Below are 57,671 nucleotides of genomic sequence, written 5' to 3'. Positions count from 1 at the left end.
ATTCTTAAATGACTTTACTGCTACAGCAAATATTTCGTTAGAGCATAATGCAGTAAAAGGAGGAACATACAAACCATCTTATGCAGTTATGGAAGGGCAGACTGAAGGCGGTTTTGCGCAAAGAACATATGCTGAATATACCAATGCACAAGGGGAGCTTTATGTAAACTACAGCAAAATTATCGACAAACATAACATTAGCGCTTTAGCGGGATACTCTTACCTTGAAAATATCTATGAAGGTTTTGGAGCGCAAAGAGGCGGATTTGTAACAGATGCTTTCAGCTATAATAATTTAGGAGCTGGTTACAATTATCGTTTAAATGATGTGTATTCATACAAAGGGAAATCAAATTTAGTTTCTTTTTATGCTCGTGCCAACTATGGCTACGATGGTAAATATTTATTGACTGCAACTGTAAGACGTGATGGATCTAGCCGTTTTGGAGAAAACAATAAATGGGGAACTTTCCCTTCTGCTTCCGCAGCTTGGAGAGTTTCTAACGAAGAATTTATGGAATCTTCAAAAGGATGGTTGGATAACTTAAAACTAAGAGTAGGTTGGGGGATCACAGGAAACCAAGACGGAATTGGTGAGTACAAATCGCTTTCTATTTTAGGAGTTGGAAGTGACAGTTACTATGATCCAGTTACCAAAACTTGGAGTTTGGCTTATTCTCCAAAACAAAATCCAAATCCTGATTTGAAATGGGAATCTACAGAACAAGTTAACATTGGTTTTGATTTTGGTCTTTTTAATAGAATTACAGGATCATTCGAATGGTATTCTAAAACAACAAGAGATTTATTATACACTTACGAAGTGCCTCAACCTCCATATTTAGTGGGAACAATGTTGGCTAACGTTGGTGAAATGTCAAACAAAGGGGTAGAGCTAACTTTGAACGCAGATATCATCAGAGGAGATAAATTCAACTGGAATGCTAATTTAACTCTTGGACACAACGTTCAGAAAATCGAAAAACTTTCTAACCCAACTTATAAAACAGATGTTATCTACAGCGGATCTCTTCATGGTTTAGCGGGTATGTCTGGACAATATTCTCAAATTATTGCTGAAGGATATCCTGTTGGAACTTTCTGGGGATTCAAAAATGCAGGTTTAGATCCTAACGGAAAAATTCAGTATTACAATGCAGCTGGACAAGTTGTTGATGAAAGTGCATTGGTTGATGCTGATAAAACAGATTTAGGGAATATTCAGCCAGATTTGACTTTAGGTATCGGAATGAATTTTACGTACGGAAATTTTGATCTTGGACTTTCAGGATACGGAATGTTTGGACAAAAAGCTTTAAATGCTACAAACATGATGTTAAACGACCCAAACAGATTGCCAGCTTTTAATGTGCCAGATTCTTTCTTAAGCAGCGGTATCACTTCTGCTCCTAAGTATTCTGATTACTGGATTGAAGATGCTTCTTTCTTCAGACTTCAGACTTTGACTTTTGGTTATACTTTACCACTTAAATACAAAAAATCGAAAGTTAGAATGTATGTAATGGGAGAAAACTTATTTGTCATTACAGGTTACAAAGGTGTAGATCCAGAGATTGGTTTAAATGCTCAGGACGGAATAGGACAGACGGGAGTGATGGATCAAACTGGTTTGGCAGCTCCTGGAATTGATAGATACAACAATTATCCTCGTCCAACGACTATTTCTGTTGGATTAAATTTTACGCTGAATAACTAAGCGAATTGATAACCATAAAATATTAAAAATGAAAATCAAAATAACAGCAGCCATACTTTTAAGCATGCTTTTTACGGTATCATGTACTGATTTGGACGAACAGTTGTATGATAAAGTAGAAGACGGAAATTTCGGAAATACAACCAAAGAAATTGATGCGCTGGTAGGTGGAGCATATTCTTCATTACGAGGATTCTCCGATGCAATCTCTAATAATTTTCCAACTTGCGAATATGTTTTCTTTTTGAATGAAGTAGTTTCTGATGAAGCTACAATTCCGACAAGAGGTACAAACTGGTACGATGGAGGACAATACCAAGATGCTCAAAAACATACTTGGAAATCAGATAATAGAATGATTCTTTCGGCTTGGCGTTACAATTATACAGGAATTGCTAAGATTAATGCTATTATTTATCAGATCAACAAATCGTCTTTATCAGATAAAGCAAAAGAACCGATTTATGCAGAATTGAAAGCACTTAGAGCCTATTACTACTATAATCTTTTAGATTTGTTTGGAAATGTGCCAATTGTAACCAATTTTGAAGACACATCTCTTCCTGCCAATTCAACAAGAAAACAAGTTTATGATTTTGTTGAAAAGGAACTGACAGACGCTCTTCCGTATTTAAATCCAAATGTGGTATATTCTAAAATGACTAGAAATGTAGCGTATTCTGTTTTGGCTAGATTGTATCTAAACTCAGAAGCATTTATTGGACAACCACGTTGGCAGGATTGTTTAGACATGTGCCAGAAAATAACAGGATATAGTTTGACACCAGATTTCTTTTCGAATTTTGTGACAGAAAACCAGACTTCTCCAGAAATTATTTTTGCTATTCCTTACGATTCAAAAGCGGGAACAGTTGGAAATTACATGAACTCAATGTCTTGTCATTACAATCAAAAATTAGCAATTTCTGCAATTCCAAACAATTATCCTTGGAGTGCAAACGGAATGTGCGCGCAACCTGGAGTTTATTCTTCTTTTGCAGACACAGACAAAAGAAAAAAATGTATGCTAGAAGGCGATCAGATCAATCTTGCAACAGGTTCTGTAATCATGATGGATAACGGAGAACCGTTGACTTACACAGAAAACCTAACAAGTTTAGAAGATGCAAAAGAGAATGAAGGTGTTCGTTTGCATAAATACGAAATGAAAGCAGGAGAGCAATGGGAGCGTGATCACGATTTTGTATTAATTCGTTATGCAGAAATCTTGATGATGCAGGCAGAATGCTACGTTCGTCTGGGCTCACCAGATTTAGCTAGACCATTTGTACAGCAAGTAGCGTCTCGTGCAGGTGAAGAATTACCAACAACAATTGACCTTAAATTTATTGATCAAGAGTTATTGAAAGAATTCACATTCGAAGGAAGAAGAAGAACAGACAACATTCGTTTTGGAACATTCTTCGAACCATGGTGGTCAAAAGGTACAACGGAAAAATACAGAGCAATTTTCCCAATTCCGAGTACTGTTTTAACTACTAATAAAAATCTTAAACAAAATCCTGGGTATCCAAATTAGGTTACTAGAATGTCAGTCTTCCATGTTGGTTAGTCGTGGAAGGCTGGCATGTTTTTAAAAGTTGCATTAAATAGATCTACAGTGCTTAAAATATATTTAACACATAGAAACATAGATTTTTATGTGTAAAAAGGAGAAGGAAAGAAACTAGTTTCTCACACATAGCTATGTGTATTTATATAAGTGAAACGCCTTTTTCTAAGTTTCAAAAGCTATGTTTCTATGTGTTTAAATTATTAAGTATAAACAAAATAGTATCTCAATATGAAAAGATATATCACATCGTTGGTTTTTGGTTTGATGAGTATTGCGATGGTTGCCGGTTGCAGCAGCGATGACAAAGGCTCAGACAAACCAGTAGAACCAGAGAAAATAAACCCTGTTGCGATTGAGAAAACCAACAGCACCAAAATTTATATGCATTATATGCCGTGGTTTGAAACCAACGAAAGTAGTGCCGATAAAAAATGGGGATATCATTGGACAATGGCAAACAAAAATCCGAATAACGTAGGAACAAACGGGCAAAGAGAAATCGCATCGTATTATTATCCGCTGATTGGACCTTATCACTCAGGCGATAAAAATGTGATTGAAAATCATTTACTGTTGATGAAATATTCAGGAATTGACGGAATTCTGATTGATTGGTACGGCACTTACGACGTAAACGATTATAGAATGGTCAAAGAAAATACAGATCAGCTTATTGAAATGCTTGACAAAGTAGGCTTAGAATATGCCATTGTGTACGAAGACCGATTTCTAACGAATGTTGTCAATGCTGGAAAAGCAATTTCGGTAACCAGTGCAGCAAAAACAGATTTGGCTTATGTAGAAAAGAATTATTTTTCTGATGCCAATTATATCAAGATCAATGGTAAACCGCTGTTAATGAATTTTGGTCCAATTGTTCTACAGACCCCAGCAGAATGGACAAATGTCTTTAATACTTTAACAGCAAAGCCAACTTTCTTGACACTTTGGGATCATTCTTCAATGGCAGGAGAAAATGCTTCTGGCGAATATGCTTGGGTTTACAAAGACAATAGTTATTTAACAAACTTCTATACCAATACCAAACCCAAATTGGGTGTTGCAATGGGAAGTGCTTATCCTGGTTTTAAAGATTTTTATGCCGCAGGCGGAGGTGGTGCTGCTATTGGATGGACGATCGAACATAACAATGGAGCGACACTTGACGAAACTTTGACTTTGGCAAAAAATGCAAATGTAAATTACTTGCAGCTGATTACGTGGAACGATTTCGGAGAAGGTACTATGATTGAACCGACAGTAGAATTTGGGTATTCTTTTATCGAAAAAATCAAAACTTTTTCAGGAGTAAAAAGTACAGAAAGCGTATTTCCAGATATCAGTAAATTGTATGATTTACGCGTACAGAAAAAAGGAAATGTCGAAATCCAGAAAAAACTCGACCAAGCGTTTAATTATTTTGTTTCGATGCAGCCAGCAAAAGCAAAACAAGTAATAAGCGAAATAAAATAGAGCTGTAATTAATACAATTTAAATAATGAAAAACAGAAAATATAGATACTGTCTTGTCGCATTTGCATCAATGCTGGTTATGGCCTGCAGTACTAAAAAAACGTATAAAATCAGTTCTCCTGATAAAGTATCTGAATTAACTTTCGAATTAACTCCTTCAGGACAGCCGCAATACAGTTTTTCTTCTAACGGAAAATCGGTTATTGAGCCTTCGTTGATGGGATTTGAGTTTCAAGGTTTAGCTAAAATGACAGATGGTTTTGAAGTCATTTCGACAGAAGAAAAATCGGCAGATGAAACTTGGGAACAGCCTTGGGGCGAATTCAAAAAAGTAAGAGATCATCATAACGAACTGATTGTTCATTTAAAAGAAGCAAAAGGCGAGGAGCGTTTGGTAGATATCATTTTTAGGGTTTTTGATGATGGTGTTGGATTTCGTTACGAATTTCCAAAACAGCCTCATTTAGGAAAAGTGAAAATCTCCAATGAAGTGACGCAATTTACATTTAAAGACAATAACGAAGTTTGGTGGATTCCAGTTCATCGCGAAAACAGCTATTACGAAAGTGAATACCGTAAAACGTTAATGAGTAAAACCGATACGATTAATACGCCAGCGACTTTTGAAACCAAAGACAAATTGTATGTAGCCATTCACGAAGCCAACTTAACAGATTTTGCTTCAATGACGCTTTTAAAAACTACAGACAAACAATACAAAAGTGATTTGGTGCCATGGGCAGATGGTGTAAAAGTATATGCAGAAACGCCTTTTAAAACACCTTGGAGAACTATTGTTGTGGGGAAAAATCCTGGAGATGTAGCAACTTCTACTATTATGCTAAATTTAAACGAACCTTCAAAAATTGAAGATTTATCTTGGATTACTCCATCAAAATATATTGGAATCTGGTGGGGAATGCATTTAGAAAAATACACTTGGGGACAAGGACCAAAACATGGCGCAACAACCAAAAACACAAAAGAATATATTGATTTTGCTGCCAAAAATGGTTTTGACGGAGTTTTGGTAGAAGGCTGGAATGAAGGCTGGGACGGCGACTGGACAGCAGATGGTTCTGCATTTAGTTTTGTAAAAGCTTATCCGGATTTTAATTTGGAAGAAATCACAAAATATGCTGCTGTAAAAAATGTTCGTTTAATAGGACATCATGAAACGGCTGGAGCGACCAAAAACTATGAAAACCAATTGGAAGATGCTTTCAAGCTGTATCAGAAAATGGGAGTAAACTCAGTAAAAACGGGTTATGTAAACAAGTATTTGGATAAAAAAGAATGGCATGACAGCCAGTACGGAGCTCGTCATTATAGAAAAGTAATCGAAACAGCGGCAAAATATCATATTATGATTGATAATCACGAACCAATGAAAGGGACAGGGTTACAACGTACCTATCCAAATTTTATGTCTCAAGAAGGCGGACGTGGACAAGAATATAATGCATGGTCTGTAGATGGAGGAAATACGCCAGAGCATTTAACGACTTTGCCTTTCACAAGAATGCTTTCCGGACCGTTTGATTACACGCCAGGGAACTTCAATTTTGATTACAAAACACCGTCTGGAGCAAAAGTGCAAACTACTTTAGCAAATCAATTGGCATTGTATGTTATTATTTTTAGTCCGCTGCAAATGGCATCTGATTTACCTGAAAATTATGAAGGCAAAGCAGAATTCCAATTCGTAAAAGATGTGCCTTGTACTTGGTCTGATACTAAAGTTTTAGATTCTAAAATAGGAGAATACACTACAATTGCTCGTAAAGATTGGGATGAGAAAAATTGGTATTTAGGTTCAATCACAAACAGAAATGCAAGAGACTTAAAAGTAGCTTTGTCATTTTTAGATAAAGACAAAGAATACGAAGCAGAAATCTATGCTGATGGGCCTGGAGCAAATTATAAAACTAATCCGTATCCAGTTACAATCTCTAAACAAAAAGTAAACAGCAAAACTGTTCTAGATATCAAATTAGCAGCTGGAGGAGGAACAGCAGTAAAATTCTCTCCAATCGAAAAATAGTTTTTTAAGATTCTACCCCGATAGCTATCGGGGCTAAGTTTCTAAGATTCTAAAATTATAAAGTTTTATTTTGAGTTAAGTAAGTTTAAGTTTGGCAATAAACCCGATAGCTGGAGAGTTATCGGGTTTATTTTTTTGTTTCAAGTTTCAAGTTTCAGGTTTCAGGTTGGAGAAACTTTGAGCATAATTTTACCGCAAAGAGCGCAAAGTTTTTTCGCAAAGTTCGCGGAGTTTTTTTAAGTGGATTTTGTGAGAATGCAAAGTTCGCAAAGCTTTAGTGCAAAATTTTAATCTCGCAAAGACGCAAAGTCGCAAAGAATATAAAAATCTTTGCGACTTTGCGTCTTTGCGAGAATATTTCGTTCAGTTAAAAAATCTTAGTGCTCTTTGCGGCAAAATTATGCTCATAGCTTTTTTTCACAAAGCTTTGAAATAAAAACTTTGCGACTTCGCGTCTTTGCGAGAACATTCCATTCAGCTCAAAAACCTTTGCGAACTTTGCGTAATTCTTAGCGTTCTTAGCGGTTAAAAAAAACCTTAGAACCTTAGTATCTTAGCACATCAGAACCTTTACTTCGTAACTTTAACATGTTTTCCAAAAGTGTAGACTGCTGTAAGAGTTGGTCCATTATATCCCCATTTTAAGAAACCATTTAAACGTTCTTGAACCGTATCAACTCTAAAATTCAAACCTGTATAGCCTGCTGTAAGGCTAAAGTTGTTTACAACATTATATAAAACCGATAAATTATAGCTTATGATTCGGCCATCCGTTTCGTCAATTTTTACGGCAAGATAATTTACATTGGCATATAATCCCCATCGTTTTCCGAGAACAAATTCTCCCCAAATTCCGATATCTGGTAACGGAGCAGTAAAGTCAAAACTATCATGATACTCTACACTTTGTGTATTAGCATTTAATTTTAGGCCTAAATCTGCAAAAAGAACATGCGCACCAATTAATAAACCAGCTTGATATTTAGGTTTCGATAAAATAGCGTAACCATAAGCAATTCTAGCAATTTGTACATTAAAAGTACCACGGACACTTCCATTTAAAGGATAAGTGTGGTCTCCAAAATTTATATCTCTTTGCAGTGTTTTTGTTGCAGTTCTGTCTAGCACAAAATATTCAAAACCTAATCGTGATCTTTTGGAGATACGCCAATCAAATGTTCCTAAAAATGATGCGGTCGATTTAGAAAAACCCAAATCATTTTCAAGATCTATTTCGGTTCCTATATTTCCGTTGTTGCCTTCAACTTTAACTTGAGTATTATTTACAGGAAAAAATCCACCGGCAGTAACTTTAAATTTTCTATTGTGCCAGGGCAGATCTTCAACAGTATTATCTTGAAAATCGTCAGTTTCAGTTTTTAGAGTTGGTAAGCTCTCTTCTTTACTAGTTTCAGCAACAGTTTGAGCGTTTAGGGGAATCCAAAGGAGCATCATTACCAAAAAAATAAATAATTGTTTCATCAGAGTAATTTTTAAGTTTTTATTAGGCAATATTTAACATTTAAAGTTAGTAAAAATAATCGTTCATTTTCTTTTTATCGCCTAATTATTTTTTAGAAGTAACTTGTGAATCAGTAAAATATGAATTTTATAAAATAATAGTTGACATGTCACTCTTTTTTGTAAATTTGCCAAATGGAAATTAAACATACCGATAAAGAGAATTTTTCAAATTTTTGGAAAGAAGAAATATCAGATAGTTTCTTCTTCCAGATTCATCGTATCAAACGAGCAATTTTCAGACGTACAAATGCGTTAATGAATGAAGCCGGAATCACATTACAGCTAGAACAGCTGCCACTATTGATGATTCTGCACCATAAAAGTCTTTCGCAAAGAGAATTGTCAGACAAAACAATGCGAGACAAATCGTCTATTTTGAGAAGCATTACAGCTCTTGAAAAAAAGAATCTAGTTGAGGTGGTAAAAGACAAAATGGACAAGCGAAAAAACATTGTAAGTCTTACAAGTGAAGGAATCACATTAGCTAAAAGCATTCGCTCCCTGATGAAAAGAGCAGAAGAAGAGGTCATGTCTGTGTTTACTCCAAAAGAAAGAATCGAAGCGTTGAATGCCGTGAGATCGTATGCAGATAAACTTGAAATGCTTTAATTTTTTTTAAACTTTAAAAGTTGATATGTCAACTGATTTTCTAAATAATTAGTATTAAATAAATGAAAAAAAACGAATTGTTAGAAGGGCCAATCCTTTCTTCATTATTAAAATTAGCGGTCCCGATTATGATTGCTAATCTTTTACAAGCCGCATATCAGTTGGTAGATGCTTTTTGGGTAGGGCGTTTGGGCGGAGATGCCGTTGCGGCGGTTTCTATCAGTACGCCTGTAATATTTTTAACCATTGCTTTAGGAACCGGATTGGCGATTGCTGGTTCTATTTTAATTGCACAATATTTTGGAGCAGGAAACCAAAAAATGGTCAATCATGTGGCGGCGCAGACTTTGTCGATGGTGATTATTGTCTCTGTTTTCTTGTCGATTATTGGGTATATTTTAAGTCCATATTTTTTATACTTATTAAAGGTAGAGCCCGCAGTTTATGTTGATGCTTTAGGATTTATGCGTGTTGCATTTGTAGGTCTTGTTTTTAGTTTCGGATTTATGATTTTTCAGTCCATTATGCGTGGTGTTGGGCGTGTAACGTTGCCTGTTTATATAGTTTTAGGAACCGTTATTTTGAATTTTGCCCTAGATCCGTTGTTTATTTATGGATGGAATTTTATTCCGGCCTTGGGCGTAAAAGGAGCAGCGTTAGCGACTTTATTTACACAGCTTTTGGCGATTATTATCGGATTTGCCATTTTGTTTAGAGGAAAACACGGAATTCATCTTCGCATTTCCGATTTTAAACCAGATTACAAACATATAAAAAGAGCATTCGAAATTGGATTTCCGTCTTCCATCGAACAATCTATGCGTGCTTTGGGTATGATGGCGATTACATTTTTGATTGTTCGTTTTGGTACTTTAACAGTCGCTTCTTACGGTGCTGGTTCCAATTTGATTCAGCTGATTTTAATTCCAGCTTTGGGATTATCAATGGCAATTGCCACTCTTGTTGGACAAAATATTGGCGCTGGAAATGTTACTCGTGCCGCTGAAATTTCAAAACTTGGGGCCTATTTAGGTTTCGGATTATTGACAGGTCTCGGAATTATAGCATTTATTTTCGCACCCTATTTAATTGCTTTTTTCGTTCCAAATGATCAAGCGGTTATCGAAGGAGGAACAGAATTGCTAAGAATCACTTGTCTTTCTTGGGGATTTCTTGGTTTGCAGCTTTGTTTGACAGGTGTTTTTCGCGCGGTTGGAAATACCAAATTGCCCATGATTTTAACTTTAGTTTCGCAATGGGTAATACAATTTCCATTGGCTTATATTTTGTCTCATAATACTTCTTTGGGAAAAATTGGAATCTGGTGGGCTTTTCCGATTGCTTCTGTTGTAACAGCTTTAATAACAGTCGCCATATATGCAAAAGGCGATTGGAAGAAAGAGAGATTGACCGGGAAAACGAATAAATTAATTGATAAAGTTGAAAGTGAAATAGTGAAGGAGGGATTTGATATTTCTAAATAGAGGTTCTGAGTTGCTAAGATACTAAGGTACTAAGGTTTTTTAAAGACGCACAGATGTGCGTCTTTTTTATTTTTCTTACATTTTATTGCTAACGTTGAAATAAAATTTCAGTATCTTTCAAACTTTACAACTAAAAACTTAGCACCTTAGTGCCTCAGAACCTTAGAACCTTTTTAAAATGACTAAAAATCTAAAACGTTATTTCATAAAATCTATTATTGTACTAGCTTTAATTCATTTAGCTTACTTTTTATATGGTTATTTTACTTTTGAAGGGCTTAAAAACATTGATATCTACACTGAATTTTACCGTTTTAAATTTTATGATGACGTTTCGATTTCGCACTTTTTCGTAAGCGGATTGTTTTTACTCCTCTTTTTGATTTTTCTGATTCGCAACCATTCGAGAGAAAATTATAAAGGTGGCAATCTTTTTAAAATTGCTGTTTATCTGCTGTTGATTTCGTTTTTGACTTTTTCGTTTTTCATTAGTTATAGTTTCGGAATGAATGCCAAACTGAAAACAGAGTTGTCTGAAAATGATTTTAATAATGACAAAAAACTGCTGAATGTTTTAAATCCGTTTTTGTATGGATATACTTCGTATAGTTCTGAGAAATTATTCAATTATGAGAATATTTTATATCCAAAGCCTTATCCTGTAATTCAACAAGAAGATACAATTGTGCCAGGCGAATATGCGATCACTGAAACTAGCTATTACAGCATTGATACCATAAAAGCGCTGACAAGTACTTTTGATAAAACTGCAAATAAAGCAGATAGTATTTTTGATATTCTTGGTTTTGATAAGGAAGAATTACATAAAAGAATTATCTCAAAAACAGTTTTAGGAGACAGCACAGAAATTATTTTTAAAGGTGCACAAGTGCGTCCAGAACATGAAAGTGATATCTGTATTTTCTTGGAAAACAAATCTTTATTCAGTCCGGTTCAAGGAGATTCTGTTGATAAACAGAGGTATCAGGCAGCTGTAGATCGTTATAAATTACTTTACAATTCTAAAAAAGATTCATTAACGTATACTTTTCAGAAATTGGACACGATCTTAAAGAAATACAATATAGAAACAAACGTGATTCCGAAGCTGTTAACTCAAGATGTATACCATTATAGAGATAATAAAGATGAACCGCTTAACGGAATTAGAAATACTTTTGATAGAAAAGCTTTAACAGAAAAATTTAAAACTTTAAATAAGCTGTTTTACGAACCTAATTACTTGCACCCAAATATTATTGCAATTTATTTTGCTGTGATTGTTGCGGTTTGGATTGTACTGTTTTTGTTTTATATCCTTTTCAATAAGAAAAAAGTTCAATAACAATGTCAAATTTCAATGTCAAATTCAAAAATCAAAAAATAATTGAAAATTGTTATTGGAATTTGGAATTTGATTTTTACTATACCCTATGGTAATCTGCTTTCCAGTGTACAATTGCTTTTTTGATAGCATCTCCGGTTAGATTGTTTTTTAAAACATCTTCTATAAGCGGAATCAATTCGTTATCTGGCGCAAAGCGAAGTGCAAATATTTGATCGTCTGTAAGTTTGTATTCAAATTCTTCGAATCTTTTGCCTGTTAAAGTAAAATAACGATAACGCATTTCTAAGCGCACGATTCTGTTTTGTAGCGTTAGCGCATAGTGCTGGCGCAACATATAAGCCAGTGCAAAAAGAAATACAAAAGCTACGCTGATAAATGCCCATATTAAATGATCTTCTGTTGTAATACTCAAATAAATGCTTGCAATTAAGAATAAAATTAAAACAGGATAATAGATAAAATGGTGTGGGGTGTAAAACCGTATATGATTATAATATGTCTGGATTTTCATGTTTTTATCTTTAAATGGCAGCCTATAAAAACAAAACTACTCTATATTTCTATAGAGTAGCTTTTTCCCAAAAATAAACTAACATAACCAATGTTCTCTTTATAGACTAAACTTTTTACAGTTTGCTTTGTAAATTTTAATAAGAAGAAAGCCTTTTCATTTCGCTAATCAAATCTTCAGTATGGCTTATTTTTCTTTGAAGTAAAATTAGATCGAGAGCAGTTGTTTTTTGTTATACTTTAAACGGAAAAAGTTACATGATTCCAATATTTGCATTTTAATTATATAAAATATTGGATTTTATAATAAGGTTTTAATGACGTTCCATTCGTTTAATTTATCTTGAAAAGCCTTACTAGCATTGGCAGGACTTGTCGATGGAAGTGTGAATGTTTTATATTCTTTTTTTAAATGAACATACTTTTTAAAAAACGCAGCAGCTTTCTGTCCGTTAAAAAGAATGTTTTCTATTTGAGGATGAGTTTCTAAGAAATTTTCAAAATCATTTGCGATTTCATTCTTTATAGCGCTATCCAAGCTTCCAACACGATCGCAAAATTGTAAGACATCCCAGAGTGCGATGCCGTTTTTAATTAATAAGCTTTTTCGTATTTCGTAATCATTTGAGAATTCCTCTCCCAAGATCTGAAACAGAAATTTCCAAAAATTATTCTGGTTATGGCCGTAATATTGGTTGAGTTCTAAAGATTTTGTTCCAGGCATTGTGCCTAAAATTAGAATTTTAGAGTTGGGAGAACTAATAGGAGCAAAATAAAAACTTTTCATACTTACTTTCTTAAAAGAGTTGTGATATAGGTTAAAATAACCATTTATAAGGAATTATAAAACAAAACCAAAAAATTATATAACACTTTTGGTCTGTCTTTAAACGAACTTTGATTTTCAGATTTCTAGAAATAATCTGTTTAGCAAATTATAATTTTAAATCCGGAGAACCATGAAAGTAGTTACTATAAATACAGAAAAAACTCAAAATATATTTGATGAACTTCAAGCAAGTTTTGGCGGAAAGGTGATTTTTGATTTAGAGGAATATACACTTGCAGTAGAAAATAGTTTTGCTGAAGGTTCTATTATTGGGGCTTCATTTGCAGACAATATCTCCTACGTTCAGTTTGATATGACATTTTCTACAGATGTTAGGTTGGACATTCTAAATGTAAAATCCTCGCCAATTTATTTTGCTTATTGTTCTAAAGGAAATCTTTCGCATAGTTTTGGATTGAATGGAGAAGAACGAAAACTGAAAACTTTTCAGACGGCCATTGTAACATCAAAAAACAATGAGGATAATGTTTTATTTTTTGAAAAAGGAAAAAAAACAAAACTGACTTTAATTATTGTAGGAACTCAGATTGATGCTACGAGTCAGACACATTCTTTAAACCAGCAAGTAAAAGATACTTTTTTTGAGAATAATCAGGTTGCAGATTTCTTTTATATCGGATCTTATAATTTGCAGATTGCAGAGAAAATCGAACAGCTTAATTCGATTACTCAAAGCGGAATTGTTAGAAATTTACTGAAAGAAGGAATTATGAGAATTATTTTGGCCATGGAAATTCAACAGCATTCAGACGATTTACATGCTTTTGCAAACGAAGCAAACGGATTGACGGTAAGGGAGTTGGAAGAAGTAAAAGATCTTTCTGAATTTATAAAATCAAATCCAGAAGAAGCTTTTTCAATTAAATCTTTGAGTAAAAAGTCGGGTCTTTCTCCAAACAAACTTCAGGAAGGCTTCAAAATGATTCACAATCGCACAGTCAATGATTACATTACGCACATGAGAGTTCTAAAAGCTGAAATCCTGATTAGAACCTCAGATCTAAATATTTCTGAAATCGTGTATTGCATTGGTTTTACAAGCAGAAGTTATTTCTCTAAAATTTTCAAACAAAAATTTAACTGCAGTCCAAAAGAGTATAAGTTTAATTTGAATTCTCTAGCAATTACTGCATAATTGAGGTGCAAAGGTACAGAGTTACAAAGGTGTAAAAGTTTTTTTAGTAGAGTAATGTAGTTAGCTATTAAGCAATATATATTTAAAGACTAAGATTCATAAATCTTAGTCTTTTTTTGAAGAAAAACTTTGAACCTCTGCAACTTTGAAACTTTGTACCCAAAAAAAACTTTTGCAAAAAGATTTTTTTATACATTTGCATAACTAGTTATATAATTAATTATTTGTTATGGAATTTTTTGATAAAGTTGGAAAATCGGCACTAGGAAGCCGTTTACGTTTAATGACTGCTGTTGTTACGGATGATGCTGCGAAAATATATGAATTGTATGGAGTTGATTTTGTGCCGAAATGGTTCCCTGTATTTTATACATTGGCTGAAGAACGTGAAATAACCATTACGGAAATTGCTAATGAGATTGGGCATTCGCAGCCTTCTGTCAGTAAAATTATTCAGGAAATGATTGCTGCTGGACTAATTGAAGAAAGCGCAAAAACAGAGGATAAAAGAAAGAATAATGTTGTTCTTACCGAAAAAGGAATTTTGATTTCGAAGAAAATCAAACAGCAGTTGGAAGATATTGATGTTGCAATTGAAGGAATAATTGCTGAAAGCAAACATAATCTGTGGGCAGCATTGGAAGAATGGGAATTTTTATTGGAGCAAAAATCTTTAATTAAAAGAGTTAGCGAACAAAAGAAAAAGAGAGAAAGTAAAGACGTAAAAATAGTTGACTATAAGCCAGAGTATCAGGAAGCTTTTAGAGCGCTGAACGTAGAATGGATTTCGACTTATTTTGAAATGGAAGAAGCTGATTATAAAGCATTGGACAATCCTGAAGAATATATTTTGAAAAAGGGTGGAAAAATTCTGGTGGCTTTGTATGAAAATGAACCTGTTGGAGTTTGTGCTTTAATTAAAATGAATAATTCTGAATATGATTTTGAGATGGCAAAAATGGCCGTTTCTCCAAAAGCACAAGGAAAAAGTATTGGCTGGCTTTTAGGAAAAGCAATTGCTGAGAAAGCAAAAGAACTTGGTGCCAAGAAAATATATTTAGAAAGTAACACGATCTTAAAACCCGCCATAAATCTATATTATAAATTAGGTTTCGAAAAAGTTTTTGGCTTAGAAACGCCTTATAAAAGATGTAATATTCAGATGGAGCTGGTTCTTTAGGAAAGGTTCAAAGGTTCAGAGGCTCAAAGGTGCAAAGCCTTAAAGTTTATTAGTTTGTAAAGGTTCAAAGAAAATAGGACAAAGATTGAAAACTTTGTAACTATGTCACTTTGAACCTTTGCACCTAAAAAAAATCACCTTCCAAATCGATAATACTCCAAATCTGTATTTTTTTTGTTGTGAAGTGAATCTAGGACAGAATTCATTGCGAGAACGCTGAAGGTAATTCCGTTTCCACCGAAGCCTAGAATGTAATGTTCGTTTTTCCTCGGATTTGGTTTTCCGAAGTAGGGAAGACCATCTTTAGTTTCACCGAAAGTTCCTGCCCAGGAATAGTCAATTTTAAAATCTAAATCGGGAAATCGTTTGTAAAATTGTTTTAAAAGATATTGTTCTTTTTTAGGCAGTAACTTATCGCGTTTATTGGTGTCTTTAAAATCTTCATCTCCGCCGCCCATTATAATGCGATTATCTTCTGTAGTTCTTATATAGTGGTAAGGAGAAGCTGTATCCCAAAATATAGAATGCCTGAAGTTTTCTGGAAGATCGGGCTGACTTTCAGAAGTAATTACGTAAGTGCTTTTTAAATCGACAACCTTCTCTTTTAGCGTTTCTGTGCTTTCGTAGCCTGTGCAATGAATAATATGGTCGGCCGTAATAACATGTTTTGAGCCTGTAGTGGCAATAATTTTACCTTTTTGATGCTGTATGGAAGCAATATTCGTACGATCAAAAATAGGCATGCCTTTTTCATGGCAATGAAATAGAAGATCGCTTGCTAGTTTGAAAGGGTCCATAACTGCCGCCGTTTTAGATTCTATTCCTGCAATGGCATTCAATCCCATTTTTTGCAATTCTGATCTGCCCAGCCAGCTGATTTCAAAACCATGCTGTTTTCTAGCTTTAAATTCATTTTTTAAATAAGGCACATCCTTTTTTAAAGTAGTAAAATGAATGCTTTTTTTGAATTCAAAACCACAATCGCAACCGACTTCATCGATGATACTTCTCAAATCAAAAATGGCTTTTTTTCCATTTTGATAACTGTCTACGGCACATCTTGTGCCACGAAGTTTGATGAGCTGATGCAATGGAACATCAATTTCGTACTGCAGTAAAGCGGTACTTCCAGAAGTGCTTCCGCCACAGACATCGCGACGGTCTACAAGAACAATTTTTTTTCCTTCGTTTAGTAATTTATAAGCGGTTAAAGCGCCTGTAATGCCACCGCCAATTATTAAAATGTCGGCGGTAAGATCGGAATCTATGGAAGGGTAACTTTGTTTTATGGCATTTTTTAATGGCCAATAGGTTTCGGTAGAGCTCAATTTCATTTTTTGGTTATTTTTTTAGAGGTGTTTTTGGTAGTTTTTTTGATGTTATCTGGTTTTATATTTTTTTCTTTTTTTCGATTATGAAGTTCATTTGCCTCAGCAATTGAATGTGAGGTTCTTATGCTTAGGTCTTTTTTTGCCAATTGGCTTAAATGATGATAGTATTTCTGGATAATGATCATTTCTTCTTCAGTCATGCTTTCAATATCGACAAGACTGTTACTCGACTGTTCATTTGATGCCACGAGTTCATTTAGTTTTAACTGAATGGCAAGCGAATCTTTATTTTGTGCTTTTTGAATTAAAAAAACCATTAAAAAAGTAATAATTGTAGTTCCTGTATTGATGACCAACTGCCAGGTTTCTGAATAATCGAAAATAGGTCCAGAAGCAGCCCAGACCACAACAAGAAGAAAGGCACCAATAAAAGCTGGAGTACTTCCTGCAGCTTTTGAAACTTTTGTAGCAAACTTTTCGAATGCACTGCTTTTATGTTGAGATTGAGAATTCATTATTTCTTTGTTTTGGGTTTGCTTACTTTTTCTTCTCGAATAACTTTATTGTTTTTTTCGTCATAGACAGCGGGATTGATTTCTTGTCCTGTTTTGCTGAATATTTTAATTTTTGGAGCTTCGTGCGTTCCAGTAATTACAATCGGAAAACCAATGATTCCGAAAAGCGGAAGTCCTAAACGCATTCTTAAATCCAAAAGTCCGTCAAAGCTTGTAGTTCCTTTAATCGTTGGCCTAAAACTGGCCACACTAAAGGTAAATGGCTCAATATTTATAAGATTCTTGTCTATTGTCGATTTAATTTCAATTCCTTTCATATCAGGATTATTCAAACCGCTTTGTCCCGTTTTAGAACTGATTCCGTCAAAAAGTTTCAGTCCTTTAATTTTCACATCGCGTAAATTAATGGTTCCGCCACCTTGCATAGATTCATAAATGGGTCCCATATTGCCGTTCAAATCTCCCTTTACGTTGTAGTCAACAGAGATTATTCCGTGTGCTTTTTCGGCTGCAGAAACCATGTCATGAAACATCGGAATTTCTTTGTAAGCTCTCTGAACATCAAAGTCTTTAGCCGTAAAATGAGCATCATAATGTGCCGAGGTCGGAGACTCGTCTTTATACAATGCATTAATACCTAAAACACAGTCAATAATACTAAAGGTAACATTTTCTAAGTAAAATCCTTCTTTTTTTATTCCTATTTTTCCGTTTAATTTGTTAAATATCAATTTATTGTACTCTATTTTGTCTGCATTTGCATTTAAACTGACATTTAAGTTTTTCGGAATAATAACAACACCGCTCATTTTAGGATGATCTTCTTTGGCATATTCTACTTCGAGGTTACGATCTTTATTTTCGCCTTCTTCAAGCGCCATAAATTCGTCCACATTAATCAATTTTGATTTTAAGTTAAAATTACCGCTCAAAGTTCCTTTTGATTCTAAGAAATAATTGATGGTATTGAGCAGATAACCATTAATATCAAAATCCGATTTTCCGTAGGAAGCATTAAACTTTTCAAACCACATTTTTTCGTTCTGAAAACGGAAATGTCCTTCTTTGATAAAGAAAGCTTTCGGGAACAATTCTGAAGTTGCTTTTATGTTTTTTAGCAGTAATGTTCCTTTATTATCCAATTTATTGTACTGACCAGTTGTGGCGTAACTTTGTTTTCCTTTTAAAGAAAGATCAGCTTTAGCATAACCTGTTAAATCCAAACCTTTTTGTGAGAATACCTGATAAATTCTACCCACATTCAGTTCGCCTTTAATTTTGGCATTATAAGCTAAATCGCTAAAATCTGATAATGTGGCATTGACATAAACAGGATTTCCTTCAAAAACAAAAGATGCAGGTGCCACAGCAACAATCAAATCTTGATACGTTCCCGCTTTATTAAGCATATTGGCTATAAAAGTGATATTAGTAATAGGATTTGGATAATATTTTGTTTTAAGCCAACCATTTCGCAGTGAAATTCCGCCAATAGTTTTTGGGAACAGTTTTTTTGAAGTGCTAAAAAGCCCTTTTGCCTGAATATTGGTTTTTAGAATTCCTTTTAAATCTATATTTTCCAATCCTAGCGCGGCATCAACAACAGCAAGATCCAAAGCACCTTTCACGCTTGCATTAATCGACATTTCGCTTAAACCTTTGCTATGCAGATAAGCATTAAAGTAATCTTTTTCGCCCACTTTAAATTTCAAGGTTCTTAGATTAACCAGCAATTGCTCAGTATCAAGAGACGGAAGCATCGCATTCAAATCCATTTTAAAATCGGTTAAAGGAACTGGCGCATTTTTATAATTTACCGAACCTTCATTAATTTTTAAATTGAAAGCTAAATTTGGTTTTTGTTTTTTCTGAACGTTATAATCTCCTTTGAAAGTAAGCAGTAAATCACTTCTTCCCGAAATTTCTGTTCTTTCTAGCCAGGTTAAATATTCTGGTGGCATTACAGACAATAAATCTTTAACCGTTGTATTTTCTGAAGCTGCTTTAATATTGATTTTATATCCGTCTCTTAAAATGGAAAATAAACCAGTAAATTTTAAAGGCAGTTTATTGATATGAAGTTCATTTTTTTGAAGAATAAAGGTAAGGGCATGCGTATTGATTCGGGTAATTAAATCGGCACTGACTTTTTTTCTTCTCAAATAGCCTGTTCGATCATAAAAGAAATCCAGATTATCAATTTTGGCATCGGTTGCAAGGTCAAAAATATCGTCGCTTAGATTTCCTTTTCCGATATAATTAAAGCCTTTTGCATCAATCAGAATCTTTGCCGAACGATCATTATATTTTACATGGCAGTTTTGTAGATCAATACGCTCTAGTCGAATTGCAGTTCCTTCTTCGGGAGCATTCGAATCTTCTTTTTTGTCTTTGTCTTCTGGGGCGACATAAATGTTATAATTTGCCTGACCTTTTTCGTTGACCATTATATTTATTGAGGCATCAGAAACATAAAGTTTATTGATCTTTACTTCATTGTCAAAAAGCAATCTCTTAATATCTATTCCAAAAGCAACCTGATCTGCTTTTAACAAAGTATCATTATTGAAAGGTTTAGAACCTGTTAAAGACAAATCATCTAAAGCTACCGTTAATGAAGGGAAATGTGTGAAGAACGAAAGTTTAGATTTGGTAAATTCCAATTTTGTATCCAGTCGCTCGTTGGCAATTTTCTTCACTTCCGAAGCGATTTTTCCAGGAAATAGCAACGGAATAATAAACAGCAAAAACAAAATCACCACAATCGTAATTCCAGTAATTTTTAAAACTTTTAAGGCGGTATGTTTGATTGAACTTGGCATATAATTTTAATTGTAAATTGTGAATTATGAATTGTGAATTGTGATATGCTGGATTTGGATTTTTCTTCGTGCCTGTCCTTCGACTTCGCTAAGGAAGACATAAAATGAGAATTGGAATTTGGCATTTTAAAAATTTGGCATTTAATTTTTAGTTTCTACTTTTTTAGTTTCTTCCTGTTTTTGCTCTTCTTGCTTTTGTTCCTCTTGCTTCTCTTGTCTTTCCTCTTGCTTCTCTTTTTTAGCTTCCTGCTTCTCCTTTTTTTCTTTCTCTTTTTTCTTGAAGTATCCTCTGAATAAGAAATTGCTTTTTGCTGCTTCCATGTTTTCACTAAACCCTTTTGTTCCCGTTTCTAGATTAGAAAGCGTATTCGAAACGCTGTTGGCCATTTTATCATCTTTAACCAATCTTGCCAAGGCTCCGTTTCCGTTGTTCATGCTGTGGCTGAAAATGGCTATTTCGTCTGAAATCACGCCAATGTTGTCTACACTTTTCTTCACGCTTTTCATGATATCGTACATTTCAATTCCATCAACAGAAGCGATTCGTCCGTTGTCTTCAATTATTTTTTTAGATTTTAAACCTGGAGAAATAGTCAGAACTTTATCGCCCATTAAACCATCTGAGCCAATACTGGCGGTGGCATCGGTTTTAATAAATTTTCTGACATCTTCTTTCATAACCAAAACCACGACAACAGAAGAATCGTTTATCAATTGAATTTGCTCGACTGTTCCAACATTAATTCCGGAGAAACGAACATTATTGCCAACTTCTAAACCGCTAACTGTTTTAAATTGAGAAGTAATATGAAACGTTGAACCAAATAGGTTTTGCTGTTTTCCGATAAAGTATACGGCCATTATAAAAAGGAGTAAACCTATCGTTACAAACATCCCCAGTTTCCAAGTATATCCCGATTGCTTTTCCATGATTTCTATTGTTTATTTTGCTTTATTCAAAAAATGAGCGAACCCATTCATCTTCGTCTTTTTCTAATTCTTCGTATGTTCCTTCGGCGTGAATCACGCCATCTTTTAAAACAACAATTCGATCGGCCGTCATTTTTGCGCAAGCCATATCGTGGGTAATAATAATCGAAGAGGTTTTTTGTTTGTGTTTTATGTCCAAAATCAATTCGCTGATTTCTCTAGATGTTATGGTGTCCAAACCCGTTGTGGGTTCGTCGTATAGGATAATTTCTGGTTTTAAGATTAGCGTGCGCGCCAGACCAATTCTTTTTTTCATTCCTCCCGAAAGTTCAGAAGGCATTTTGTCAATGGCATCGGCTAGACCAACATTTTCCAGCGCTTCCATTACTTCATTTTCGACTTCATGACTACTCAAATCACGTTTGTGTTTGGTCAAGGTAAAAGCCAGATTTTCTCTAACGGACATCGAATCGTAAAGTGCTCCACTTTGGAACAAAAATCCGATTCGGACTCTAATTTCATTCAGCTCACTTTTGGATATATTCAAAACATTTTCATTAAAAACTTTAATTTCTCCTTTGTCTGGTTCAATCAGCCCAACGATACATTTTATGGTGACCGATTTTCCTGAGCCTGAACGCCCTAAAACCACTAAATCTTCGCCTTTATTCAAAGTGAGATTTACGCCTTTTAAAACGGCATTATCTTTTCCAAAAGTTTTGTGCAGATCTTTAATCTCGATAATCGGAGTCTGATCTTTCTCTTTTGTTTTAGGTTCTTTATGTAATTTTTCCTTCATCATTTTAAAAGAATAAATCGGTTATTTGAACAGCGACCATATCAATTATAAAAATGCTTAGCGATGCAGTAACTACTGCAGAATTTGCGGCTCGCCCAACGCTTTCTGTTCCGTTAGAAGCATTAAAACCTTTATAACAGCCAATAATCCCGATAAAAAATCCGAAGAAGAAAGTTTTGAGAGTGGCCGGAAGCAGATCTAAGTATTCTAAGGATTGAACGATCTGGGTTAAAAACCTGTAAAAATTGACATCTCCATGAATATTTATGCCCACATAACCGCCAATGATTCCGATAGCATCTGCAAAAAACACCAAAATCGGAACCATCAAAGTGCAGGCTAAAACTCTGGTTACAACTAGATAGTTGTACGGATTTATAGCTGAAACTTCCATAGCATCAATCTGTTCAGTCACTTTCATTGATCCTAACTCGGCGCCAATTCCAGAGGAAATTTTTCCGGCACAAATCAAAGCTGTAATTACAGGAGCAATTTCTCTAATCAGCGAAAGCGCCACCATTCCTGGCAACCAAGATTCTGCTCCAAATTTTACCAACGTAGGACGTGATTGGAGCGTAAGCACCAGTCCCATAATAAAGCCGGTTATAGCAACCAAGGGCAGAGATTTATATCCGATAACATAACATTGTTTCAAGAATTCTCTGGTCTCATAAGGCGGAATAAAAACCTCCTTAAAAAACCTTTTGGCGAATATGGTGGTTTCTCCAATTTCGGCGAATGTATTTTTAATATCGAGAATCAAAATTTTTGTTTTTAATGTGAATGATGTAAAATGAAAATCAATTCTTTAACGGTTTTTTCAACTCATTAAATTGTATAGGAAAGTTAGCTCAATACTTGTTAAAATACATTATAGAACTTTTTTTGAGCCTTATATAATTTTCATAAATTCACAATAATTAAAACAGTTTGACGTTCGCGACCGCAAACAAAAAATCCCTTTCCAATAGAAAGGGATTTTTAAAATAGGCAAGTATTACACTATGACATTTATTCTGTAAACTTCTTAAATATTGAACTTGCTACATGTCCGCCAAAACCAAATGTATTGCTCATGGCGTAGTTAACTATTCTTGATTGTGCTTTTCCAAGAGTGAGATTAAATTTATTTGCAAAATCCTGTTCTACATTTTCGGTGTTTATGGTTGGTGGCACAATATTCTCTTGAACAGATTTTATGCAGGCAATCGCTTCAATTGCTCCTGCACCGCCAAGTAGATGTCCAGTCATTGATTTCGTGGCGCTGATATTTGCATTCGGATTTATTCCAAATACCTTTTCAACGGCTTTTAGTTCACTTAAATCACCAGTTGGTGTAGAAGTTGCGTGTGCATTTATATAATCAATTTTGTCTGGTGTAATTCCAGCTTCCTCTAGCGCAAGTTCCATTCCTAAAACGGCACCTTCACCTTCTGGATGAGTTCCTGTTAAATGATAGGCGTCAGCAGCTAATCCGCCTCCAACAATTTCGGCTAGAATTACTGCATTTCGCTTCACAGCATGTTCATAGCTTTCTAAGATTACAACCCCAGCTCCTTCACCCAAAACAAATCCGTCTCTTGTAATGTCAAAAGGGCGTGAAGCTTTAGTGCAATCATCATTTAATGTTGACAATGCTTTTGAAGCGTTAAAACCTCCAATCGAAGATTCTGAAACTGAAGCCTCAGAACCACCGGTGATAATCATATCAGCTTTGCCCCAGCGAATGTAATTGAATGCATCTATAATCGAAGTATTGCTCGCAGAACAAGCAGCAGCTGTAGTATAGTTGATTCCTCGAAGTCCATATTTAATAGAAATAACTCCAGAAGCTATGTTGACAATTCTTTTTGGTATGAAAAACGGACTAAATCTTGGTGTGCCATTTCCCTTGATATATTCTCCGATTTGTTCTTCAAAAGTAGAAATACCGCCATCGCCGCATCCCCAAATTACACCAATTCGATTTTTGTTTAAGGTGTCAAAATCAATATTAGCATTTTTTACAGCTTCGTCTGCTGCATGTAAAGCGTATTGAGTAAAAAGATCGTATTTTCTAATTTCATTTTTTTCAAATAAATGTTGCGAATCAAAATTTTTAACTTCGCAGGCAAATTTGGTTTTAAATTGTGTGGTGTCAAATCTAGTAATTGGAGCGGCACCGCTGACTCCGTTAATTAATGAATTCCAATATTCCTCAACGCTATTTCCAATAGGAGTTACTGCTCCTAATCCTGTTACTACAACTCTTTTCATTGTTATTTAGGTCTTAATTCTGTTAATATTGTTTCTTTTACCAACTCAAAATCATCATCGCTTGTAAGCCTTGAAAGTTGGACTATTGCTACCATATTAGTAATGATCATTATGGCTTTTGTTCTTGGTAACATTTCATAAGCAAATTGTTTAAGTTCCTTTCCTTCGACTAAAATTTCGGTTAGCCAATTGATTACAATTTGGGCAAATGTTTGCAGTTCTACTTTTATGGAGTTATCTAGTGTATTTAAGTCTGTCGCTAATGATCCTACTATGCAGACTTTATTTTCTTTTTTAATTTGTGTCTGCACCTCTAAGAAAGCTTGAAGTTTTACCAATGGCGATTCATGGGCAACTTTTCTTTTTAAACCTTCACATCTTGCAATATGTTCTTTAATGGTGGCTACGCCAAGATCTGATTTTGTTGGAAAATGATAATGTATAGAAGCCGTTTTTATTCCTATATCATTAGAAATGTCTTTAAAACTAAAGGCATTATACCCTTTATCACGAATAAATTGATCTGCTTTATCTATAATATTCTCTCTCGTTGTCATGGCAGCATTTTTTTTTGACAAATATACTACCTATTAGTAGATAGGCAAATTTATTTTGTTACTTTTTGCAAACAAAAAATCCCTTTCTTAATGAAAGGGATTTTCAGGGTTTAAAAAATGAAGTATTTGGTTAGCTTCTATTTTTCTTCTTATAAGTTTATAGCAATGCCACTTCTCGATTTCATTAACGGAATAACATGCGATTGCGACAGAGCCAATTTTTCCATTAGTAATCTAGCAGTTAAGTAACAAACAGATGATTCTGCACCTTGATTTAAGTTGATATTATTTTTCTCAAGTCCGTCGTAACCACCGCCACTTACAGGATTGTACATAATTTGGTTCAAGTGATTTTTTCCTAAAAACCAGTTAAACGCAGCTCTCATTTTCTTTTTGTATTCTGGGGTCTTAAAAGCATTGTAAAAAGCATTTAAAGTCTGAATAGTGTATGTAACATCAATTGGCTGTTCACCATATTCATGTGGCTCAGAACCTTTATGATGCCAGCTCTGGTTTGAAATGGCTTTGAAGGTTCCGTTTATAAATGTTTTAGAAATCAAGAAATCTAATGAGTCCAGCGCTACTTTTTTGTAAACGGGTTTATTGGTAACTAGGTAAGCGTAGAGCATTGATTCTGGCAAAATACCGTTTCCGTAAGTTAAATAATTTTCAAACCATTGCCAATCTTCTGTTGCAGTGTCTTCGTAGTTTGCTAGTAATTTTGCATTTAGTTTATTAATAATTGCCGCAACATACAAATTCGGAATGGTTGAATGGTATAAATACAATCCTTTTGTAGCAAAACCAATTGAACGAGGCGACTGAATATTTTCTGCCCATTTTAAGGAATTCAATAAACATCTTGTCGCTTTTTGGGTAATCGCTTCCGGAAGAATATCAGACATAGAAACAACAGTTCCTAAAGCCCAAATGGCTCTTGCATTTGAATCTTCTAAATTTACTTCGGCATTTTGTTCAATATGTTCGCGGTTTTCCTGATCGACGTAATTGATGAAATCTCCTTTTGGTTTTTGGCAACGCTGAATAAAATCTAAATAGATTAAAATATATGCCAAATCATCTTTGTCTTGAGTCAGTTTGTAATGCATGCAAAACGCTATTAAAGCTCTTGCATTATCATCTAAAGTATATCCTGAATCTAAATCTGGAATAGAAATTTTACTAAACTGAATAATTCCTAATTCTGTAGTCAGTTTTTTAATATGTTTTAACCGAATAGGTGGAAAGCTGTATTTGATTTCTGACGGATTTTTAATAAGGTTTTTATACGTATTCATTTGAGTAATTCCAACATTTTCCCAAGATGAAGCTCTCATTTTAGTAAATGAATTGATTCCCATTTCATGTCTTAAATTTTCATTCTCAATCAATTTGATTGCTGCTGCTGCAAATTGATCAGAATTTCCAATGTCACACAAAATTCCAGAATCTGGAGTTAATACTTCTCTCGTATGCGGAATTTTAGATGCGACTATTGGACACGCGCAACTCATGGCATAAGCAAAAGTGCCGCTCACTGCCTGATTTGGGTCTTTTGAGGTAAACATGTAAATGTCTGTAGCTTTTAGATATTCTAAAAGCTCATCGGTATCTAGATATTTATTGACAAAACGAACATTATTCTGAAGATTTAATTCCTTTACCAAACCTTCCAATTTATCTCGATACGCATCAACACCGTCTCTTATTAAATTTGGATGCGTTTTGCCAATGATTAGATATAAAGCATTTGGCGCTTTTTCAATAATTTTTGGTAAAGCCTCCAAGCCTGTTTCTATATTTTTACCTTCGCCCAAAAGCCCGAAAGTAGAAAGCACTAATCTATCTTCGATGTTTAATTTTTCTTTTGCCTGTTGCGGAGTTTCGTATATTACAATGTGGGTTCCGTGAGGCACGCAAGTAATTATTTCTTCACTGATTTCGTAGTCGTTAATTAGAATTTCTTTAGATTTATTGGTCATTACAAAAACCGAATTGCTGTAGCTTAACAGCAGTCTCACAAACGTTCTCAATTCCTCATTCGGATTTGGAATTACGCTGTGAAAAGTAAAGGTGACGGGAGCTTTAATAACATTTAGAAAATCCAAAAGATGATCTCCATAATTTCCTGAAAACAAACCAAATTCATGCTGGATATGAACTAATTTTACAGTTTCATCCTGATTAATTTCCTCAGCAACTTTAGCATATTCGTCTCTGATTCTTGTGTTTAAAGTAAAAGCTTGCGTTGGCTCTTCAATAGGTTCTGTAACCAGCTCGCATATTTCACATTTTATAGATTTACCATAAACATTTGTGATTCCTTTGATGGTATCTTGAGTATAGGTTGCTATGCCGCATTGCGTAGGCGGAAAAGTAGATAAAAAAACTATTTTTGATTTATTTGATATTGTTTTCATGAGGATTCTTTTTTAGCTCGGTTAATAACTCGTTCAGGTTCAAAGATGCTACCGCAATATTATCTTCGGCAGCGCCATAATAAATATATAGTTGGCCGTCAAAAAAGGCAGTTCCTATTAGGAAAACCATATAATTGACATAGCCATGTCTTTCCTATCATTATGCTAATAAATTTTATTTAAAATTACTTTGAGATAAAAGCGACGATTAATTCAATCCACTAAAAAATTAACTCAAAAGCATAAACATGGTAATCCTGTAAGGCTGTTAAGTAATAATGAAAGGGGCGTGTAGTCTAGTTTTTTTTGAGGTTGAAAGGTTCAAAGAAGCAAAGGTTCAAAGTATTCTAAATAAAACCTTTGTCACTTTGTTACTTTGTCACTTTGAACCTTTATTCTCAGTACCATTTTGCGTAATATTTCCGTGTTATAAAAGCTATCGGAATTCCGACACAGCAGATTACAATCAATATGGAAAGCAAAAGCGGAAAATCTAGTTTTTTTTCGGGCAGGACAGGAAATACAATCGGCAGAACTACAAGATTCATTATAATCCAGATAAAGAAACCATAGGATACTCCCGAGAGCAAAGTGTTTATTTTAAAAAATGGGATGTAGGGAAAAATTTTAAAATAAAACCAAGCAAAAATAAAAGCAATTAAGAAATGAAGTCCCAAACCCGCAAAAGTCATTTCTGCTCCGCCCGTATATGCTTCTTTTTTAAAAATTCCGCTAGCAATAGACTGCAGAATTTTTTCGGCTGTTGTTTTATGTAGTATTCCTGCATAAATCAAAATAGCGGCAGTAATGTCTAATGTTCCTGCAACTAAACCAGATGAAACAATGGTTCTAACTTTTGATCTCATAAAAATAGTTTTGAGTTGAATACTGATTTATTGTTTTTTGATGTGTTCGTAAATCGTTTTTAACTGGTGCGTATGTCTCTGAGTATGTATAATGGCAAAATGAAGCCATTCGTAAATCGTGAAATTTTCAAATCCAGGTATTTTAGCATCCAGACAAGTAAGCGTTAAATCGTAAGTTTCTGCCGCTTCATATAAATCATTTTGTATTTTTTTTACAGAAGCCAGCAAAGTGCCTTTTTCATACTCAATAGCAGGAGGTTTTATGTTTTCGGGTGATTGGTATTTGGTAGTATAATCTAAAAAGATGGAGTCGAGTCCTTTTATATTTTTGTCGGGCTCTCTGGTTGTTTTTTCGGTTTTTCCAGCAAATAATGTGGTAAGACCTGAGTAAGCTAAAATAATATGCTGTGCAGTTTGTCCGGCAGTCCAGCTTCCTTCAAACGGGACAATATTGATTTCTTCTTTTGAAAAAGAGGAAATTAAGTCGTCTAATTTACTGTAGGTTTCCAGTATGATATTTTGAATAGCGCTCTTCATTTTTTTAATTTTAAAAATTGAAAACTCGACAGTAAATCTTTACCGATTGGTTAAAGAAAACCTCAGTACATTATCTGGCGAAATTAATTTTATAGAATTAGGGGAAATGATACTCCTTCAAATATACAATAAAAATTATTAAAAAGCTATAAGTCAGGTATTTGAGGAGTGTTAATTTTTAAGGAAGCGCTTCGCAGAAGTAACCGTGCGAATTTAAAATGGCAATAATTTTTGTATTCGAAATGGCAGGTGCATGAATACGGAGGATTTTGTCGCAATCTTCTAAATCGAAGTTGATCGAGCTGTTTGGAAAATGCTCAAGAAGCTTCTCAATGATAACTTGACATTGAGATTCTTCCTGAACATTTGTTTTAAAAACTTCAATAATCATAAAGTTTTGATTTTTAGAGTGCTATGTTTTTATAACGCTGTATTTTATGATATGTTACATACGATACAATTAAAACTGCAAAAACGATTAAAGGAAAGAAGCCTTGAAAACCGATTCCGTCAACTGCGAAGTGGCTTATGGATGCAAAAATGAAATCGAATGCAAATCCTGCATAAGCCCATTCTTTGATTTTTCCAGGAACTTGCGGAATAATTAAAGCTAAAACTCCAAGAATTTTAAACACGACTAGTGCATTTCCGAAATATTCTGGATAACCAAGGTGTCTGATTCCTTCTTTGGCTAATTCGGTCTGTGAAGTTAAAGCTGGCATAACGCCTTCAAATAAAAAAATAAGAATAGTAGTAGTCCAAAAAATAATTTTTGTTGTCTTCATTGGGTATTTGTTTTAAATAGTTATTAGTTAATGTATTACAAATGTACTATTCTTATTTTTTCATAAAATACCTATTTATGACTATTTTGGGGGCATTTGGGACAAGATTGTTTTTTAAGAGGTGCAAAGATGCAAAGTGACAAAGGCTCAGAGTTTTATTTCTGTGTTTAGATTTACTCGTGTTTGTAATGTCATCCTGACGAAGGAAGGATCACACAAGAGACTCGACAAAGATTGGTAGGAATTACTTTGCGGAATTTCGAGTGTGATCCTTCCTTCGTCAGGATGACATAAAATGAGGAAGTTTGGAATTTGGAATTTTTTAAACTTGGAATTTATGTCAGTTGGTAATTCGTAATCGTAAACAAATCCTCAAATCCTAATTTCGTATAAATGCCTTTTCCTAAAGCCGAAGCTTGCAGTTGCGCATATTCACAATCGGCATCAATGGCTTTGTTGATGGCAAATTTCATGATTTCTTCAGCGAACCCCCTTTTGCGCATTTCTGGAATAACGCCCACGCCGTGTATTCCCATTATGTTTTCTGTTTGAAAAAGTGCCAATGTTCCTATAGGTTTTTCTTCAAAATGAACCAGAAAGTACTTTACATTTTCATAATTATGGACTAAGGTTTCCTTGCTGATGACATAATTAAAAGACAATGGATAAATGTCTGTCCAAGTTTTAGCATCTTCTTCATTTAAAACTCGTTTGAAAGTTAAAATGTTTGGAGTCATAAATTTTTGATCGAGTTTCAAAGCCATAGCTGCAAGCTGATTGCGAATTGAAAATCCGTTTTTCTCGAAGATTTCATTTGAATTGCTTCCAAAAATATCCCAATACGGAACAACCAAACCTGGATTTTTTTCAATAGTTTCCTGAATCTGCTGAAGATCTTTTTCTGTAATATCTTCTCTGAACCATAATCTATTTGGCCAGCCTGCATTTTTGATTTGAGAAAATTCTAAAAAATCATTTTGATGGTAGGAAAGGAGAGGTATGGCTGCAGTTTTCCAAAGAGTTGTCAGATTGTCAATATTGTCTTTGATAAGATTTATATGGTTCATTTTATGATAAGTTTTAATTATAAAGCAAATATAAATTTGGTCTTTTAGAAAAACCTTTACATATGTTGATTTACAAATGTTTTTCCAGACTTTTTCTGATTCGGCTTAACTGTGTTGGTGTAATCCCTAAATGAGATGCAATATGCAATAATGGAACACGATCGGCGATTGTCGGATGCGTCTCAAGAAGATTAAGATATCTTTCGGTTGCATTCTGCATTACTAGCGCCACTTCTCTTTGTTCTTTTTCGATAATCCAGTTTTTTTCCAAGTACGCAATGTAGAAGTTTTTAAGATCATCATTTTCGGTAATCAGCTGGATATATTTTTTGTAATTAAGTTGGATTAAAATACAATCTTCTAAAGCTTCGATCGTAAAGTCGGAAGGAGTTTGCAGCATTGATGAAACTTTAGAGCATGCAAGCCTGTTTTCGAAAAAAAGATTTTTGTTATAGAAATTTCCTTGTTCGTCTGTAATAAAAGTTCGTAGAATTCCTTTAGCAATAAAATACATATTTTTGCAGATTTCCCCATTTTCGAGTAGTATTTCTCCTTTTTTGATTGTCTGAAAATCTGTCAAGCCTTCAATCAAATTCCATGACTTTTCAGAGATGGGAGCGTAACTTTCGAAATATAATTTTAGATTGTTGAGGTATTTCTGTTGGTCAGATGTCATTTTATTTTTGCTTTTGCGAAAGACTAAAATTAGATAAGTTTTTTGTTTGATGCAAGCTGGTTTAATAGCTCTCGCAAAGTCGCAGAGGCGCAAAGTTTTTTTAGTATTTGTTTCACGTAGATTCTGCTGATTTAAGCAGATTTATTTTTAAGAATAAATAAAAGATCTTCACAAATCTGCTAAAATCTTTTTAAATCTGCGTGAGAAAAACTTTGCGACTTCGCGTCTTTGCGAGAAACTCAAAAAAACTTTTGCGTCCTTTGCGTAAAACCCTTGCGTTCTTTGCGGTTAAGAAACAAAAAACGCCATGAAACCTAAGTCCCACAGCGTTTTCATCTCAAAAAATAAATAATTAACGGGTAATGTAACGGGTATTATTTCCAGCCTCCGCCTAGGGCGCGGTACAAATCTGTGTTGGCTGTAAGCTGCTGTCTTTTAATATCAGCAAGTTCCAATTCGCTTTGCAAAAGATTTGCTTGCGCTGTTAAAACTTCTAGATATTCTGCTAAACCATTTTTGAATAATAGGTTTGCATTTTTAATAGCCTGCTGTAATGTTTTTACTTTTTCTTTTAAGAAAGTTTCTTGTTGCTGTAATTTCTCCACTTTTACCAAAGCATCCGAAACTTCGCTTACGGCAACTAAAACTGATTGTCTAAAAGATAGAACTGCTTTTTCTCTTTCTGCTAAAGCGATATTATATTGCGTTTTAAGTCTTTTGTTATTCAAAAGCGGCTGTGTTAAACCACCTGCAACAGTTCCGAATAAAGAAGCTGGAATATTGAACCAATTACTGGTTTCAAAAGAGTTTACGCCGCCTTGAGCCGTAATTCTGAGAGCTGGGTATAAATCCGCTTTCGTGATTCCTACGTTTGCATTGGCAACCTTAAGAGCTAATTCGGCGCTTTTTACATCAGGCCTTCTGCTTACTAATGAAGACGGAATTCCAATTGCTGTATTGTGTTTCACTTCAAGTGCGCTTAATTTTACTGTTCTTTCTTTTGAATCAGGAAACGAACCTGTCAAAACACTCAAAACATTTTCTTGAATCGCAATATTTTGTTCCAATAACGGAATCAATTGCGCTGAGTTTAATTTTTGTGCTTCCGATTGCTGAATTGCTAAAGTAGTTACTTGACCAGCATCGTATTTTAATTTGATAATATTGGTTGTACTATCATTTAAACGAAGATTTTGTCTGGCAATATCCAACTGTGCATCCAACATCAAAAGATTATAATATCCTCTCGAAACATTAGCAACAATATTAGTCTGTAATGCTTTTTTTACTTCTTCAGATTGAAGATATCCTGCATAAGCTCCTTTCTTTTGGTTTTTGATCTTTCCCCAAATATCAGCCTCCCAAGAAAGAGAAGCTCCAGCAGAATAATCGTCGATATGTTTAGCTCCAATGGCCTGATTTAAATTCAACCCTGTAAAACTATTGTCAGACGGATTGCTTGTACTTGCGTTTACAAATAAGTTAACCTGAGGCACATTTCCCCATTTTGATTGTGTAAAACGGTATTGCGCAATTTCGATGTTCTTTTCGGCAATCTGAAGGTCGTTGTTTCTCGCAACAGCGCTATCAATTAATTTTATAATATCTTTTTCTGTAAAGAAGTTTTTCCACTCCACATCGGCAATACTGGTTGTATCACTCGAAACCGATGCATTCCTGAAATTTTCAGGAAATGCATCTTTTGGAGTTTCAATATCCTTTGAAACTTTACAGGATATTAAAGTCGTGATCAGAATGGCGAAGGTCACGATTTTGGTTATATGATTTTTCATTGTCTTTTTATTAAATTTTTTTATCCGTTGGGTGTAGTTTTTTAAACACATAGAAACATTCCCGATAGCTATCGGGATTAAGGCTTTTTAAAGAGGCGTTTCACTAGTTTAAATGCACATAGGTTTGCTATGTGTGGAAACTAGTTTCTTTTATTCTCTTTTTTCAAGACAATCCCGATAGCTATCGGGAATGTTTCTATGTGTTAAAATATTTTTTCATCCCAAAGGGTTAAATTTCTGTACAAGTATCTTTTCTAGTTTCTAGATCTTTTGAGATTCTGTACGATATATATCCGATGCCAAATATGATGGCGACAAGTATGGTTGTGATATAGTTTTCCATTTATTATTTTTCTTCGTTATGAATTACAGCGATTGGTTTCCCGCTCACTTTTTCTTGTAAATGCTGGAAGATGATGAATAAAACAGGAATGATAAACAAACCTAGAATTACTCCTGAAAGCATACCTCCAGCTGCCCCAATACTGATGGAATGGTTACCTTGTGCTGATGGACCTTTGGCACTCATCATTGGTATTAAACCAACCACAAAAGCGAGAGACGTCATGATAATTGGTCGCAAACGTAATTTTGCTGCCATAATTGAAGCTGCTATTAAACCTTGTCCTGATCTTCTTCGCTGTGCCGCAAATTCCACAATCAAGATGGCATTTTTGGCGAGAAGTCCGATCAGCATGACAAGAGCAACTTGTACGTAAATGTTGTTTTCAATTCCAGTTAAACCAATAGCAACGAATACTCCAAAAATACCTGCAGGGATTGACAAGATTACTGCCAAAGGCAAAATGTAACTTTCGTACTGTGCAGCAAGTAGGAAATAAACGAATATCAAACACAGTAAAAATATAGTTGCCGATTGTCCTCCTGACGAAATCTCCTCACGTGTTTGGCCCGAGAATTCAAACCCGTAACCTGCAGGCAATTGTTGTTTTGCTACTTCTTCAATCGCTTTAATGGCATCTCCAGAACTAAATCCAGGTTTCGGAATGGCATTAATAGAAATTGAGTTAAATAAATTGTATCTAGAAGCGGTTTCTGAACCATAAATACGAGTCAGTTTTACTAAAGTATTTATTGGCACCATTTCGCCTGTTTTGTTTTTTACAAAAACTCTGTCAATTGCAGTTGGATCGGCTCTGTCTTCGATATCTGCCTGAACAACTACTCGGTAATATTTACCAAATCGGTTAAAGTCAGATGCTTGTGCACTACCAAAGTACGCTTGCATGGTTTGTAAAATGTCTTTTACATTAACACCCAATTGATTTGCTTTTTCGTCATTAACTTCCAATTGCAATTGTGGATAATCTGCTTTGAAAGAAGTAAAAGCAACTGCAATTTCCGGACGTTTCATTAATGCTCCGATAAATTCCTGAGAGATTCCACTGAACTTATCCAGTTTTCCTCCTGTTTTATCTTGCAGCACTAAATCTAAAGCCTCAACGTTACTAAATCCTGGAACAGTTGGGAAACTGAATACGAAGAAACTTCCGCCAGAAATTCCGCCTAGTTTACCACGAACCTGATTCATGAATTCGTCAATATTTTTTACTTCTCCGCGTTCTTCGTTTGGTTTAAGCAATACGAAAATTACAGCTGAAGATGGACTTGTAGAATTCGTCAATAAGTTGAAACCTGAAATCGCGGTTACGAATCTTGAAGCTTCTAATGATTTTAAAGTATTCTCAGCTTCGGTCATTACTTTTTGAGTTCCGTCCAATGATGTTCCAGATGGTGTGTTTACTGCAATTGCAATAAATCCTTGATCTTCTGTTGGAATAAACCCTGCAGGAGTTGTTTTTACCATCACTACTGTTGCCAAAGTAATTAAAGCTAATCCGCCTAAACTTAACCATTTTCTTCTGATTAAGAATTTAAGTCCGCCAACGTAACGATTTGTAAGCGATTCAAAACTGCTGTTGAAAGCGCTGAAGAATTTCTCTTTAAATCCTTTTTTCTCGTGAGGCGCATCGTGATCGTGTGCTCCGTGATTATCTTTTAAGAATAATGCCGCAAGCGCCGGACTCAATGTTAAGGCATTTACTGCCGAAATTACAATTGCAATTGCCATTGTAAAGGCAAACTGACGATAGAAAACTCCTGTTGAGCCTTCCATAAAACCAACCGGCAGGAATACAGCAGCCATTACCAGCGTAATCGAGATAATAGCACCCGTTATTTCGTGCATTGCTTCATGGGTTGCGATTTTTGGAGACAAGCGTTTATGCTCCATTTTCGCATGCACCGCTTCGACTACCACAATGGCATCATCGACCACAATACCAATCGCCAGAATTAAGGCAAAAAGTGTTAAAAGGTTGATCGAAAATCCGAATAACTGCATGAAGAAGAACGTTCCTAAAATTGCTACAGGTACAGCAATGGCCGGGATTAATGTTGATCTAAAATCTTGCAAGAAGATAAATACCACAATAAATACAAGAATAAAAGCTTCTATTAACGTATGCTCAACCTGTTCGATAGATTGGTCTAAAGATACTTTTGTACTATAGAAAATATTGTGTTTAATACCTTTTGGAAAATCTTTAGAAGCTTTTTCCATCATTTTGTTAATGGCAATCTGAATATCATTTGAGTTAGATCCAGCTAACTGAATAACCCCAATTACAATTCCTTTTTTACCATTTAAACGAGTTAAACTGTTGTAAGAGTAAGCACCAAGTTCAACTCTCGCTACATCTTTTAAGCGAAGTACTGAGCCATCTGCATTAGAACGTATAGCAATATTTTCATAATCTTCTGGTTTGGTTAATTTCCCTTTATATTTAATAACGTATTCAAAAACTTCTTTGCTTCGCTCTCCAAATTTACCTGGAGCCGCTTCCAAACTTTTGTCTTGAATCGCTCCCATAACTTCGTTTGGAGTTACTTTGTAAGCAGACATTTGCGTTGGATTCAACCAAACACGCATAGAGTAATCTTTTACACCACCAAAAATACTGGCAGAACCTACACCCGGAATACGTTTTAATTCTGGAATAATATTAATCTGTGCATAATTGGCAACAAACGTTTGGTCGTATTTTGCTTCATCATCAGTGTACATACCAATTGCCATGATGAAACTGTTTTGCTGTTTCGCTGTAACAATACCTTGCTGTACAACTTCGGCAGGAAGCTGGCTCGTTGCTTGCGCTACACGGTTTTGAACGTTAACCGCAGCTTGATCGGCATCTGTTCCTAGTTTAAAGAAAACTGTAATAGCCAAAGTACCGTCGTTACTGGCTGTAGAACTCATGTACGTCATGTTTTCTACACCATTTATAGATTCTTCGATAGAAGGTGCCACAGAACGTAAAACCGTTTCTGCGTTGGCTCCCGGATATACCGCCGTAACCAAAACCGATGGAGGCGCAATATCAGGAAACTGTTGTAAAGGCAGTTTAGTTAAACCCAATACTCCCAGAATTACCAATAAAATGGAAATTACGGTTGCCAGTACAGGTCTTTGTATAAATATTTTGAACATTATTTCTTCTGATTATTTTTTGTTAGTTACTTCGGCAACTTTAGTTGATTTTTCAGGCTGAATCGCTTGCCCGTCCTGAAGTTTGTCAATACCGCTTAACACGATTTGGTCACCCGTTTTTACACCTTCTTTAATTAAATAGTTGGTACCGCTTTTGCCTACAACTGTAATAGGCATTTTAGTCACTTTGTTGTCTTTGCCTACAGTGAAAACAAATACTTTGTCTTGCATTTCAACAGTTGCTGCTTGAGGAACTAAAATGGCATCGTCGTGATTTAATCCTAAACGGATTCTTCCTGTGTTTCCAGAACGTAATACGCCGCCTTTATTAGGGAAAGTTGCTCTAATAGTGATCGCGCCTGTAGTTTTATCAAACTGACCATCAACCATATCGATTTTTCCTGTTTGAGGATACGCATTGTTATCTGCCAAGATCAAAGTAACTGGAGGTAATTTTTTGATTTTGTCACCAAGTGAATTTCCAGCATATTGCTCTTTAAAGTTGATGAAATCAGTTTCACCCAAAGAGAAATAAGCAAATACTTCGTGTACATCTGATAAAGTTGTTAGAGGCTCAACATCTGTTGCAGAAACTAAACTTCCTTGTTTTTTAGGCAGTCTTCCGATATAACCGCTCACTGGAGCTGTTACATTCGTATATCCTAAATTAATTTTAGCAGTACCCACCATTGCTTTTGCTTGTTCGATATTGGCAGCGGCAATTTTTTGTGAAGCTTTAGCTGTTTTTAACTGATAATCAGAAACTACTTTGTTTTGTACTAGCGGAGTCAATTTATCAACTTCTAAATTTGCGTTGATCAAAGCCGCCTCTGCAGCGTGCAGACTTGCCAAAGCATTGTTTAACTGCTCGCGGTAAGGACGCTCATTAATTTTGAATAAAGTTTGTCCTTTACTTACATAAGCACCTTCGTCTACATAAATTCTGTCAAGGTTTCCGCTTACTTGTGGGCGAATTTCAACATCAACAGTTCCTTGTATAGAAGCAGGGTATTCAGAGTCAGTTGTTGTGTTAGCACTTGTGATTGCCAATACTGGTAAAACCGGTGGAGGTGGGGCAGTAGGAGCCTGATTTTTGTCGGCACAGCTGCTTAAAACTAAGGCCAGAATAAAACTGGTTATAATTACATTTTTCATTTTCATTGTGGTTTTAATTGGTTGAACATTTTCTCGGATTAATTCTTTGGGCATTCTGGCATTCTCGGGATTCATATTTAATTGAATTAAATTATCTAACATTGTTAAGTAAAAGAGCGCAAATTTCTATACAGTTAAGCCTTTCCAATTTTATTCAAAATCAGTATTAAATTATCTAACGTTGTTAAGTAAAAGTCTAAAAAAAGAGCTTTTATTACCTTTATTAAATTTTCTAACAGTGTTAAGCGAAAGTTATAAAAAAAAGGATTTTATGTTATCCCGTTTAAATCATTTTACACTGTTAAGTAAAATTGAAAATTTTTTTATTGTATAGATTTGATGATACCAGTAATAGCATCCTTCAAAATCTGAGCATTTATTGTTTCTAAAATATCACTTTTGTTAATGATGTTGATGGCGATTAAACCATGAATAACAGAAAAGAAAGTAAAATATTTTTGTTTGATGATATCTTCACTAGGATTGCTGTCTTTCATAATTTCAGCAATAACCCCAGTAAACAATTTGTAAGGTGCTTCCTGAGCCGAACATCGCTGTGCACAGCACGTCATTTGAACACCAAACATAAGTTGATACATTTCAGTATTAGTAAAAGCGAAATCCCAATAAGTCATCCACATGGCTTCTAACTGATCTTCGGGTTTTTCAAACTTGTCTTTTGCAGTCTGCAACTCTTTAGCCAGTTTTAAAAAACCTTTGCCTGTCAGTTCTTCTAATATTGCTTCTTTATTCGAGAAATATTCATAAATAATAGGAGCAGTATATTCGATTCTGTCGGCAATTTTACGCATACTCAAACCATTCCAGCCTTCATCTTTTACGATATCATAAGCAGCGCCAAGAATATTATTTCTTGTCTCTTCTTTTTGTCTTAAAATTCGATCTTTGCTAGCCATTGTATTCAAGTATTAAATCGTTTAACACTGTTAGGCAAATGTATGGCAGATTTTCGAATTTCAAAATATTTTTATCATAATATTTTCTTATCGTGCAATAAGTATTTTAAAAAAGCTTTGTTAAGTCTTTATTTTATTGAAGTTTTTGCCGATATAATTTTTTTAGGAAGCAGAACTTTTTAGGTTTTCAGGACCATTTGTCCCGCTCTACATTATATCTTTTATGCCGAACCCCGGCATAAAAGGATACCATTTCGATCGGGGCTAGGAGAGAACTTGTATTTTTCATTAGATTTTAACTCGCAGTTTGTCATCCTGAGGAACGAAGGATCACACTCGTAAATCGACAAAGATTAGGTTTCGCAACTAAATAATACGTAAAAAGAAATTGCAAAATCTCTGTCAGGCTGATTGAAGTTGAAGCCTCAATTATAATCGATAATTCTTATCTTACAGGATATTTTTCTGGATTTTGCGAAGTATGAAAAATAGCATTTAAAAATACCGTTTTTGACAATTCATCGACTATGAAAAATGCCACGTATGGAAATTTTTTAAATGGAAGATAACGATAATTAGTATCGTGAAATTGATAAAAAGGATTTATCTGTAAGGCTTTGTAAACCTTTTTATAATCATTAAGAAAATCAAGGGCAACTTTTTTGCTAACTTTTAAAATATAATATTCTAAGGCTTCTTCAATATTTGTTAATGCTATTGGAGAAACTATAATCTTATAATTCATACTTCTTTTTTAAATCGGTATAAACAGAGTCAGCGTCTGTATATAGGCTTTTATCTGAAATAACTTGATCATTTAAGATATTTTGTTGTTCTTCAGATAACTCATATGGTTTTACATTTGCTATCTCAAATTTGATCTTTAGCGCTTTCATAAAAGCTTTTACAGCTTCAATTTGAGAAGCATCTTCTGTATATGCTGTGATGTTAATTGCTTGCATGATATTAATTTACTAAAGTTAATCAACAAAGTTAAGACAAAAGTCTAATTTACATGTTAACTCTATAATTTATTTCTTTCTTCGCAATTGCAAATTGCATTTTTTCGTAACATTACAATAAAAAAAATGAAAACGCTAACTATCCTAAAAACCACAATTACTGTTTTAGTTTTCCAGCAAACCTTTTCTCAGGAAACCAAAAAAGAAACTCCACAATACACAATAGAAAATTGTGTCAACCATTTTGATATAAACAAAGCCACTAAAACCAAAGTAGGTTACCAATATTGGTTTGCCAATAAAGATTTCACTCAAGAAAACACTTTAAAAATGAGTATTGTCGAACCTGGAAAATCTACGCACGCGCCACATCACCATCCTGAAGAAGAGTTTTTCTATATCTTAGAAGGAACTGCCGAATTCTTTTTAGACGGAAAAACCGTTACAGCGGGTCCAAATACCAGTTTCTATTGTCCGCCAAATGCCGAACACGGAATTAGTAATGCAGGGAAAACAGATTTGAAATATTTGGTTATTAAAAAGGATTTGAGGTAAGTACAGAAGAAAATCAATTATCTAAATTGCCTCCAGCTTTAGCTGGGGGGTAATAATTTAGTAATAGAAAAAGGCTTTAGCCAAAAATAGATTTGCCCAAAGCCTAAACAAAGAATTACGAATAAGTCTGTAGCTAAAGAGGTTGGCTACTAGATATTTTGTTTACTTCAAAATGACAACCTCTTCAGGAATCATAAACAAAAGCGTACAGCCAGTTCTAGAAAACACAGAATGCGTGCTTCCTGGGGGCATGTACAAATAATCGCCTGCTTTTAGTTGGTCTTTTCCAGAGCGTACTTCGCCTTCTAGAACATAGATTTCTTCGCCCGCTGGATGAACATGATTCGGGTATGAAGCACCGGGTTCAAACTTTAAAAAAAAAGTTGGAGGACGGTTAGTAGAGGCATCAAAGCGTAATACTTTAGCATAAATTCCGTCTGTTTTTACACCTTCTTCTTGAAGAGGTTTCCACTCTAATTCGTTGCTTTTTGTGATTTTAGTTTCCATATGTATTCAAATTTAATTTGTTACGTTGTTGAATAATTATTTAAACACATAGAAACATAGAGTTAGTAAACTTATAAAGGCGTTTCACTTACATTAATAAACATAGATATGTGTGAAAATCTATTTTTTTTAAATTGCCTTTTTTCTAATATTTTATAATCTATGTTTCTATGTGTTAGATTTTTTTGTAAACCAAAGGAGTTATTTGATTCTTAAAAGATACTCATCCAAACTCCATCGGTATTTGTCTGCGGTGGCTAAGAGAAAAGCGCCCATAGAAAAGACAAATACAGAATAATCGAGAGGATCTTTTATTCCGAAGGAATAAGTCATTGCCAACGCAAATAGAAAAGTTAAGATAGAAGCGCCCATAGCCGTTTTTCTGGTCTGATACCCGATCAGCAATAAAACAGCAAATAAGGACTCTAGAAAAGTGCTTATAATTGCGATTGACGGAATAAAACTTTTAGGTAAAAAAGAATTTACACTTTCGGCGTAAGACAGAAAATTTTCCCAGCCCGAAGATCGTTTCCCAAGCAAACCCAACCGACTTGAAACGGCAGATAAAAATCCAATTGCCATTGCAATTCGTAAAAGCAAAATGGCATAATCTTGATATCTTTTCATAAACTATTGTATTAGTAATTAATCAGATACAAAGATCGGGCAGTGGTGCTTTTTAAAGAATAGAGAATCTTGGAAAAAGCATGTAATTAAGTTTTGTGTACAGTGCGATTGCAATAAAAAACAAAGGCACAATGTTTTTATTTAATCTCGAAAAGTCGCAGAGTCACAAAGTTTTAGTAATAAAGCTTAAAGAAAATGCTTTGCGACTCTGCGACTTTGCGAGCAATTTTCAATACTAAAGAAAAAAACGTTACAGCTGAACAACTTTCTCTTTATAAGATTTTGGAGAAATATTAGTGTGTTTTTTAAAGAAGTTCGAAAAATAGAAAGGATCATTAAAACCTAAAGCATAAGCGGTTTCTTTTACCGATAATTTCTCGTACGTAAACAAACGTTTTGCTTCAGAAATGATCAATCCGAAGATGATATTTTGTGCGGTTTTGTTGCAATGCAGTTTGGAGAGTTCGTTTAATTTGGCTTCGGTGGTGCCAATTAAATCGGCAAATTCATTTACCGAAAGATTTTTGTCAAAATTACCGCGAATAGCTTCCAGAAAATGAAGAAACAAAGCGTCTGGTTTGTAGATTTCTTCTCCCAGTTTTATTTTAGAGCGATTAATTTCGATTAAAATCAATTGAATTCTAGAATGAATAGAGATGAGGTATTGATACGGTTTTTGGGCAATTTCCTGCTGAATAAGCTCTAAAGCATCTACAACTAATTTGTCGTCATCTACTTTTATCACTTCATTCATTGCAAAATGGCAGAACAAGCTGTTGTGGAAAATCAGCTCAATGTCATTATCGTTTTTACAGAAGAAATCATAAGTAAATTCAAGAACAAATCCAGTTGCATTGCTGCTGTTTTTTATAAAATGAATTTGACCAGACGTTATCGTTAAGACCGAATTTTTGGTAATTAGATATTCGTTTTCATCCACCGAAAGCGTTATTTCGCCCGATGTGCAAAATAGCAGCACATATTTTAATACGCGTCTAGGATATTTTAAATCTTCTGCCTGTTCAAACGTCTTAATATCAATCATTTGTTTTTGATTTATATGCGAAATCCCGATAGCTATCGGGAACTAAGATTTTGCAAAGTTATTTTGTACTTAAAAAAGATCTTTTTCACTTTTTTATACGAAATCACTATGTTTTTCGAAATAACTAGAAGCCATATCTATGATTGCTTCTTTTGTCGTAAAACTGTATTGTACTCCGTGATTGAGTGTGTAGGAATCGCCAAGTTCAGGATGATGCTGTTTTCCATCGATATGAAATGGGTCTAGAACTGACAGCCAGAGATTGCGATTCTGGTCTTTGAAATAAAATTGATCTCGATCTGAAACAACTAAAATGGTTCCATTGGTATCATCAAGAATAGAAGTATTGTTGCTGCCCTCATAATCACCCATAATAGTAATATTGGTGTTATATTTTTTGGACACTAATTCTGTAATTTTTTTTGTTAATGGCATAAGAAGTGGTATTTATTGATCTCGAGGCCTATAAATTTAAAACAGGAGATTTTATCCATTTTACCTCTAGAAGTTTTTTTTATACTAAAATAAGGTTTTTTTGTGAAATTATAAAAGAAATTGTAAGAAGTAGTTAGCAAGTAGCTCTACAAAGATTGGCAATGAATAGCCCCTAGTTTTAACTAGGGGATTTGATAATGTTTATAGAAACAGGGCTTTAGCCAAAATGTGCATTTGGCTAAAGCCTTTTTTCCAGCTTTTATTTATACCTCCAGTTAAAACTGGAGGCAATTGATTTTTTAAATTAAAATAAGGATTAATCTTTGTGTTCCTCTGGTTGAAACCAGAGGCTATGTTTTAAAATGATTGCGGGGCTTCTCCCGAAGCTTCGGGATCGCTCAGTTTGACAAATGTTTACATGCAGTTTGTCATCGTGAGGGACGAAGCATCACAGGCGAAAAACCGCTAAGATTGGGCTTTTCCACATAGTTTGTCATTTCGACCGAAGGGAGAAATCTCCGCAAGTAGCTCTACAAAGATTGGCAATGAATAGCGCCTAGTTTTAACTAGGGGATTTGGTAATGTTTATCGAAACAGGACTTTAGCTAAAATGAGCATTTGGCTAAAGCCCTTTTTTCCAGCTTTCATTGATACTTCCAGTTAAAACTGGAGGCAATTGATTTTTTAAATAAAATGAGGATCAATCTTTGCGTTCCTCTGGTTGAAACCAGAGGCTATGTTTTAAGATGATTGCGTAGTTTTTCTCGAAGCCTTAGGATCGCTCAGGTGACAAATGCTTCATGTTTTTTATAGATCCAGAAGATAGGACTAAAATCTTAAGACAAGTAAATTGCATTTTAGCTCTCGCCATAATGCGACAACACGAAACCCTTCAAATCGGACTAATCAATTTTGAAGACAATTATTATTGGCTCAATGAATTGGCGGAGATTTTGAATCCTTATTTGAGTGAGGAGTAAGGTTTAGAAAATGGAAAAACCTCGATTTTTTTAAGGTCGAGGTTTTCTGTTTTTTCAAAGAAAATTAATTTTATTCATTACTTTAAGTTACTATCCAACCAAGCTTTTATATTAGCTTGACTTCTTAGATTTGAAGGTACAGTTGTCTTAATTGAATTTTCAATAATATTAAAATTTGTTAATGTATTATTGAGATTTCTAGTTGTCATGTATTTGTTGATAAAATGTAATACTTCATAACCTTCATCTCTATTAAGTAAAATATTATCTGGGTACCCAATAACTTTTTTACTATCTCCTTCTGTAGTTGTCCACGAATACTTAAATCTTAATGCGTCTCTGCCAAAATTTGCCATTTTTTAATATTTAAAAGTTTATAATATTCAAAATTAACAAGCTGATTGTTAGATGTTTTATGGGAATCCGTAATCAGTGAATTACTTTACTATCTTTCAAATAGTAAAGAATATCTCCTTTGCTGGCGGGAACGTCTCGCTCGTGCATACAATCTTTGGCTCACGAGCGAGATGCTCGTGCTAGCTGGAGAAACGCCAATCGTTAAAACTTAGTCTTTCATTTATACATTCAATTTCTCTCCCATACAGATCTTCGTAAGTTATACTTATATAGTAAGAATCGAGTTTAGTTCTTAATAACTTAATGAATTCTTGGTTTTCTTTCATATTATCATTTATGAAATAAATCTTAAATATGCATATGGATTTATCCTTTGCAATAGCACCATGAGTAGAACTCAGCTCAAAAGAATCAATTTTAAATTTAATATCAGGACTGATATTTTCTTGATCAGCAATATCATTTATTAGATAGTAGAAATCTTTATATGAATTATCAGCATCTTTATAAACTCTGAAGTCAGTTAAAATAAGCGGACCAAGTCCTACATTATGTAAGGATAGCTCTATGCTGTTAACAGTACTTTCTGTTAGTAAATCACCATAAGGTCTAGCTAATTCTTGTAAGGTCCAATTATTTCTACTATCCTCAATGTTTATAATCTTAAAACTTAAGTAAGCGAAAAAGACTAAATTTAAAATCGCTATTATTGGATTCAAAATTCCGCTAAAATAATCTGCAAAATCTACCCAATCTGATGTTTTATCTGAAAATTTTAAAGTGCCAAACTTGATCAGATAAATTGAAATAGTAAAAAGGCATAAAATGATTCCTAAAAGAAAAAGGCTAATTGTGATTTTTTTTCCATTCATGATTATCTTTCAAACTAAACTAATTTTATTCAATTTTCGTACTTAATTCATTCATTGTGTAATGAACAAAATTTTGTCCTAAATTAGTAAGAACATATTGTTCATTGTCATCAAAAGCAGATTTTAAAGTTCCTGATGATGGAGTCTTTGTTCTCTTTTGCTTTACAAAATTTCCATAATAATCTGTTGGTCTATATTGACGAATCACTCCTCCAGTACTTAAATCTCTAATTAACATTTTAAATAAATCAGCTTCCATGGAATCTTCTCTGACATAAGTTCCATTTAATTCTTGCCATATTTCACCTCTGCTAGCGCTTTGGTTCTGGTAAATTACCTTTATAACTGAAAAATGAATTTCATGATAAAGATTTAACCAATCTAAGAAAAGTCTAATTATGTCATCGTCAACAATTTTTTGCCCTCCAGCATTTGTAATTAACTTTCTTATTAATTCTCGTTTTTCAAAGGTATCGGCATTGTCCCAAGTTCTAAAAGATTTACGCACGATCTGTAAATATTCTTCACTTTCAAGTCTTTCATTAATATCTTCTGAGAATTCATTTAGTTTTTTTACAACTTCATATAGGGTTTCTCCAAGTAATCTCATTTTATTTTGATGTTCTTCTAGCCATTTTTCATACAGTAGATTATTTTTAGATTGATCATCAAAATGTAAATCTGTTAGTATATTTAAAAAACCGCCAACCCAAGGAATTCCACCCAATGCAGCACCAAAAAATTTTGAAAAAATGCGATCTCGCTCACTTCCTGGTTTTGCTTTTAATTCTCTTTTAATTTTTTCTTCAATAGAAGTGTCGGTAATTTTTAATTCGTTTTTCATTTCCTAAATACTTGAAAATTTGTCTTTAAATTTACATATAACTTCAATTGAAATGATTTTAATTTATTAACATAAAAATGTTTATTTGCTCAATAAGCAGACTTTTTTTGCTTGAAAAGAAAAATAGATAATTAATATGTTATTCACAACAGTTTTAAAAAAAATAATCGAAATTCACTTGGTTTCACTACAAACAAAAAAAAGGACAGTCCCTCCAATTAAAGAAGAACTGCCCTTTTAGGCAAATTTTTAAATTTGCATTCCTAAGAATGCGTACAGTTTTTGGTAATCACTAAATTGAAGACTAAAACGCAGGTTATTCGTTTATGACATCGCCTTCCTTAGTTTCTTCGCTGGCAATTTTTACCAGTTTATCGTTTGGAGTCAAATCGCCGAAAATTTCAATTTTATCTTCGATTTCTCTTCCTTTTTTAATGTCAACTCTTGTCGCTTTGTGGTTTACTACTTTCACCACATATATTCCTTCGGCAGAACTTACTACGGCAGATTTTGGCACTACAAATGTGCTGTCTTTCGCGTTAAGCGGTAGCAGCACTTCGGCAACCATTCCAGGCAATAAATTTCCTTTGGTGTTGTGAACGTCCATTTCAACTCTTTCAGAACGCAGTTTTAAATCTAAAGCGCCAGACATTCTGGTAATTTTTGCTGAGAAAGTATCTGGCAACGATTTTACATTAAAACTCATTTCGTCGCCTGGGTGCAAATATCCTGTGTACAATTCTGGTACAGAAACCGCCAAACGTAATTTACTTTGCTCTTGAATCGTTAATAAAGGCAAATCTGAACCTTTTCCTGCTGGGCCAACAAATGTTCCTAAATTGACATTTCTAGCTGCTACAACGCCATCAAAAGGAGCGCGAATTTCTAAGTAGCCTCTCATAATCGCAATTTCTTTATGAGCCGCAATTGCCGCTTGAAGTTGTGCGTAATCAGAGTTCTTTTTTCCGCTTGCCATTTCTAAGTCGTTTTTAGAAATCGTTCCTTCCACTTTGCTTGTTTCGTACAAACGGTTGTAAGTGCTTTTGCTGGTTGCGTAAATGGCTTCCATAGATTTCAGTCTCGATTCGGCTGCAGCCAATTGCGAACTGATTTCTGGCGCTTCCAAAACAATCAAAAGCTGTCCTTTTTTTACTTTCGTACCAATATCAACTTTCAATAATTTTACGAAACTGCTCACTTTTGCATACAAATCAACTTGTTGAAAACCGGTTAATTCAGCTGGCAAACGCAATTCTGTTGTTAGTTTTTCTTTCGCTAAAGCGAAAGTTTCTACTTTCGGTTCGATTTCTGCTTTCGCAGTTTCTTCTTTTTTCTTTTCGCAACCGCTTAATACAACTAGCGCTGTAAATAATAATGCAGATGATTTTATAATGTTACTTTTCATAAATGTTGAATTTATTTTGCATAGGTCATTTATGTTATCGCCTTTTAATTTTTCGGTATTTGTTTTTCAACAAATTATTTTTTGTTGGCGATTTCATTTTTTGGTTTTATATAATGAATATGTTTTAAGCTTTGAAAGTGAATAAAATTTAATTTAACACATAGAATCATAGCTCTTCTTTACGGGTAAAGGCGTTTCACTTGTTTCAATGCGCATAGCTATGTGTGAAAACTAGTTTTTTCTTTTACCTTTTTTTATTTAAAATTAAAATCTATGTTTCTATGTGTTAAAAAATAATTACTCCCAACGGGTTATAACTTTTGACTTTATGACTTTCGGCTTTATGACTTTATTACTTTCCAGCTTTCGACTTACTTATTGATGAAATATAATGGATGCTTTCTTCGTCTTCAGGATCTAAAGAAACAGATTGTGTCGATGTTTTTTCTTGTGCCCACGCAAATATCTGCGGAAGGATTAGTAATACGGCAAAAGTAGAAAATAATAATCCGCCGATAACCGCTCTTCCTAACGGAGAAACCTGATCGCCTCCTTCGCCGTGTCCAATTGCCATTGGCAGCATTCCCGCAATCATCGCAACAGATGTCATGATAATCGGACGAAGACGCAACGCAGCAGCTTCACGAGCAGATTCTAAGGCATTTCCGTTTATTTTTCGAAGCTGTTCGGCATTCGTTACCAAAAGTACGGCGTTGGCAATAGAAACTCCAACCGACATGATGATTCCCATATACGATTGCAAATTAAGCGTAGAACCTGTAATAGTCAGCATTAATAAAGCGCCTAAAACTACGGCAGGAACTGTGGTTAAAATAACCAGCGAAACTTTGAACGATTGGAAATTAGCGGCCAGCATTAAGAAGATTACAAACACAGCGACCAATAATCCTGTTTGCAAGCTGCTTAATGTCTCTGTCAGTACAGTACTTAGTCCAATTGGCGTGATAAATAAACCACGTGGTAATTCGCCCAATGAACTAATTGTTTTGCTCACATCTTTTGAAGCCGTCCCCAAATCGGTTTTATAGATGTTTGCAGTAACGGTAATGTACGGCATGGCCCCTAAATTGTCATTTTCACCGCTCACAAATCCCGGTGTAATTTTGGCAACGTCACTTAAAACAGGACGAAGCGAATTTTTTAATACTGGAATTTCTCCAATATCGGTTTTGCTTTTCATTTTGTTTAATGGAACCTGAACCTGAACAGAATACGATAATCCTGCTTTTTCATCAACCCAGTTATTTTTTTCGGTATAACGTGAAGATGAGGTTGAAGCCACAAGCGAACGCGAAATATCATTCATATCAACTCCCAATTCGGCAGCACGGGTTCTGTCAATATCAATATTCATTGCGGGATAATGAATTGGCTGACCAATTTGAACGTCTCTGAAATACGAAATCGCTTTTAGTTTATTTACAATTTCAGTCGCGTACAATTCGTTTCGTTTTTTGTCTTTTCCAGCTACTCGAATCTCGATTGGAGTAGGAGAACCTTGGCTTAGAACTTTATCTGTCAATTCGATTGGTTCAAAAGAAAGTTTAGTGTCTGGAAGTTGTTTCTTAAGTCTCGCTCTAAACTCATCTTTAAAATCGTCCATATCTTCGTGATAGTCTTTTAAACTCACTTGGAAAACCGCTTCGTGAGAACCTGCCATGAATAGATAAATCGGGTTGATCGAGAATAGAGAAGGGTGCTGACCGACATATACAGATGTAATTCCGATATGATCTTTACCGACCATTTTTTCCAATTCTTTTAAAACAATTCTAGCTTGTTCTTCGGTTCTTTCCAAACGAGTTCCGTCTGTTGCTCTCATTCTCAATTGAAACTGGCTCGAGTTGGTTCTCGGGAAAACGTCTTTTCCGATAAAATTAATGAACACAATGGCTAAAAGTGTTGCTCCAACCAAATAGGTCACAGTCGTTATTTTTTTATGAACAAACAAACGATCTAAAGTTCGCATAAAACGATTTCTGAATCGCTCGAAACCACTTACTTTTCCATCATTGTTGAAATCTTCTCTTTCGACCATTTCTTTTTTCTGACCAATTAAATTTTGCTCAGATTCAGGTGTTAAACCGCAGTCGTTAAACTCAGCTTCATCATCTGTAATTTCTGGTCCGTGTGCGTGTTTTTCATGTCCTTTCATCATCCAGTTGGCCATTACAGGCACAAAAGTTTGAGATAGTAAGAACGAAATCACCATAGAAAAACCAATAGCTAATGCCAAAGGCAAGAACAACGCTCCCGGAATTCCGACCATAGTAAATGCTGGCGCAAATACCGCTAGAATACAAAGAAGGATCAATAATTTAGGTAAAGCAATTTCCTGACAGGCGTCCCAAATGGCGAGCGCTTTTGGTTTTCCCATGTCAAGATGCTGGTGAATATTTTCGATGGTTACGGTACTTTCATCCACCAAAATACCAATTGCCAAAGCCAATCCAGATAGAGACATTAAGTTGATCGTCTGCCCGAATAATTTCAGGAATAAAACTCCAGAAATAATCGAAATCGGAATCGTCATAATTACGATTAATGCTGCACGACGGTCACCTAAGAATAATAAAACCATTAATCCCGTTAGAACCGCACCGATAATTCCCTCAGTAATCAAACTTTTAACCGAGTTGATTACATAAACCGATTGGTCAAATTCGTATGTAATGTTTACATCTTCAGGAAGCGTGCTTTGAATTTTAGGAAGCTCTTTTTTCAATTTCTGAACCACATCCCAAGTTGAAGCGTCTCCCGCTTTTGCGATACTAATGTAAACCGAACGTTTTCCGTTTACCAAAGCATAACCAGCCGTAATATCGGCACCGTCTTTTACAGACGCAACATCCCCTAATTTTAAGTTTTGAACGCCACCTTTAAATAGCGGAATCTGTTCAAAATCTTTAACTTCTTTAATGGTATTATTTGTTGGCGTAATATAGTTTTTGTCGCCCATACGCACGTTTCCAGAAGGAGCCGTTTGGTTGTTTAAACGAATAGCATCAACAATCTGGTCTGGCGTCATATTATGAGAACGCAATAAATCTGGATCTACGTTTACCTCAATAGTTCTTGGGCTTCCGCCGAAAGGAGCTGGAGATAATAATCCTGGAATTGCAGTAAAGGAAGCACGAACATAAACGTTGGCTAAATCCTGCAGCTCGTTGTTTGAACGTATTTTACTGCTCAAAACCAATTGTCCAATTGGCAAAGAAGAAGCATCAAAACGAATGATAAACGGAGGCTGTGTTCCCGGAGGAAAAGCCGCTTGGATTCTGTTGGAAAGCGCACTTAACTCGGCAGCTGCCTGAGCCATGTTGGTTCCTTCATAATAGGTTAATTTCATAATCATTAACCCCTGAATATTTTTGGTTTCTACCGATTTGATACCGTTCGAAAAAGGTAAAACGTTTACGTAGTTTTTGGCAAAATAAGCCTCCATCTGATCTGGCGTGTAACCTCCAAACGGGTGCGCGATATAGATAACCGGCAAATTCATTTTTGGCAGAATGTCTACCTTAATGTCTTTGATGGCACCAATTCCGAAGAAAAATAGACCCGCAACCAATACTAAAATGGAAATGGGTTTGCGGAGTGCAAAACGTATTAAATTCATTAGGATTTATAATTAAAATTCATTTATAAATAAGTCAAAATTTCCTGTTGCAGCGACTTTTAATAAGTACGATTGCCACACATTATTATTGACAATATCTCGATCGATTTCAGCGCGATTTAGCGTAAACATGGTTTGAGTTAAATCAGTCAAATCGGTTAAACCATTTTTGTATAAGGTCGATTTCTGAATGTAAGCTCTTTGAGCGGCATCAACCTGAATTGGCGCTTCGGCATAATTCTCCAAAGTAATTTTGATTTTATCTTCGGCAAAAGTCAGCTGAGACTTCAATTCTCTATCCGCCTGATTGTATTCTTCCTGCAAAGCCTGAGAAACAAATTTCTGAGCGCTTACTTGTTTGCTTGATCTGAAAGGCGTGGTTAAATTCCACGTAATTCCAACTCCAACCAAATAATTGGTGCGATCTGGATTTACGCCATCCCAATAATTTCTCGTAAAAGCATTCTGATTGGTTGCATACGAATTGTCAAATCCTGAAGCTCTAGTTTGTAAAACCCCAAAAGCACTCATTGTTGGATAATAGAATCGTTTGTACAATTTAACCTGCTGGTTGCTGTAATCGATTTTGGTTTTATAGAATTGTAATAGAGGGTGAAGACTGTCTGTAGCAGTTTCTTTGGTTATCAATTCTTTTGGAATCTGAGTTACAAATAAAGTATCGGTTACAAAATCCTGAGGCGCAACGCCCATTAAATCGACCAATTTGTTGTTTTGTTCCTTAACAAAGTTTCTAGCTAAGTTTAAAGCGATTTTTGCTTTAGAAACTTCGGCTGTAGCCAATGTAGAATCGACTCCGGCCAATAAGCCGTTTTTAACTCTCGCAACGGCTGTCTTTTTGAAGACTTCTGCGCGGTCTAAGTTTTTTTGCTGCGAAATCAGCAATCTTTGGCTAGCCAATAAATTCAAATAAGCAGCCGAAATTTTGATTTCCTGCTGGAATTTTTCCTGCTGTAAATCTTTTTCTTTAGCCTGAACATCAATTTTAGATAAATTGATTTTTTCCTGTGTTTTTCCGAAAGTGAAAAAATCCCAGTTCATGTTGACTAAATAAAGCGCACCAAATGCCGAGTTCCAGTTTTGCTCTGGTAACGGAAGTCCTGATGATGCGACTCCTAAACCTCCAAAACCATAAAGCGGTCCGTTTTGTCCGTTTACGGTTCCGTAATCCTGCTGTGCCGATAAATTCAAGTTGGGCAGATAATCACGGCGAGATTGTTTTAGAGTCTCTTTTGATGCATTGGTGTAATTGTTTTTTGCTCGGATAGAACCGTAGTTTTCAAGACCTATCTTTAATGCTTCTTTTAAAGACAGGGTTTGAGCATAACCGATTGAGGCAAAAATCAATAAAAATAATAAGGTAATTTTTTTGAAATACATAAACTCAAGTGTGATATAAATATGTTTTTGATGAAACAAATTTATTTCTCTTATACTGATAAAAGTCAGGTTAAGTGATGTACTGCACTAGTAAATGACGAATTGAATTGGTCATTTTTTGAAAAAAATAATTAAATATTTGTTCGTACTTTGTAAACTATTTCACAATTAAGAATGAACAAAAGAATTGATAACATATTGGATAACAAATGGTGGCAGGAGGTTGCCGTTGTCCTTTTCTCCTTTACAATATATACCCTAAAAAACGACTGGATGCTCTTTAGTTCCTTCGTTTCTATTGCAATGGGTGTATTTTTTTATTGCATTTTATACATGCATGCCCAATTTAATCGTTTTTTTATCCTTCCGATTTTATTCAAAGCAAACAAACCTTTTACCTATATAATTTTAACGCTTTTTGGAGTTTTTGTATTTTCTGTCATTTTGTATGAAATCACAAAAATGGATATGTTTGCCAATTGCCATTTATACCAAAACTCGCATCAGAGAAGTTATGCGTACCAATTGGCCAGCGTTTTAGGAACTTTGGTCTGCATTCTGAGTCCGATAATTGTTTTTAAGTTTTATCGTATTCACAGAAAACAAACCGATGCGGCTTTATTGTTCAATCAAATGCAATTAAATTCATTGAAAGGACAATTAAATCCGCATTTTTTGTTCAATACCTTTAATACACTTTACGGAATCAGTCTTCAGTTTCCAGACAGAACACCCGATTTGATTATGAAGGTTTCGCAGTTAATGCGTTATCAGTTAGAAAGCAATAGCAAACAATGCGTATCTTTAGAAGACGAACTAGAGTTTATAAACAGTTATGTGCAGCTAGAAAAAGAGCGTGTTGGCTATCGATGCGATATTACTTTTGAAAGCAATGTTGACAACGAAAATGCCTATAAAATTTCGCCAATGCTTTTAATTGCATTCATAGAAAATGCTTTTAAACACGGAACTTGCGCTATTGAAAAGTGTTTTGTGAAAATTACAATTTCTGTCGAAAAAGGATTGCTGCATCTTCATGTAGCCAATTCAATTCCGAAGAAGAATGATGTGATTTCGACCAAAATTGGCTTAAAAAACACTATCGAACGTTTGAATTTAATTTATGGGAAAGATTATAAATTAGATGTTCAAGACGATAAACAGACTTATATTGTAGATTTAGAAATACAGCTAAAAAAGTTTGTAGGATGAGAGAAACAAAAAGATGCATTATTGTAGATGACGAACCCGCTGCGCATTATGTTTTGGCCAATTATATCAAACAGAATCCGCAATTGGAATTGGTTTTTCAAGGATATAACGGCATTGAAGCGATGAATTATCTCAGAGAAAATCCAGTCGATTTAATGTTTTTGGACATCAATATGCCTGAAATTTCTGGAATGGAACTGCTTAAAATTCTTCCAACACATCCTAAGACTATTTTGACAACAGCGTATTCTGAATTTGCTCTTGAAAGCTATGATTATGGTGTAATTGATTATTTGCTGAAACCCATTTATTTTCCAAGATTTCTAAAAGCAATTGATCGTTTTTTTGCAACCGAAAGCGTAAAACAAAAAGCGGAAGAAACCGTAAATTCAGTAAGTGTAAAAGTAGATGGCTATTTGATGGATATTGAATTGGATCAGCTTTTATACGCGCAGAGTTTTGGCAATTATGTGAAACTTCACACGACAAAAAGAACTTATTTGGCTTCGATAACTACGACAGAATTTGAAAAGTGTCTACCAGAAAAGAGTTTTATGCGTATTCATAAATCATATATCGTGGCGCTGGATAAAATTGATGCAACTGAAAAAGATTTTGTGGTGATTAAAAATGAAAGAATCCCAATCGGAATTACATACAAAAGAGAACTAACAGATAGATTAAAAAAACTCGAATTATAATTGAATACTTGATTTTAAAGGAGTTTTTTCTGCGGATAAAAAATGTTAATTTCTTCATCTTATCGTAAGAGAAAAATTATTAATTTTAATACGTTACTAAAGTTTAATTTTAAAAAATGAAACTATGAAAAACGTGTTTTTATCTTTTACTTTTTTATGCAGTAGTTTTTTAATAGCCCAGGAGGGAACCAATATGAAAAAGGAAATCACGCCTCCAGAAAAGGTTCGATTTGCTTTTGAGAGAGAATATCCAGGAAAAGTACCGGTCTGGTCTGAAGAATATGTTGGAGACGATGCAGATGAGATTCGATTTGAAGCAAGATACAATGTAGATGACAGAACCAAAGCGGTTGCGATTTACGATAATCTAGGAAACATGAAAGCTTATGAGCTCCAGATTCCGTTTAAACAATTGCCAATAAAGGCGCAGTCTTACCTGAAAAAGAATTATAAGGCAAAAGCCATTCGAGAAATTGCAATGGTGGTAGACGATAAGAAAAAAACAACATACGAAGTTGGTATAGAAAAAGATTCTAAATTTTACGATATTGTTTTTGATGCAGAGGGAGGTTTTGATGTCTCTGTTGAAAAAAATTAAAACTTTTACTAATTCAAATATTATTTGAAATGACAAACCCGATAAGTTTTTGGTTACTTATCGGGTTTTGTTTTTTTATAGTTTTTTTGTTTCAGGTTTCAAGTTTCAAGTTAATATTCGTTATCTATTTTAACCGCAAAGGTCGCAAGGTTTTTTCTAATCTTTATGGTTATATAAACGCAAAGTTCGCAAAGCTTTGCGTAAAAAAACCTTGCTCCCGATAGCTATCGGGATTGCGTAAACCTTTGAGCTCTTTGCGGTTAAACTCGAAACCTGAAACCTGAAACCTGAAACTTGAAACCTCTTTATAGCATCATTCCGCCAGAAACTTCAATTCGTTGTGCATTTACCCATTTTGCATCTTCGGTACATAAAAAGGCAACAACACCGCCAATATCATCAGGAAGACCGACTCTTCCTAAAGCGGTTACAGAAGCAATCTGCTGATTCATTTGTTCATTATCGCGAACTACACCGCCTCCAAAATCGGTTTCGATGGCACCAGGCGCCACTATATTGGCTCTAATTTTTCTTGCACCCAATTCTTTAGCCTGATACTTTGTTAAAGTTTCCATTGCGCCTTTCATAGAAGCATAAGCCGCATAACCTGGAAATGAAAATCTAGCTAAACCTGTTGAAATATTTACGATTCCGCCGCCGTCATTCATTACGTTAAGTCCTTTTTGTGTTAAGAAAAATGGTCCTTTGAATTGAATATTAGTCAATTGGTCAAATTCTGCTTCAGTTGTTCCAACAAATGAGTTGTGAATTCCGATTCCTGCATTATTTACTAAAAAATCAAATCTGTCTGTTTTGAATGTGTTTTTTAAAACGGTTTTTACGTTTTCAAAAAAAGAATCAAAAGTTGACGAATCAGCTACGTTTAATTGTAATGAAGCTGCTTTTTGACCCAAACTTTCAATTTCTGAAACTACAGCATCAGCTTCTTCTTTTTTGCTGTTGTATGTAATAATTACGTCAAGTCCTTTTTTTGCAATCGCAATTGCCATGTTTTTTCCTAAACCTCTGCTACCGCCTGTAACGAGAGCTATTTTTGTATTTACTGCCATATTTTTAATTGTGAATTATGAATGGTTAATTGTGAATTATTTGATGTTTTTTGTTGTCAGTCTGAGCGGAGTCGAAGACCTTCGTAGTGAGAGTGTCCTTCGACTACGCTCAGGAAGACAAATGTTGAATTTATCTTTTAAACACATAGAAACATAGATTTTAGTTTTCTTTTAAAAGACTACAAAAAGAAACTAGTTTCTAACACATAGTTATGTGTTTTATTAAAAGTGAAACGCCTTTAATTCACTCCAAAAATCTATGTTTCTATGTGTTTAAAATTTAAGAATGCATCAGTTTAAAATGATTTCTCAACTCTTCTGCGCTTGCGTTTAATCTGGTTTCACTTGTGCCGAAAGTCAGTTCTTGTTTGCTCTCTTTTAATTGTTCAAAAATCGATTCGATAAAACTGCTTACGCTTGGATGTGCGTCGTGAAGACCGATTCCTCCTAAATCTGTGTTTAGCGCTGGTGGAATAATTTCGATTACTTCAATATTTTTCTCTTTTAATAAATGACGAAGAGAAAGCGTAAACGATCTGAAAAAGGCTTTTGTAGCCGAATAAACCGGAACTTTTGCAAAAGGAGAGAATGCCAGTCCAGAAGTTGTATTCATTACGGTTTTAAGAGATGGCAACTGAATGAATAATGAAGTTAAATGCAAAGGAGCTTCTATATTTGTTGCAAGCTCATTTTTCATGTTAGCATAAAAATCAGCATCTGTTATGTTCATCCAGTTTTGAATTCCTGCATTGTTGACTAAAACAGTTAAGTCAGGATGATTTGCAGCAATCCATTCATAAAGGGCAATGCGTTCTTCTTCTAAAGACAAGTCACATGCCTTAGTAATAATCGAAGGAAATTTAGCTTTTACTTCTTCCAAAAGAGAAGCTCTTCTTCCGCAAATAATCACTGTATTGCTTTCTTGAATGAATCGTTCTGCAAGTCCAAGTCCGATACCGCTTGCACCGCCAGTTATTAAAATTTTGTTGTCTGATAAATTCATCTTTTCGTTCTTTTAATTTGATGAGACAAAGATAGGAGCGAAGTAGAGTTGGGGAGTTGTAAATATCAAACCGATGTTTGCGAAATTCAAATCACAATAGTGAAATTCCAAATTTTTAGAAGTTCCAATTTCCAAGCTTCAGGTTTAACCGCAAAGAACGCTAGGGATTACGCAATCCCGATAGCTATCGGGAGCAAAGTTTTTTACGTAAAGCTTTGCGAACTTTATATTTATATAACACAAAGCTGAGAAAAAACCTTGCGATCTTTGCGGTTAAAACACACAAAGAATATCAATTTGAAACCTGAAACAAAACAATCTAACTCCTAAAAGCAATCGGCGTGTAAGAAGTTTGTTTTTTAAAGAAATTAGAAAAATGCGCTAATTCTTCAAAACCAAGTGAATAGGCTATTTCAGATATATTCCAATCGGTTTGTTTTAAAAGTATTTTAGCTTCGTTTGTTAATCGGTTACTGATTAATTCTGTTGTGGTTTTTCCGGTGTTTTCCTTTAAAACTTTATTTAAATGATTCACATGAACAGATAATCTCTCTGCAAAATCTTTTGCCGTTCTCAATTCCAATCTTTGATTTGGCGATTCAATAGGAAATTGTCTTTCTAATAATTCCGCAAATAAAGAAGAAACTCTTGCTGCGGAATTGTGTTTAGAATATAATGCTGTAATAGGCTGTAATTTTTGTCCAAAGTGAATTAATTCAGCCACATAGTTTCGGATTAAATCATACTTATAAATATAATCAGAATTAATTTCTTTTTGTATTTTATTGAAAATCAATTCTACTTCTAAAACTTCTTCATCAGAAAGCTGAAAAATGGGATAGCCGTCTGATGCAAAAATTGGAAGTTCGTCCAGATCGATTCCGCTTTTACTTTTCGATAAAAATTCGCTGGTAAAAACGCAAAATTGCCCTCCTTGATTGGTGTCTTGCGGTAAATAATTGTACGGAATTTTTGGTGTTGCAAATAGTAATCCCTGTTTTTCTATTTCAATTACTTTATCGGCGTATTCTGCTTTGTTATGGCCTCTAATTAAACTTATTTTGTAATAAGCT

At 34.6% G+C, this 57,671-nt stretch carries 50 protein-coding genes and 1 pseudogene (2 of these 51 cut by a window edge); 13 read left to right on the top strand and 38 right to left on the bottom strand.

The window, feature by feature from the left end:
- From DM397_RS08790 to DM397_RS08775, 4 genes are all read left to right on the top strand, one after another.
- Nucleotides 1–1,717, top strand: partial view of a SusC/RagA family TonB-linked outer membrane protein gene (locus DM397_RS08790; RefSeq protein ID WP_239457821.1) — the 3' portion only. 1,301 nt of this gene lie to the left of the window's left edge; 1,717 of the gene's 3,018 nt are visible here — the last part of the coding sequence; its start codon lies beyond the left edge, outside the window; its stop codon occupies nt 1,715–1,717.
- 28 nt (nt 1,718–1,745) lie between these two features.
- Nucleotides 1,746–3,257 carry a RagB/SusD family nutrient uptake outer membrane protein gene (locus DM397_RS08785; RefSeq protein ID WP_111377178.1) on the top strand — a complete coding sequence of 504 codons (1,512 nt, stop codon included), beginning with the start codon at nt 1,746–1,748 and terminating at the stop codon, nt 3,255–3,257.
- A gap of 264 nt (nt 3,258–3,521) precedes the next feature.
- Nucleotides 3,522–4,766, top strand: a complete 1,245-nt coding sequence (locus tag DM397_RS08780) for a glycoside hydrolase family 71/99-like protein (protein ID WP_111377177.1) — start codon at nt 3,522–3,524, stop codon at nt 4,764–4,766.
- A 25-nt stretch (nt 4,767–4,791) separates the two neighbouring features.
- Nucleotides 4,792–6,810, top strand: coding sequence for a glycoside hydrolase family 97 protein (locus tag DM397_RS08775; RefSeq protein WP_111377176.1), 2,019 nt, complete (start codon nt 4,792–4,794; stop codon nt 6,808–6,810).
- Between the two features lie 570 nt (nt 6,811–7,380).
- Here DM397_RS08775 and DM397_RS08770 read toward each other — a convergent pair.
- On the bottom strand, nt 7,381–8,292 hold the full coding sequence (locus DM397_RS08770; protein WP_111377175.1) for a hypothetical protein: 912 nt from the start codon (nt 8,290–8,292) through the stop codon (nt 7,381–7,383).
- Nucleotides 8,293–8,466: 174 nt separating this feature from the next.
- Between DM397_RS08770 and DM397_RS08765 the strand changes: the two genes are divergently transcribed.
- The 3 genes from DM397_RS08765 to DM397_RS08755 all read left to right on the top strand — a co-directional run bounded on the left by DM397_RS08765 (nt 8,467) and on the right by DM397_RS08755 (nt 11,772).
- Nucleotides 8,467–8,943 carry a MarR family winged helix-turn-helix transcriptional regulator gene (locus tag DM397_RS08765; protein WP_111377174.1) on the top strand — a complete coding sequence of 159 codons (477 nt, stop codon included), beginning with the start codon at nt 8,467–8,469 and terminating at the stop codon, nt 8,941–8,943.
- Between the two features lie 62 nt (nt 8,944–9,005).
- Nucleotides 9,006–10,427: an MATE family efflux transporter gene (locus tag DM397_RS08760; protein ID WP_111377173.1), complete on the top strand. Its 1,422-nt coding sequence runs from the start codon at nt 9,006–9,008 to the stop codon at nt 10,425–10,427.
- Between the two features lie 178 nt (nt 10,428–10,605).
- Nucleotides 10,606–11,772: a hypothetical protein gene (locus DM397_RS08755; protein ID WP_111377172.1), complete on the top strand. Its 1,167-nt coding sequence runs from the start codon at nt 10,606–10,608 to the stop codon at nt 11,770–11,772.
- Between the two features lie 79 nt (nt 11,773–11,851).
- Here the strand turns inward: DM397_RS08755 and DM397_RS08750 are convergent, their stop codons facing one another.
- Nucleotides 11,852–12,286 carry a DUF6526 family protein gene (locus DM397_RS08750; protein ID WP_111377171.1) on the bottom strand — a complete coding sequence of 145 codons (435 nt, stop codon included), beginning with the start codon at nt 12,284–12,286 and terminating at the stop codon, nt 11,852–11,854.
- A 300-nt stretch (nt 12,287–12,586) separates the two neighbouring features.
- Nucleotides 12,587–13,072, bottom strand: a complete 486-nt coding sequence (locus DM397_RS08745) for a DNA-deoxyinosine glycosylase (protein ID WP_111377170.1) — start codon at nt 13,070–13,072, stop codon at nt 12,587–12,589.
- 172 nt (nt 13,073–13,244) lie between these two features.
- Between DM397_RS08745 and DM397_RS08740 the strand changes: the two genes are divergently transcribed.
- The gene (locus tag DM397_RS08740; protein WP_111377169.1) at nt 13,245–14,270 is read left to right on the top strand and encodes a helix-turn-helix domain-containing protein; all 1,026 of its coding nucleotides are present in this window, start codon (nt 13,245–13,247) and stop codon (nt 14,268–14,270) included.
- Nucleotides 14,271–14,499: 229 nt separating this feature from the next.
- Complete coding sequence (locus tag DM397_RS08735; RefSeq protein WP_111377168.1) at nt 14,500–15,450, top strand: bifunctional helix-turn-helix transcriptional regulator/GNAT family N-acetyltransferase; 951 nt, start codon at nt 14,500–14,502, stop codon at nt 15,448–15,450.
- A 134-nt stretch (nt 15,451–15,584) separates the two neighbouring features.
- On the opposite strand, the gene DM397_RS08730 is transcribed toward DM397_RS08735, so the two are convergent.
- From DM397_RS08730 to DM397_RS08625, 22 genes and pseudogenes are all read right to left on the bottom strand, one after another.
- Nucleotides 15,585–16,784: an NAD(P)/FAD-dependent oxidoreductase gene (locus tag DM397_RS08730; protein WP_111377167.1), complete on the bottom strand. Its 1,200-nt coding sequence runs from the start codon at nt 16,782–16,784 to the stop codon at nt 15,585–15,587.
- Nucleotides 16,781–17,296, bottom strand: a complete 516-nt coding sequence (locus DM397_RS08725; protein WP_111377166.1) for a low affinity iron permease family protein — start codon at nt 17,294–17,296, stop codon at nt 16,781–16,783. The genes DM397_RS08730 and DM397_RS08725 overlap by 4 nt, the downstream gene beginning before the upstream one ends.
- A complete protein-coding gene (locus DM397_RS08720) occupies nt 17,296–20,118 on the bottom strand; it encodes an AsmA family protein (protein WP_111377165.1) in 2,823 nt (940 codons plus the stop codon). The genes DM397_RS08725 and DM397_RS08720 overlap by 1 nt, the downstream gene beginning before the upstream one ends.
- A gap of 141 nt (nt 20,119–20,259) precedes the next feature.
- Complete coding sequence (locus DM397_RS08715) at nt 20,260–21,048, bottom strand: MlaD family protein (protein WP_111377164.1); 789 nt, start codon at nt 21,046–21,048, stop codon at nt 20,260–20,262.
- 22 nt (nt 21,049–21,070) lie between these two features.
- Complete coding sequence (locus DM397_RS08710) at nt 21,071–21,850, bottom strand: ABC transporter ATP-binding protein (RefSeq protein WP_111377163.1); 780 nt, start codon at nt 21,848–21,850, stop codon at nt 21,071–21,073.
- Between the two features lies 1 nt (nt 21,851).
- A complete protein-coding gene (locus DM397_RS08705) occupies nt 21,852–22,610 on the bottom strand; it encodes an MlaE family ABC transporter permease (protein WP_111377162.1) in 759 nt (252 codons plus the stop codon).
- Nucleotides 22,611–22,858: 248 nt separating this feature from the next.
- The gene (fabF, locus tag DM397_RS08700) at nt 22,859–24,103 is read right to left on the bottom strand and encodes a beta-ketoacyl-ACP synthase II (protein WP_111377161.1); all 1,245 of its coding nucleotides are present in this window, start codon (nt 24,101–24,103) and stop codon (nt 22,859–22,861) included.
- Between the two features lie 2 nt (nt 24,104–24,105).
- Nucleotides 24,106–24,660, bottom strand: coding sequence for a TetR/AcrR family transcriptional regulator (locus DM397_RS08695; RefSeq protein WP_111377247.1), 555 nt, complete (start codon nt 24,658–24,660; stop codon nt 24,106–24,108).
- A 149-nt stretch (nt 24,661–24,809) separates the two neighbouring features.
- Complete coding sequence (locus DM397_RS08690) at nt 24,810–27,080, bottom strand: glycosyltransferase (RefSeq protein WP_111377160.1); 2,271 nt, start codon at nt 27,078–27,080, stop codon at nt 24,810–24,812.
- Nucleotides 27,061–27,222 (bottom strand): annotated as a pseudogene (locus DM397_RS08685) (pesticidal protein Cry7Aa); the annotation flags it as partial. The pseudogene DM397_RS08685 and the gene DM397_RS08690, both read right to left, overlap by 20 nt.
- A 256-nt stretch (nt 27,223–27,478) precedes the next feature.
- Entirely contained in the window at nt 27,479–27,946 is a 468-nt protein-coding gene (locus DM397_RS08680) for a DUF1440 domain-containing protein (RefSeq protein WP_111377159.1), read from the bottom strand.
- 27 nt (nt 27,947–27,973) lie between these two features.
- Nucleotides 27,974–28,483, bottom strand: a complete 510-nt coding sequence (locus DM397_RS08675; protein ID WP_111377158.1) for a DinB family protein — start codon at nt 28,481–28,483, stop codon at nt 27,974–27,976.
- Nucleotides 28,484–28,661: 178 nt separating this feature from the next.
- The gene (locus tag DM397_RS08670; RefSeq protein WP_238989983.1) at nt 28,662–28,874 is read right to left on the bottom strand and encodes a hypothetical protein; all 213 of its coding nucleotides are present in this window, start codon (nt 28,872–28,874) and stop codon (nt 28,662–28,664) included.
- A 13-nt stretch (nt 28,875–28,887) separates the two neighbouring features.
- Nucleotides 28,888–29,268, bottom strand: coding sequence for a DoxX family protein (locus DM397_RS08665; protein WP_111377157.1), 381 nt, complete (start codon nt 29,266–29,268; stop codon nt 28,888–28,890).
- Between the two features lie 335 nt (nt 29,269–29,603).
- The gene (locus DM397_RS08660) at nt 29,604–30,335 is read right to left on the bottom strand and encodes a GNAT family N-acetyltransferase (RefSeq protein ID WP_111377156.1); all 732 of its coding nucleotides are present in this window, start codon (nt 30,333–30,335) and stop codon (nt 29,604–29,606) included.
- Nucleotides 30,336–30,405: 70 nt separating this feature from the next.
- Nucleotides 30,406–31,011, bottom strand: coding sequence for a Crp/Fnr family transcriptional regulator (locus DM397_RS08655; RefSeq protein ID WP_111377155.1), 606 nt, complete (start codon nt 31,009–31,011; stop codon nt 30,406–30,408).
- Between the two features lie 374 nt (nt 31,012–31,385).
- Complete coding sequence (locus DM397_RS08650) at nt 31,386–32,804, bottom strand: TolC family protein (RefSeq protein ID WP_111377154.1); 1,419 nt, start codon at nt 32,802–32,804, stop codon at nt 31,386–31,388.
- A gap of 346 nt (nt 32,805–33,150) precedes the next feature.
- A complete protein-coding gene (locus tag DM397_RS08645; RefSeq protein ID WP_111377153.1) occupies nt 33,151–36,315 on the bottom strand; it encodes an efflux RND transporter permease subunit in 3,165 nt (1,054 codons plus the stop codon).
- Nucleotides 36,316–36,327: 12 nt separating this feature from the next.
- Nucleotides 36,328–37,545: an efflux RND transporter periplasmic adaptor subunit gene (locus DM397_RS08640; RefSeq protein ID WP_111377245.1), complete on the bottom strand. Its 1,218-nt coding sequence runs from the start codon at nt 37,543–37,545 to the stop codon at nt 36,328–36,330.
- Between the two features lie 248 nt (nt 37,546–37,793).
- Nucleotides 37,794–38,387 (bottom strand): TetR/AcrR family transcriptional regulator, encoded by a 594-nt coding sequence (locus tag DM397_RS08635; RefSeq protein ID WP_111377152.1) that lies wholly within the window; start codon nt 38,385–38,387, stop codon nt 37,794–37,796.
- A gap of 445 nt (nt 38,388–38,832) precedes the next feature.
- Nucleotides 38,833–39,132, bottom strand: coding sequence for a type II toxin-antitoxin system RelE/ParE family toxin (locus tag DM397_RS08630; RefSeq protein WP_111377151.1), 300 nt, complete (start codon nt 39,130–39,132; stop codon nt 38,833–38,835).
- Nucleotides 39,122–39,349 carry a DUF2683 family protein gene (locus tag DM397_RS08625; RefSeq protein WP_111377150.1) on the bottom strand — a complete coding sequence of 76 codons (228 nt, stop codon included), beginning with the start codon at nt 39,347–39,349 and terminating at the stop codon, nt 39,122–39,124. Before DM397_RS08625 ends, DM397_RS08630 begins: the two co-directional genes overlap by 11 nt.
- A gap of 126 nt (nt 39,350–39,475) precedes the next feature.
- Between DM397_RS08625 and DM397_RS08620 the strand changes: the two genes are divergently transcribed.
- Nucleotides 39,476–39,904: a cupin domain-containing protein gene (locus tag DM397_RS08620; protein WP_111377149.1), complete on the top strand. Its 429-nt coding sequence runs from the start codon at nt 39,476–39,478 to the stop codon at nt 39,902–39,904.
- Nucleotides 39,905–40,066: 162 nt separating this feature from the next.
- Here the strand turns inward: DM397_RS08620 and DM397_RS08615 are convergent, their stop codons facing one another.
- The 10 genes from DM397_RS08615 to DM397_RS08565 all read right to left on the bottom strand — a co-directional run bounded on the left by DM397_RS08615 (nt 40,067) and on the right by DM397_RS08565 (nt 52,014).
- The gene (locus DM397_RS08615; RefSeq protein WP_111377148.1) at nt 40,067–40,411 is read right to left on the bottom strand and encodes a dimethylsulfonioproprionate lyase family protein; all 345 of its coding nucleotides are present in this window, start codon (nt 40,409–40,411) and stop codon (nt 40,067–40,069) included.
- Between the two features lie 201 nt (nt 40,412–40,612).
- Entirely contained in the window at nt 40,613–41,038 is a 426-nt protein-coding gene (locus DM397_RS08610; protein ID WP_111377147.1) for a DoxX family protein, read from the bottom strand.
- 250 nt (nt 41,039–41,288) lie between these two features.
- Nucleotides 41,289–42,083 carry a helix-turn-helix domain-containing protein gene (locus DM397_RS08605; RefSeq protein ID WP_111377146.1) on the bottom strand — a complete coding sequence of 265 codons (795 nt, stop codon included), beginning with the start codon at nt 42,081–42,083 and terminating at the stop codon, nt 41,289–41,291.
- A 93-nt stretch (nt 42,084–42,176) separates the two neighbouring features.
- A complete protein-coding gene (locus DM397_RS08600) occupies nt 42,177–42,518 on the bottom strand; it encodes a hypothetical protein (protein ID WP_111377145.1) in 342 nt (113 codons plus the stop codon).
- 1,057 nt (nt 42,519–43,575) lie between these two features.
- Nucleotides 43,576–43,854: a hypothetical protein gene (locus DM397_RS08590; RefSeq protein WP_111377143.1), complete on the bottom strand. Its 279-nt coding sequence runs from the start codon at nt 43,852–43,854 to the stop codon at nt 43,576–43,578.
- A 180-nt stretch (nt 43,855–44,034) separates the two neighbouring features.
- The gene (locus DM397_RS08585; protein ID WP_111377142.1) at nt 44,035–44,727 is read right to left on the bottom strand and encodes a hypothetical protein; all 693 of its coding nucleotides are present in this window, start codon (nt 44,725–44,727) and stop codon (nt 44,035–44,037) included.
- A 25-nt stretch (nt 44,728–44,752) separates the two neighbouring features.
- Nucleotides 44,753–45,571, bottom strand: coding sequence for a hypothetical protein (locus tag DM397_RS08580; RefSeq protein ID WP_111377141.1), 819 nt, complete (start codon nt 45,569–45,571; stop codon nt 44,753–44,755).
- A 316-nt stretch (nt 45,572–45,887) separates the two neighbouring features.
- A complete protein-coding gene (locus DM397_RS08575; protein ID WP_111377140.1) occupies nt 45,888–46,976 on the bottom strand; it encodes an efflux RND transporter periplasmic adaptor subunit in 1,089 nt (362 codons plus the stop codon).
- Nucleotides 46,977–47,328: 352 nt separating this feature from the next.
- On the bottom strand, nt 47,329–50,616 hold the full coding sequence (locus DM397_RS08570) for an efflux RND transporter permease subunit (protein WP_111377139.1): 3,288 nt from the start codon (nt 50,614–50,616) through the stop codon (nt 47,329–47,331).
- 12 nt (nt 50,617–50,628) lie between these two features.
- Nucleotides 50,629–52,014 carry a TolC family protein gene (locus DM397_RS08565; RefSeq protein ID WP_111377138.1) on the bottom strand — a complete coding sequence of 462 codons (1,386 nt, stop codon included), beginning with the start codon at nt 52,012–52,014 and terminating at the stop codon, nt 50,629–50,631.
- 174 nt (nt 52,015–52,188) lie between these two features.
- Here DM397_RS08565 and DM397_RS08560 point away from each other — a divergent pair, with 174 nt between their 5' ends.
- The 3 genes from DM397_RS08560 (at nt 52,189) to DM397_RS08550 (ending at nt 54,525) form a co-directional block, all read left to right on the top strand.
- Nucleotides 52,189–53,226 (top strand): sensor histidine kinase, encoded by a 1,038-nt coding sequence (locus tag DM397_RS08560; protein ID WP_111377137.1) that lies wholly within the window; start codon nt 52,189–52,191, stop codon nt 53,224–53,226.
- The gene (locus tag DM397_RS08555; protein ID WP_111377136.1) at nt 53,223–53,927 is read left to right on the top strand and encodes a LytR/AlgR family response regulator transcription factor; all 705 of its coding nucleotides are present in this window, start codon (nt 53,223–53,225) and stop codon (nt 53,925–53,927) included. The genes DM397_RS08560 and DM397_RS08555 overlap by 4 nt, the downstream gene beginning before the upstream one ends.
- Nucleotides 53,928–54,051: 124 nt before the next feature.
- Nucleotides 54,052–54,525, top strand: a complete 474-nt coding sequence (locus DM397_RS08550; RefSeq protein WP_111377135.1) for a hypothetical protein — start codon at nt 54,052–54,054, stop codon at nt 54,523–54,525.
- A 305-nt stretch (nt 54,526–54,830) separates the two neighbouring features.
- On the opposite strand, the gene DM397_RS08545 is transcribed toward DM397_RS08550, so the two are convergent.
- The 3 genes from DM397_RS08545 to DM397_RS08535 all read right to left on the bottom strand — a co-directional run.
- A complete protein-coding gene (locus tag DM397_RS08545) occupies nt 54,831–55,595 on the bottom strand; it encodes an SDR family NAD(P)-dependent oxidoreductase (protein WP_111377134.1) in 765 nt (254 codons plus the stop codon).
- Between the two features lie 280 nt (nt 55,596–55,875).
- Entirely contained in the window at nt 55,876–56,598 is a 723-nt protein-coding gene (locus DM397_RS08540; RefSeq protein WP_111377133.1) for an SDR family oxidoreductase, read from the bottom strand.
- A gap of 319 nt (nt 56,599–56,917) precedes the next feature.
- Nucleotides 56,918–57,671, bottom strand: partial view of a helix-turn-helix domain-containing protein gene (locus tag DM397_RS08535; protein ID WP_111377244.1) — the 3' portion only. It continues 170 nt past the right edge of the window; the window shows 754 of its 924 coding nt (coding positions 171–924); its start codon lies off the right edge, out of view — the gene reads right to left on this strand; its stop codon occupies nt 56,918–56,920.

Origin of the sequence: Flavobacterium nitrogenifigens, from assembly GCF_003254565.1 — a bacterium.
GTDB classification, from domain to species: domain Bacteria; phylum Bacteroidota; class Bacteroidia; order Flavobacteriales; family Flavobacteriaceae; genus Flavobacterium; species Flavobacterium nitrogenifigens.
This window is presented reverse-complemented; position numbering and strand designations above follow the sequence as displayed.

Bases quoted from the DNA above. Each gene is read 5' to 3' on its own strand.
- DM397_RS08785 (WP_111377178.1), top strand. From the start codon at position 1,746: ATGAAAATCAAAATAACAGCAGCCATACTTTTAAGCATGCTTTTTACG.
- DM397_RS08780 (WP_111377177.1), top strand. From the start codon at position 3,522: ATGAAAAGATATATCACATCGTTGGTTTTTGGTTTGATGAGTATTGCG.
- DM397_RS08775 (WP_111377176.1), top strand. From the start codon at position 4,792: ATGAAAAACAGAAAATATAGATACTGTCTTGTCGCATTTGCATCAATG.
- DM397_RS08770 (WP_111377175.1), bottom strand. From the start codon at position 8,292: ATGAAACAATTATTTATTTTTTTGGTAATGATGCTCCTTTGGATTCCC.
- DM397_RS08765 (WP_111377174.1), top strand. From the start codon at position 8,467: ATGGAAATTAAACATACCGATAAAGAGAATTTTTCAAATTTTTGGAAA.
- DM397_RS08760 (WP_111377173.1), top strand. From the start codon at position 9,006: ATGAAAAAAAACGAATTGTTAGAAGGGCCAATCCTTTCTTCATTATTA.
- DM397_RS08755 (WP_111377172.1), top strand. From the start codon at position 10,606: ATGACTAAAAATCTAAAACGTTATTTCATAAAATCTATTATTGTACTA.
- DM397_RS08750 (WP_111377171.1), bottom strand. From the start codon at position 12,286: ATGAAAATCCAGACATATTATAATCATATACGGTTTTACACCCCACAC.
- DM397_RS08745 (WP_111377170.1), bottom strand. From the start codon at position 13,072: ATGAAAAGTTTTTATTTTGCTCCTATTAGTTCTCCCAACTCTAAAATT.
- DM397_RS08740 (WP_111377169.1), top strand. From the start codon at position 13,245: ATGAAAGTAGTTACTATAAATACAGAAAAAACTCAAAATATATTTGAT.
- DM397_RS08735 (WP_111377168.1), top strand. From the start codon at position 14,500: ATGGAATTTTTTGATAAAGTTGGAAAATCGGCACTAGGAAGCCGTTTA.
- DM397_RS08730 (WP_111377167.1), bottom strand. From the start codon at position 16,784: ATGAAATTGAGCTCTACCGAAACCTATTGGCCATTAAAAAATGCCATA.
- DM397_RS08725 (WP_111377166.1), bottom strand. From the start codon at position 17,296: ATGAATTCTCAATCTCAACATAAAAGCAGTGCATTCGAAAAGTTTGCT.
- DM397_RS08720 (WP_111377165.1), bottom strand. From the start codon at position 20,118: ATGCCAAGTTCAATCAAACATACCGCCTTAAAAGTTTTAAAAATTACT.
- DM397_RS08715 (WP_111377164.1), bottom strand. From the start codon at position 21,048: ATGGAAAAGCAATCGGGATATACTTGGAAACTGGGGATGTTTGTAACG.
- DM397_RS08710 (WP_111377163.1), bottom strand. From the start codon at position 21,850: ATGATGAAGGAAAAATTACATAAAGAACCTAAAACAAAAGAGAAAGAT.
- fabF (WP_111377161.1), bottom strand. From the start codon at position 24,103: ATGAAAAGAGTTGTAGTAACAGGATTAGGAGCAGTAACTCCTATTGGA.
- DM397_RS08695 (WP_111377247.1), bottom strand. From the start codon at position 24,660: ATGACAACGAGAGAGAATATTATAGATAAAGCAGATCAATTTATTCGT.
- DM397_RS08690 (WP_111377160.1), bottom strand. From the start codon at position 27,080: ATGAAAACAATATCAAATAAATCAAAAATAGTTTTTTTATCTACTTTT.
- DM397_RS08680 (WP_111377159.1), bottom strand. From the start codon at position 27,946: ATGAGATCAAAAGTTAGAACCATTGTTTCATCTGGTTTAGTTGCAGGA.
- DM397_RS08675 (WP_111377158.1), bottom strand. From the start codon at position 28,483: ATGAAGAGCGCTATTCAAAATATCATACTGGAAACCTACAGTAAATTA.
- DM397_RS08670 (WP_238989983.1), bottom strand. From the start codon at position 28,874: ATGATTATTGAAGTTTTTAAAACAAATGTTCAGGAAGAATCTCAATGT.
- DM397_RS08665 (WP_111377157.1), bottom strand. From the start codon at position 29,268: ATGAAGACAACAAAAATTATTTTTTGGACTACTACTATTCTTATTTTT.
- DM397_RS08660 (WP_111377156.1), bottom strand. From the start codon at position 30,335: ATGAACCATATAAATCTTATCAAAGACAATATTGACAATCTGACAACT.
- DM397_RS08655 (WP_111377155.1), bottom strand. From the start codon at position 31,011: ATGACATCTGACCAACAGAAATACCTCAACAATCTAAAATTATATTTC.
- DM397_RS08650 (WP_111377154.1), bottom strand. From the start codon at position 32,804: ATGAAAAATCATATAACCAAAATCGTGACCTTCGCCATTCTGATCACG.
- DM397_RS08645 (WP_111377153.1), bottom strand. From the start codon at position 36,315: ATGTTCAAAATATTTATACAAAGACCTGTACTGGCAACCGTAATTTCC.
- DM397_RS08640 (WP_111377245.1), bottom strand. From the start codon at position 37,545: ATGAATCCCGAGAATGCCAGAATGCCCAAAGAATTAATCCGAGAAAAT.
- DM397_RS08635 (WP_111377152.1), bottom strand. From the start codon at position 38,387: ATGGCTAGCAAAGATCGAATTTTAAGACAAAAAGAAGAGACAAGAAAT.
- DM397_RS08630 (WP_111377151.1), bottom strand. From the start codon at position 39,132: ATGAATTATAAGATTATAGTTTCTCCAATAGCATTAACAAATATTGAA.
- DM397_RS08625 (WP_111377150.1), bottom strand. From the start codon at position 39,349: ATGCAAGCAATTAACATCACAGCATATACAGAAGATGCTTCTCAAATT.
- DM397_RS08620 (WP_111377149.1), top strand. From the start codon at position 39,476: ATGAAAACGCTAACTATCCTAAAAACCACAATTACTGTTTTAGTTTTC.
- DM397_RS08615 (WP_111377148.1), bottom strand. From the start codon at position 40,411: ATGGAAACTAAAATCACAAAAAGCAACGAATTAGAGTGGAAACCTCTT.
- DM397_RS08610 (WP_111377147.1), bottom strand. From the start codon at position 41,038: ATGAAAAGATATCAAGATTATGCCATTTTGCTTTTACGAATTGCAATG.
- DM397_RS08605 (WP_111377146.1), bottom strand. From the start codon at position 42,083: ATGATTGATATTAAGACGTTTGAACAGGCAGAAGATTTAAAATATCCT.
- DM397_RS08600 (WP_111377145.1), bottom strand. From the start codon at position 42,518: ATGCCATTAACAAAAAAAATTACAGAATTAGTGTCCAAAAAATATAAC.
- DM397_RS08590 (WP_111377143.1), bottom strand. From the start codon at position 43,854: ATGGCAAATTTTGGCAGAGACGCATTAAGATTTAAGTATTCGTGGACA.
- DM397_RS08585 (WP_111377142.1), bottom strand. From the start codon at position 44,727: ATGAATGGAAAAAAAATCACAATTAGCCTTTTTCTTTTAGGAATCATT.
- DM397_RS08580 (WP_111377141.1), bottom strand. From the start codon at position 45,571: ATGAAAAACGAATTAAAAATTACCGACACTTCTATTGAAGAAAAAATT.
- DM397_RS08575 (WP_111377140.1), bottom strand. From the start codon at position 46,976: ATGAAAAGTAACATTATAAAATCATCTGCATTATTATTTACAGCGCTA.
- DM397_RS08570 (WP_111377139.1), bottom strand. From the start codon at position 50,616: ATGAATTTAATACGTTTTGCACTCCGCAAACCCATTTCCATTTTAGTA.
- DM397_RS08565 (WP_111377138.1), bottom strand. From the start codon at position 52,014: ATGTATTTCAAAAAAATTACCTTATTATTTTTATTGATTTTTGCCTCA.
- DM397_RS08560 (WP_111377137.1), top strand. From the start codon at position 52,189: ATGAACAAAAGAATTGATAACATATTGGATAACAAATGGTGGCAGGAG.
- DM397_RS08555 (WP_111377136.1), top strand. From the start codon at position 53,223: ATGAGAGAAACAAAAAGATGCATTATTGTAGATGACGAACCCGCTGCG.
- DM397_RS08550 (WP_111377135.1), top strand. From the start codon at position 54,052: ATGAAAAACGTGTTTTTATCTTTTACTTTTTTATGCAGTAGTTTTTTA.
- DM397_RS08545 (WP_111377134.1), bottom strand. From the start codon at position 55,595: ATGGCAGTAAATACAAAAATAGCTCTCGTTACAGGCGGTAGCAGAGGT.
- DM397_RS08540 (WP_111377133.1), bottom strand. From the start codon at position 56,598: ATGAATTTATCAGACAACAAAATTTTAATAACTGGCGGTGCAAGCGGT.